Source organism: Achromobacter sp. K91, assembly GCF_003576205.1.
GTDB lineage: Bacteria > Pseudomonadota > Gammaproteobacteria > Burkholderiales > Burkholderiaceae_B > Achromobacter > Achromobacter aegrifaciens.
The window spans coordinates 1-56071 of record NZ_QWFB01000048.1 but is presented as its reverse complement, the minus strand read 5'-3'; the positions used below and the strand labels follow the sequence as shown (position 1 = coordinate 56071).

The following is a 56071-nucleotide window of genomic DNA, read 5'->3' as shown; positions in this document are numbered from 1 at the left end:
CCGCTGCAGGCGGAGCGGCTCTTGCGGGATCCGGCCTATGCCGCGCAACAGGCGCAGCTGGCGGCGACCACACTGGCGCAGGGGCACAATGTGCTGGCGCACACCGACCGGCCCGCCCAGCCGCTCGCCGCGCATCAGACCGCCGCGACGGCCCGCGCCACCGGCCAACTGGTGGCGGACATCGTGCGCGCCAGCGCGCAGGCCGGCGCGCCCCTGTCGCGCATCGGCATCGCCGGCGGCGACACGTCCAGCCAGGCGACGTTGGCCCTGGACGCCTGGGGCCTGGCGTTCCGCTGCGTGCTGGCGCCCGGCGTGACGGTCAGCCTGACGCGCAGCGACGACCCCGCGACCGACTGCATCGAGCTGATGCTCAAGGGCGGGCAGATGGGCGGGGATCTGCTGTTCGACGAGTTGGTGGCGGGAACAGCCTGACACGGCGCATTCTTTTGCTATTGGAAAGCCATTGTTTCCCAGGCCTGGATTTATCCGCATGAGGGAAGCTGACAGAATCTGTGCTCCCAAAAGGAGACATGGAAGACATGGCAAGAACACTGATAAAGAATGCCGGCATCCTGAGCATGGATGCGAAGCTCGGAGAGCTGCAGGGCGACGTCCTGATCGAAGATGACCGCATCGCCGCGATAGGCCCGGACCTGCAGGCGCAGGACGCCGAAATCATCGACGCCAGCGGCATGATCCTGATGCCTGGGCTGATCGATGCGCATCGCCACGTATGGGAGATCATCGACATGGGCCGGCTGGTGAAATCCCGGCCAGCCGAGTACGCCAGCAACTACCAGAAGTGGAAGATGCGGACCATCGTCTGCATGACGCCCGAGGACAATTACCTGGCTGAACTCGTCGGCGGACTGGAAGCGATCAACTCCGGCGTCACCACGATTTTCGACTTCGCCCACGGCCAGCCCACCGAGGACCGCGCTCTCGCCGCCGCCCAGGGCCTCAAGGATTCCGGCATCGCCGGCTGGTTCGGCTTTCAGCTGGGCGTGTCCTCGTCCTACGGTCCCGGCGATACGGTGCCGCTGGCCCAGGCCGACGGCCAACGCATCGCCAAGACCAGCGAGACGCATTGGCGGACCGCCGAGCGCCTGCAACAGGAGCTTTTCTCCGACAGCTCCGCGCCCTTGCAGCTGGCGCTGGCGCCCAGCGGCAACAACGGCAGTTCGCTGGACGACATCCGCGCTGAATGGACACGGGCCCGCGGCATGGGCGTCGGCATGCTGGCCGCCCACATCCACAAACCGGAAGCGCCGCACGCGGCCGGCTTCATGGGACACCGGGACTCCGGCATCGGCGACCTGCACGATGCCGGCCTGCTCGGACCGGACTATCAGGCCACCCACGCCAACCGCCTGACCGACGAAGAACTGGCCATGCTGCGGGACACGGGCGGCATGATTTGCGCCACGGCCATGGGCGAGTTTCCGTACGTCATGTCCGCCGACAAGGGACCTTCCGTGCATGGCCGTTCGCGCCGGGCGGGCGTGGCCACCGGCATGGGTATCGATATCTCCCTGGCCTTGCCCAGCGACTACTTCGAGCATATCCGCGCCACCTACTGGAACCTGTACCTCGATCCAGAAGTACGCGACGTCATGAAGGCCTGTTCCTCCGACTACATCCTGGATTTCGCCACCGCCCTGGGCGCCAAGTCCGTGCGGCTGGGCGACACCGTCGGCACGATCAGCGTAGGCAAACGCGCGGACCTGCTGTTGCTGAGCACGGACCGCATCGGCTTCGGGATGGCGGGCAGCCTCGCCGACCGCGTAGTCACCTTTGCCTGCACGGCCGACATCGACAGCGTGTGGATCGCCGGCCAGGCGCGCAAGCGCCACGGCAAGATGCTGGGAGTAGACTGGCCCGCGCTGAAAAAGCGCCTGGTTCAAGCGCAGGAGCGCGTGGGCCGGCAGGCAGCCACCATCCGCCTCGTCTGACCGATCCTTTCCATACGAGCACCTCGCATGGCGGCTGTAGACCTCGGCAGGAATCGCATCCTGCCCCATGTCTCAGCCGCCACAGTCGTTTCACGCGTACAGGACTCTTCGAACATGAAAAAGATACTGGGCATTGCCACGCTTGCCGCCCTGCAAGCCTGTTTCACGCCGGCCGCCGCGCAAAGCGCGGACTCATGGCCGAACCGCCCGGTGCGGATCATCCATGGCTTCGCGCCGGCCGGTCCCATCGACAATTTCGCCCGTCTGCTCGCCGCGCAGTTCAACGACCGCTTCGGCGAGCCGGCCATCGTCGAAGGCAAGCCCGGCGCCGGCGGCACCATTGCCGCGCGTTTCGTCGCGCGCAGTCCGTCGGACGGATACATCCTTTACCTGATGGCCTCCGGCCACGCGTCCGCGCCCGGTCTCTACAAGTCCCTGGGCTACGATCCCGTCAAGGACTTCACCATGATCTCCATCGTGGCCCAGAGTCCTTACGCCGTGATCGCCAATCCCGTCGCCGGCTACGGCTCGATGCGCGAACTCATCGACGCGGCCCGCCTACAGCCGGAGAAAATCGACTACGGTTCCGGCGGCATAGGCAGCGGCATGCACCTGGCCGCCACGTTGCTGCAGGCGCGCACCGGCGTGCGCCTGAACCACGTGGCCTACAAGGGCGGCGGCGCTCCGGCGTTGGCGGTGATCGGCGGCGAGGTTCCCGTCATCATGACGGCATTGGCCGGCATGAGCACCTACATCGCCGAAGGCAAGGTCAAGCCGCTGGCCGTGACGACCCGGGAACGCTTCGCGCAGTATCCCGATGTTCCCACCCTGGCGGAAACGGTGGCGCCCGGCTTCGACGTCACGGCCTGGTATGCGCTGGCCGGCCCCAAGGACCTGCCGCCCGCCATCGTCGCCAAGCTCAATGACATGGTGCGCGAAACGCTGCAGCGCAAGGACATCATCGAAAGCCTGCGTTTGCAGGCCGCGGAACCTTCGACGTCCAGCCCGGACGAAGCGCAGGCGCTGCTGGCAAGCGAAGTCGCCCGGTGGCAGAAAGTCGTGCGCGAGGAAGGCTTGTCGAACATGAACTGAACCGGAATGGCGCGCCGCGGCGCGCCATTTCCTCAGAACTTGTGCCGGATGCCCAGGGCCACGGCGCCCTGGCTGTCCTCGCCAGCGGGCAGAGTAGCGAGCGGCGCGAAGTTCAGCGCCGAGTTTCGCGCATAGGCGGCTGCCGCATACAGGTCGGTGCGCTTGGACAGGCCGCCGTATACCAGCTGCAAGGCGTACTGCCTGGCATTCGGCGGATTGCCCGCCCCTGCCCTGGCCTTCACATCGTCGTAATAGAAGGCGGCCGTGATCCGCAGGACCGGCGAAATGCGGTACCCGAGTCCGATCCACCACATGTCGTCGCGCTGGTTCAGGTTGCCTTGCGCGGTCTTGTCCTGCGCCCAGCGGTAGCCGACGTCAGGCGCCACGGATCCGGCGCATAGGTCGCGGCCAGCGCCAGCTTGCGCAGCCGATTCGACGCGGTGGCTGCCGTTGCGCCGCCCGCCTCGTCGTAGACCGCCGCCAGACCGAACGGACCGGAAAGGTAGCTCGCCCCGCCACCCCAGGCCGCGCGTTGATAGGGCGCGCCCGCCGCGTCATCGAGCTGATAGTGCGCCTGCGCCGCCAACGGCCCCGTCCCGACGCGATACTTGACCGAGTTGTCCAACCGCAGGTTGCCCATGAGGAACGGCATGGGCTCGTAGGCGCCCGCGTAGGTCAGGGGCATGAAGGCAGGCAGTAGATCGAACATGCTGACATATTGCCGCCCGAAACTCAGCATGCCGTAGGGCCCGTTCAGGCCCAGGAAGGCTTGCCGGTTGAACGGCCGCCCCGCCTCGCCCATCGCCCCCGTATGCATGTAGAAGCCGCTTTCAAGTGCGAACACGGCCTGCATACCGCCGCCCAGGTCCTCCACCCCCCGCATGCCCCAACGGGAACCCGACAGCCCGCCGGAGTTCATCCGCAGCGAGGATCCGCCGGACGAGGACGATCCTGCCGCCGGCCGGGCATTGCTCCTGTATTCGATGTAGCTGTCGGCCAATCCGTATAGCGTAAGGCTGGACTGAGCCAGTGCCGCCGGTCCGTTGCCGGCACAGGCAGCCAGCGCCGCCCACCTCGCCAGAACCCTGAATTGCTTGCTGCACTTCATGAACTCCCCCTTTTGTACGTCGTTATGTTTGCCGTGGTCGGCAACAGGCCTGCCGCAATACGCAGCAATTCCCCGCGCCGCGCGAACCGGGGTTCGGGCAGCGCTGGACTACAGGCAGGATTGATGGTTGCCGGCGGATGCCGGCCTCATGCAGAAAACGGGCCCGCGCGCAGGCAAGCCCGCGCCTGCATCACGCGGTGAACGTGATGGTTTGCGCTTGGGCGTGTATGCGCCTCTGCACGGCGGCGAGCTGGGTCTTCATCTTGACCCAATCGACGCCAAGCATCTTCCCGTTGCGCTTGCGCGCCCGGCCGGCGACCCAGACGCTGTCGATGTCCGCCAAGGAAGCAAAATTCGCGACGCGGTCGGCCAGGCTGCCCTGCATCGCAAACCCGATACGGTCCGTGGCCAGCAGCACCAGGTCCGCGCGCTTGCCGACGCTGATGCTGCCCGTCACGTCGCCCGCCCGAACCGCGCGCGCGCCCAGCGAGGTTGCGAACTCCAATGCGTCCTGCGACCTGTACTGCCGCACGATCTCGCGTCCTTCCGGCTCCAGGAAAAGACTGAGGAATGCGCCGCGCACATGTTCGAAAAAGTCCTGCTGCACCACCAGCGCGCCGTCGATCCCGATGCCCGTCGCCACGCCGGCCTGGCGCGCCCGCCCATGGGAAGAGGCCATCATGTGGGGCGACAGCATGTAGGGAAACTCGCCGACCACCGTGGCGCACAGCATGCCGCCCGTGTCTCGCAACAGGCCCAGTTCCTCGGCCGTCAAGCGGTTGCCATGGGCGATGTGATAGTCCGGCCCCAACAATCCGGCGTCGTACAGGTCCTGGATGCCCGACCCGCGATGACCGATGACGCCCGGCGCCTTGGGCGACGCGGGCTTGTGCACGTGCGCCGCAAGCAAGCCGACGCCGCTGTCGCGGACCCGCGCCCATTCCTTCTTCACCTCCGCGACCGGCCGACCGATGGCATCCGAGGGCGCCAGGCCCAATTGCAGCGGCGCCGAGCTGTCGGAGAACACTTCCGAACGCAGTCGTTCCACGGTGCGCCAATTCTGTTCGGTGGTCGTGGTGAGGTCCGCCTGCACCCGCGCCATGGAGATCGTCGACCCGGGGCCGAACGCCAGCGTACGGCCGAGCTGGAACGCGAACCAGCCGTTCACGCCCGAATCGCGGATGCCGCGCGCAGCAGCCAGCGCCGTTTCCTCGGAAGGCTGGCCATGCGCGTAGTCCAGCACCGTCGTCACGCCCGAGTCGATAGCCTGCAGGCCGCCGATCAGCTCAACCAGATAGTTGTCTTCCGCGGTCATGCAGGCCATGGTCCTGCGCTGCCATCCCAGGTAGGCGCGCGAGTACCCTGTGGGGTCCATCTTGACCAGACGTCCGGCGTCGACGCATTGCCAAAGGTGGCGATGTCCGTCGATCATGCCCGGCATCAGGATTTTCCCGCTGGCATCTATCACTTCCGCGTCGCCCGCGGAAAGATTCCTGCCTATCGCGGCAATGCGGCCCTTGTCGATCAACACGTCCCCGCCTGCCATCTCCTTATGCTGAGGGTCCATGGTCAACAGGTCCGCATTGCGGATCAGGATCCGGGATGCGCCCGATGCGGCTGAAACGCCAGAGGACGTATCCCGGGCGGGCTCCCGCGCGAATGCGCTGCCTCCCGCCGAGGCGGCCGCCACCCCTCCCAGGGACAGGCGCAGGAAGGACTTCCTGCTCATCTTGACTGCCTCCAGCGACTCCAGCAAAGCGCCTGTTCTTTTCTGTGCCACGCCCCTCTCCCTCGTTATAATCAGCCGCAATATTGACATCGCCAGGTCCCGTGATTAAAGGGTCGCGCCAGAAATAAACGGTTTCGTTGCGGGAAAGAATATGAATCGCCTGGTGGCAATGAGCGTCTTCTGCAAGGTCGTCGAACACGGAAGCTTCACGGTCGCCGCAACGCGCTTGAACATGTCCACCGCCTCGGTGAGCAAGAACGTGTCCGCGCTGGAAGACCACATAGGAACGCCGCTGCTTGCGCGTACCACGCGCCGCATCGTTCTGACCGATGCGGGCAAGACCTACTACGACAAATGCTCCCGCATCCTCGAGGATGTCGAAGAGGCCGAACGCACTGCGGGCCAGGTGCAGACCACGCCGCGCGGCCTTCTGAAGGTGCGCGCGCCGATCTCCTTCGGCAGCGCGAATCTGGGCCGCCTGATCACGGAATTCACCACCAGCTTTCCCGAGGTCACCGTCGAGATGACACTGAACGACCGGTATCTCGATCCCGCGGAAGAAGGCGTTGACGTCGCCTTGTACATCGGCGCCACGCCCAAGCATTTCGCGGCAGGCGCCCAGGCCATCGCCACCCTGCCCAGGATGCTGGTCGCCGCGCCGCACTATCTTGAACGGCAAGGCGCCCCCCGCGAAATCCAGGATCTCGCCGGCCACCAATGCCTGGTCTATACGCGCGGTGCCAGCCCCAGCGAATGGCGCTTTGCGCGCAACAGTGTGGAACAGACCGTGCATGTCAGCGGCTCCCTGCGCTGCAACAACAGCCAGACCCTGCACGACGCCGCGCTGAGCGGCGCCGGCATCGGACTGCTGCCGGCATTTCTCGTTGGTCAGGACCTGGCTAGCGGCCGCCTCACGCCCCTGTTGCCGGATTGGCAGCCCGCCGAACGAAACCTCTATGCCGTGTACCCGCAGCCGCGGCGCTCGTCGCCCAAGGTGCGCGAGTTCGTCAACCTGTTGGCCAGCAATCTGGACCTGGGATCGGCTTGCTCGACCTAGCTTGCGGGTTATGCTGCCGGGGCGCCCGCCTCCTGCGGGTTCCTACTATCAGGAGACTTGCCCACATGAATTGGCCGCTACGCGCTTGCACCATGGCCGCGATCATCCTGTGCACTTCCACGGCGGTTTCGGCCCCTGCCCCTGCCAATCAGGCCGAATGGACCACGGGCGCGATGCGCAAGCTGCAAAGCCATCTGGAAATGCCCAAAGAGGCATACGAACTGGACGGTCCGCTCAGCCTGCGCCTGCGCCTCACCGTGCTGCGGGACGGCAAGATCGACGCGGTGGACCTGGCCAGTTCCTCCGGCTATGTCGCCATCGACAAGGCCGCGATCCGCATGGTCCGGCGCGCCAGTCCCCTGCCCGCGTTCACCACCGACATGCAGGCCGACAGGGAAATCCTGATGCTGCCGGTGCGGTTCCAGATGATCGAGGAACCCGCCAACGACGCTGAGCGCCGCTATGCCGACCGGACGCGCGGATTCGGCGTAGCCGTGCCCGCGGCATATCGGATCGTGAAGCATGGAAAGTCCGACGAATTCGACGTGCTGGTCGAGATCGTCCGCGCCAACGACGCGCCGCAAGCCGCGGACGCGGCCGACTACCTTTGCGGCGTCGGCTTCAGCACGCCGCGCAAATCGCTGAAGACGCATCCCGGCGCCGAAGCGCCGCTCTCCGCCGCCGAGCGCATGGCTGCGGCCGAGGCGATCCTGGCCGCGCAGGGCGAATCGCCTGAGCAGCGCAGCGGCTTCGAGCTGCAAGGCGCACGCGGCGTCGACTATGTCGCGCCCGCGGGCGCCCGGCCGGATGGCACCCGCCTGCGGGAATACAACGCGCTGGTGGATACGCCAGCGCTGCGCGTAGCCATGCGCTGCACCGTGACTAGCGAGGACATGCCGGCAGCCTTGCCCGCGTTCCGCAAGATACGGGACGGCATCAGCCTGGGCGGGCATACGGCTGCACCGGCCGCGCGCTAATCCAACATTTCGAAGTACGGCGCCATGCGCTCGCGCGACCTGAGAATGTGGTCGCGCATGGCATCCTGAGCGCCATCGGCATCACGCTCGCTCAGCGCCCGCACGATGCGTGCATGCTCGGTCACGGCTTCTTCCGTGACCCTCGAGTGGAAGCGCAGTCGGAACAGATGGGTATGCGCGTACAGCCGGGCCAGCGCTTCGGCAAGCAGTTCATTGCCGCTCTGCTCCGCGATCCAGGAGTGGAACTGCGCGTCCAGCACGGCGAATTTTCCATAGGCCACGCGCGCATCATCGGCGCTCGGGGCGCTCATTGCCGCAGACAGCGCCGCCAGTTCCTGCAGTGACGCGTCCGTCATGCGTTGCGCCGCCAGCCCGGCACCGAATGGCTCCAGCTGCAAGCGCAGTTCGTACATCTGCTCGAAACGCCTGCGCGTAGGCATGGGCGCCGCGCTGTATCCCACGTGATGCGTCTTGACGACCAGCCCTTCGGTTTCAAGCCGGATCAGCGCGGCGCGTATCGGCGTTTGCGATACGCCTAGCTCACGCACCAGCGCATCGACCGCGATGCGCATGCCGGGCGCGATCTTCAGGGAAATGAGCTGCGACAGCAGCGTTTCATAGACCTCGTCGCCCAACGACCGCACGCGCTCGCCCAGGCGCTGGCCGGCCGCGGGCATGGTCGAGGGTACGGCTGCGGAACCGCGAGAGAGTGTCGTCATGGTTGTTTCACCCGATTTGCCAACTATGTGTTGACCTCCAATTTGTTACGAGGTTAGCATAAATCAGATCGTATTTCAGATCCGATCGGATTTAACAACTTAACGACACTATGACGACAACGATAAAAATGGGGGAGGCAAGGCAGGTTTGCATCCGCGCGCTGGAACTGGCCGGAGCCCCGACCGACCACGCTGCGACGCAGACCGACCTGCTGCTTGAAGCCGAATTGCGCGGGCGCGCGTCCCACGGCCTGCTACGCCTGCCGCGCATCATCGAACGCATCCACAACGGCGTGGCCGACCCGAAAACCCGCGGCACGGCCGTCTGGCGCTCCCCAGCTTTCCTGGACATGGATGGCGAACGCGGCCTGGGGCCGGTGATCGCGCTGGCGGCCCTGGAGCAGATCCGCGAACGCGCCCGCGAGACCGGAATCGCCATCGCCGCCGTCAGCAACAACAACCATATCGGCATGCTGGCGCTCTACGCGGAAAGCGCGGCGCGCGAAGGCCAGATCCTTTTGGCCCTGTCGACCAGCGAAGCCCTGGTCCATCCCTGGGGCGGCCGTCAAGCCCTGATCGGCACCAACCCGATCGCTATCGGCGTACCCACCGCGGACGAACCGTTCGTGCTGGACATGGCCACCAGCCAGGTCGCCATGGGCAAGATCCACGACTACGCCAACCATGGCCGGCCACTCGAGCCGGGCTGGGCGCTCGACGGCGCCGGCAACCCCACCACGGATGCCGAAGCTGCCAAAGCGGGCGCTCTGGCCCCCTTCGGTGAAGCCAAGGGTTACGCGCTGGGCCTGGCGTTCGAAGTGCTGGTCGCCAGCCTGACGGCATCCGCGCTGGGCAACGCCGTCAAGGGCACGCTGGATTCCCGCGAGATATGCAACAAGGGCGACGTCTTCATCGCGATCGAGGCCGGGTCGGGCGGGATTGCCAGCCGCGTCACGAGCTACCTGGATGACATCCGCGCCTGCCCTGCCCTGCTGCCCGGGCGGCCCGTCGCGGTGCCAGGCGATCGGGCGCGCACCGAACGCCGCCTGCGGCTGGATGCAGGCATCGAACTGGCCGACGAGGTCTGGCGCCGCATCCTCGACCTGGCGCAATGCGCCGCCTGAATTTCCCCAGACACCCTTTCAAGGATCCACAATGAATGAATTGTTTGGAATCATGCGCGCACCGCGCGCCGTGCTGTTCGGCAACGGCCAGCGCCTTGCGCTGGGCCGCGTCGCAGCCGCCCTGGGCCAGCGCGCGCTGATCTGCACCGACGAGCGCTTCGCCGCCACGGCGGAAATGTCCGAACTGCTGGCCACGCTGGAAAGCGCCGGCGTGCGCGTCCAGGTGTACGACCGCACCCAGCCGGACCTGCCCGTCGAGGGCGTCTACGAATGCGTGGCAGCGCACGGCGCGTTCCAGCCAGAGGTAATCGTCGGACTGGGTGGCGGCAGTTGCCTGGACATGGCCAAGCTCGTCAGCCTGCTGCTGACGCATGGCGGGAAGGCCTCCGATTACTACGGTGAATACAAGGTGCCAGGCCCGGTGCTACCCGTGATCGCGCTGCCCACCACATCGGGCACGGGCTCCGAGGTCACGCCAGTCGCCGTGCTGGCCGATAGCGCCCGCGATCTGAAAGTAGGCGTCTCCAGTCCGCACCTGATTCCCCACACCGCCATCTGCGATCCTGAACTGACGCTGACCTGCCCCAAGGGACTGACCGCCATCGCCGGCGCCGACGCCTTGACCCATGCCATCGAGGCCCTGACCGCGGTCCGTCGCAGTCCGGATGCCGACATCGCGCAGACCCGCGTATTCGTTGGCAAGAACGCCTTCAGCGACCAGCAGGCGCTGATTGCCATCCGCGCGCTCGCGTCCTATCTGCCCCGCGCCGTCGACGACGGCTCCGACCTTCATGCCAGGGGCCAGGTCATGGCCGCGGCGCTTGCCGCTGGCCTGGCCTTCGGCGTGGCGGGCACCGCGGCGGCCCACGCCATCCAGTACCCGATCGGCGCGCTGACGCACACGGCGCACGGCGCAGGCGTGGCGACCCTGATGCCCTATGTCATGGATTTCAACGCAACGGCCTGCAGCGCGGACTATGCGGCCATCTCTATGGCGATGGGGGACACGGAAACCGATCCCGCGCGCCTCGCCGCCCGCGCGCCGCGCCATGTCTACGACCTGTTCTCGCGCATCGGCATCCCTGCAACGCTGGCTGGACTGGGCGTGCGCGCCGACCAGCTCGAATGGATCGCCGCGCAGTCCATGCTGGCCGCGCGCCTGGTCACGAACAATCCGCGACCGCTGGACCAGGACGGCATCGCCGCCATCGTGGCCGCCGCCTACGCGGGACGCGGCTCGTTTCGCGCATCTTGATAACCCGCCTTCCACCCACATCCGGAGCTGACGCATGACCATCGAGGCCAACAAGCTGTCTACAGACCTTTACATCGACGGCGCCTGGCGCGCCTCCACCTCGGGCCGTCGCATCGACGTGTACGACCCGTCGACCGAACAGGTAATCGCCAGCGTGGCGGACGCCACGCTCGAAGACGCCGCCGCGGCCGTGGACGCAGCGGCGCGCGCTGCCGCAGGCTGGGCAGCTACACCCGCGCGCCAGCGCGGCGAAATCCTGCGCAAGTGCTATGAACTGATGGTCCGCGACGCCGACCATCTGGCACATCTGATTTCCCAGGAGAACGGCAAGGCGTTGACGGACGCGCGCGGCGAGGTCGCCTACGCCGCCGAGTTCTTCCGATGGTTTTCCGAGGAGGCGGTGCGCATCAATGGCGACATCAGCGTATCGCCCGGCGGCGCCAGCCGCATCATCGTGCAGTACCAGCCCATAGGCATCGCCCTGCTGGTCACCCCGTGGAACTTCCCCGCGGCCATGGCAACCCGCAAGATCGCGCCCGCGCTGGCCGCCGGCTGCACCTGCATCCTCAAACCCGCGACCGAGACCCCCTTGACCGCTTACGCCGTCATGCGCCTGCTGGAAGAAGCCGGCGTGCCTGCGGGCGTGGTCAACGTACTGACGACCTCCTCGGCTGGCAAGTTCGCCAACGCGGTGCTGGATGATCCGCGCGTGCGCAAGCTCTCCTTCACCGGTTCAACGGAAGTGGGCCGCGTGCTGCTGCGCAAGGCGGCGGATTCCGTCATCAGCTGCTCGATGGAGCTGGGCGGCAATGCGCCGTTCCTGGTCTTCGACGACGCGGACATCGATGCCGCCGTCGAAGGCGCCATGATCGCCAAGATGCGCAACGGCGGCGAAGCCTGCACGGCGGCCAATCGCTTCTACGTGCAGCGCGGCGCAGTCGAGGAATTCAGCGCCCGCTTCGCCGCGCGCATGGCCGCGCTGAAGACCGGCGACGGCGTCGATCCCAGCACCCAATGCGGCCCCTTGGTCAATGCGGGCGCGGTGGACAAGGTGGCATCGCTGGTGGCCGACGCCGTCGCCAAGGGTGCGCGGATCAAGGCCGGCGGCAAGCGGCTGGACCGCGCCGGGCACTTCTACGAGCCCACCGTGCTGGTGGATGTGCCCGCCGACGCCGACCTGCTTGCCGAGGAAATCTTCGGTCCCGTGGCGCCCATCGTGGCGTTCGATACCGAGGACGAAGCCGTGGCCTTGGCCAACGCCACGGAGTATGGGCTGGTCGCATACGTCTATACCCGCGACCTGGCGCGCGGACTGCGCGTATCCGAACGCATCGAAAGCGGCATGATCGCCCTGAACCGCGGCCTGGTATCCGATCCCGCGGCGCCTTTCGGCGGCGTCAAGCAAAGCGGCCTGGGCCGCGAAGGCGCGCACCATGGGCTGCTTGAGTTCATGGAAGCCAAGTACATATCCACCAATTGGTAAGCCCTGACGGCCGCGTCCCGGGCGCGGCCGTCCCTCTGATTGCAAAACCCTCACGAGGAGACAGCCACACATGGCTAAGTATGAAATTGCGACCATCGACGGCGATGGCATCGGTCCGGAGGTCTGCCAATCGGCGATCACCGTACTGAAGGAAGCCTGCGGCGCCGACCTGCTCTCATTCAGCAGCTACGACGGCGGCGCCGACCACTACGTCAGGTCGGGCCAGGTTTTGCCCGACGACACCTACGCAGCCTGCAAGGCGGCTGACGCCATCCTGCACGGCGCGGCCGGCATGCCGGGCGTGACCTACCCCGACGGCACCGAAGTCGGAAACGACCTGCATCTGCGCCTGCGTTTCCGGCTGGACCTGTACGCCAACGTGCGCCCGATCCGCTTGTACCAGGGCGTCGATTCGCCGCTCAAGAATTTCAAGCCGGGACAGATCGACTACGTCATCGTGCGCGAAAACACCGAAGGCCTGTACGCCAGCCGCGGCGGCGGAATCGTGCTGCGCGATGAAGTGGCGACCGACACCATCGTCGTCACCCGCAAGGGCATCGAACGCGTCGCCCGCTTTTCCTTTGAGCTGGCGCGCCAGCGCAACGGCGCGCCGCGTGACGGCAAGCGCCGCGTCACGGTGTGCGACAAGGCCAACATCCTGCGCACCTACGCCTTCTTCCGCGCGGTCTGCGATGACGTGGCCGCCAGCTATCCCGACGTCGAAATCGATTACGCCTATGCCGACGCCATCACAGTGCACATGCTCAAGCGGCCGGATTTCTATGACGTGATCGTGGCGGAAAACATGTTTGGCGACATCATTTCCGACCTGGGCGCCGCCACGATAGGCGGCATGGGCCTGTCGGCGTCTGCAGAACTGGGCGACACCCACGGGCTCTTCCAGGGCGCGCACGGATCCGCGCCCGACATAGCCGGCCAGAACGCCGCCAGTCCGCTGGCCACCATTCTGTCGGGCGCGCTCATGCTGCGCTGGCTGGGCGACAAGCATGCCGATGCCGCGCTCTCCGATTCCGCGCAACGCATCGAGCGCGCGGTCGAACAGGTGCTCGCCAAAGGCGACCACGTGCCACGCGACCTGGGCGGCACGGCAAGCTGCACCGACATGACCCAGGCCGTCTGCCGCGCGTTGTCGCGCTGACGGCAAGGCCCCCCACCTAGAAAAGAAAATACGAGGAGACACCCCATGCTACGCATCACCCCCTTCCTGTGCGCCGCCCTGACCGCGGCAGCCTTTGCCGCTCCGGCCGCCGCCCAGGACTATCCCAGCCGCGCCATCACGGTCATCGTGCCCTTCGCGCCCGGCGGCACCAGCGACACGCTGGGCCGCCTGGTGGCCACTTCGCTGTCCAAGCAATTGGGCCAGACGGTGGTCGTCGAAAACTCAGGCGGGGCCGGCGGCCTCATCGGCATGCAGAAGCTGCAGAAGAGCGCACCGGACGGCTACACCCTGGCCTTCAACAACATGTCGCTGGCGATCCTGCCGCATCTGCATCCCAAGGCCAACTACGATCCGCAAAAAGAATTGGCTCCCATCGGCATCGTCGCGACCGTGCCCATGGTGCTGTCGGTCAGCAACAAGAGCGGCATCCAGGATCTGCCCGCCATGCTCAAGCGCATCCGCGACGTGAACGCCGTCAAGCTCAACCTGGGCTCAAGCGGGCCGGGCAGCACGGCGCACCTGGCCGAGGCCATGTTTCTGCACTTCGCCGACGCACGCGGCGAACTCATTCCCTATCGCGGCACAGGTCCCGCGCTGACCGACCTGATGAGCGGCATGATCGACGGGGTCATCGACCAGACCGTGACCATGCTGCCCCTGCATCAGGACAAGCGCGTCAAAGCCATTGCCGTGACCGGAACCGCGCGCCTGGCGCAAAGTCCGGACATCCCCACCTTTGCCGAGGGCGGACTGCCTGAGTTCGATCTGGCCATCTGGAATGGCCTGGTGGCGCCGGCTGGCACGCCGCAGCCTGTGGTCGAAAAACTGGCCGCCGCCCTGTCGCAGGCAATAGACACCCCAGAGTTCAAGACTCGTCTGGAACAATTGGCGGCGCAAGCGCCTGCCGCACAGGAACGCGGCCCCATCGCATTCTCCGATCTGCTCAAGCGCGACTCGCAACGCGTATCGTCGCTGGTCAAGAGCGCGAACCTGCTCGGCGCCAATTGAACGCCGCGGGCGGCCTCAGTCAGCGCCCATGCCAATACCGCCGCCCGCGTTCACGCTCAGCCCACACATGCAGACCCCCAGCGCCTGAAGTCGCCATCACCGCGCCATCGCGGTCGCTGCGCCAAAACGCCGCGCCCGCGCGCGTCCACCGCAGTTCCACCGCGCGGGCCGGATGGCGAAAACGGTTCAAATGGCCCACCTGTGCGATCGCATGGCCGGCTGCGGACGCGTCCACCAAGTCCCTGCCCGAGGACGATGCCGAACCGTGATGCGGCGCCATCACCACGTCGACTCGGGGCAATACCCGGGCCAGCGCATTTTCCTGAGCCACGCCCACATCGCCCGTCAGCAGCAGCGCATGCGATGTCCCCTGCACCAGCAGCACGCAGCTATCGGCATTGCGGCCCTGCCCGTTCCTGCCGCCGGCATCCGCGGGGTTCAGGAAGGTGAATGTCACGCCGTCCACCTCCCAGCTCATGCCGCGCCGGCAACGCCCCACATCGGCGGGCAACGGCGGCGTGGCGCTGCCGGCCTGCGGCCACATCCGGATATCGCGGCGCAGGAACGCAGCGAGATCGAACGATGCGTAGCTGCGCCCTGCCGGAACCGCCGCCAGCACCGCGCGCAATCCGCCCACGTGGTCCAGGTCGGCATGCGACAGGACCAACACGTCCAACCGCCGGATACCCCGCGCCAGCAGGAACGGCGCGACGACGCGTTCGCCCGCGTCGCTGCCGCCGTAATGGCGCGGCCCCGCGTCAAACAGCAAGGCCTGGCTGGCCGTCTCTACCAGGATGGCGCTACCCTGCCCCACATCCATCGCGCTCATGCGCCAATATCCTTGCTCGGGCCGGTCGGGCCGCCAAAACAGCAACGGCAGCATGCAGAGCCATCCCAGATGCCTGCCCGGCCATCCGCGCACCTGCAGCGCCCAGACCATGCCCGCCAAGGCCAGCAGCAGCCAGGGCCACGACGCCGCCGCAACCGGAACGCTGGCCCAGGACGCGTTGCCCACCCAGGACACCGGCGCCATGATCAGGTCGAACGCCTGCAGGCCCCATAGCCCGGCCAACTCGGCCAGCCCCTGCGCCTCCGGCAAAACCGACAAGGCGGCACACGCCAAAGCCAGCGGCGTCACGACGAAGGTCACGACGGGAATCGCCACCGCATTGGCAAACGGCGATCCCAACGACACCTGATGCACCAGGTAGGCCAGCAAGGGCGTCAGGCCCACGGTCACCATCAGCTGCAGGCGCACCGCTTGCGCCAGCCTGGCCGAGCAGCGCGGGCGCCAGCCGGCTTCGCGGTCGACCGGCGCATCTGCGATGCGCAACAGCACCGCCACCGCGCCGAACGACAGCCAGAATCCCGGCGACACCGGCGCCCATGGATCCAACGCCACGACCCCCGCAGCCGCGCATGCCAGCACCCGGCCGCCCGACAGCGGCAGACGCGACACCGCGGCCGCCAGCACCACCGACAGCATGAAGAACGTGCGGCGCGCCGGCACGCCCCAGCCCGCCAGCAGGCAATACAGCAGTGCGACCAGCGCGGCCGCCGCCCCGCCCGCCACGCGCGCGGGCACGTGCTCGGCCAGCCCCGCGCCGCGCCAGCGCCCTCGCCGCCACAACGCCGCCACCAACAGCCCGGCGATGCCCGCTATCGAGGTCACATGCATGCCGCTGATCGACACCAGATGCGTGATGCCGCTGCGGTTGAACAGCAGCCAGTCCTCGCGCGCGACGCCGGCCTGATCGCCGATGGCCAGGGCGACCATCACTGGCGCATAGCGATGTTCCCCCAAGGCCGCGCGCAAACCCTCCCGCACGCTGTGGCGCGCCCGCTCTATCGCGATGCCCGGCGTCGCCCAGGGCCTGTCCGCCAGCAGCCTGGGCTGTCCGCGCACCGTAGCCACCGCCCGTATCCCTTGCGCGAACAGGCGCCCTTCCACATCCGGCCCCGCTGGATTCAACAAGCCGTGCGGACGCCGCAACACCAGCGCCATGCGCCAGACCTGGCCGGGCTTGATTTCGGGAATCAGCGCCTGCGGGCCGGGCGGCGCCTGCCACGAGACCTGAATGCGCGAGGGAATGCCGGGTGGCGCAGGCTCATCCAGTTCGGCCAGAAAGCGTTGGCCGCGCTCGTCGCCATCCGGCAGGCTGGCCACGCGCAGCGCCAGGCGCGACACGGCGTCCTGATGCTTATCCGACAGCGCATCGTCCAACCTGGCTTGGGCTTGCAGACTGGCGTTCAGCGATCCCGCACACACGCCCAGCATCAAGGCGGCAAGCTGGCGCGCCGGACCAGGCCGCGAGCGCAGGCAGGCAACCAGCCCAAGCAGGCAAGCCCCTGCCAGCCACCATGCGGCGCCTGCGCCGGGCAGCCGCGGGGACACCTGGACCAGTCCCGCGCCAGCCACGAACGCGACGCAGAAAATTCGGCCAGTGATAGCGATCTCCCAAAACCGGGGAGCGTAGGCGCATGCATTGCCGCATGGGCATGGGAGTGACCGGATTTGCCCACCTCGGCTGGGCGCAAGCGCAGCCAGGGTGCCGCCGCACGCGATATTTCCTGTATTGTTTCGGTGCTCGGCAAAATGCTTCACTCATTAATGAGATAAGTCCATGGCCCCTCCAGAAACGATCCCAGCCGCCTCGCCCTCGTTCCCGGCGACTGAGCTGACCAACGCTTTCGTCGCTTTCCTGTTTTCCGCGTCCGCGCCGGTAGCGATCATCCTGAGCGCGGGCGTGAAAGGGGGACTCAGCCAGGCCACCCTCGCCTCCTGGATCTTTGCGGCCTTCGTGCTCAACGGCATCCTTACCATCGTGATGTCCGCCATTTACCGGCAGCCGCTCGCCTTCCTGTGGACCATCCCGGGCGCGGTGCTGGTCGCCAGCGCCCTGCAACACCTGCCCTTTGCCGAGGTCGTCGGCGCCTATTTGCTGACCGCCGCGCTGATGCTGGTACTGGGGCTGACCGGCTGGGTCGGCGCCATCATGGACCGCATCCCCATGCCCATCGTCATGGGGATGGTCGCGGGCGTTTTTCTGAGCTTCGCGCTGGACTGGATCCGATCATTCGCCTCCGATCCGTGGCTGGCTGGCGCCATGACCGCGACCTTCTTCGCGGTCTCGTTGTTCCCCGCGGTGCAAAAGCGGCTCTCGCCCATCATCGGCGCGCTCATCGCCGGCGTATGCACGCTGGCGTTCACGGGCAGGACGCCCGCGCTGGAACATGTGACGTTCGCGACCTCGCTGGCAAGCCCGCAGTTCTACGCCCCGGTATTCTCTTGGGGCGCCGCGTTCGAACTGGTGTTGCCGCTGGCCGTGACCGTGATCGCGGTGCAGAACGCGCAAGGCATTGCCGTGCTGCGCAACTCGCTGCACCGCCCGCCGGTCAACGCCATCACCAATGCCTGTGGCGTGTTCTCGGCGCTGACCGCCTGCCTGGGCTGCGTCTCCACCTGTCTGGCCGGGCCGTCGAATGCCATCATCGCCTCCGGCGCCAACGCGTCGCGGCACTGGCTGGCCGCGGTCTTCCTCGGGGTGATGGTGATCGTGTTCGGGCTGTTCTCCCCGCTGGTCACGCAGGCGCTGCTGGCCACGCCCGCGGCCTTTGTCGCCACGCTGGCGGGACTGGCGCTCTTGCGCATCCTGCAAGGCGCATTCCACACCGCGTTCCGCCAGCACTTCACGCTGGGCGCCCTGGTTGCCTTCCTGGTGACGCTGGGCGGCCTGCCGCTGCTGGGCATCGGCGCGCCCTTCTGGGGCGTGGTGTTCGGCGTGGCGACCAGCTTCATCCTGGAGCGCGGGGACTTTGCGAAGCAGTCGGCGGCTTGAGATCGCCTGCGCAACAGCGCCCCTCAATCAATTCGGTTCTTCATCAGGACGATAGCTTCTCCGACCAGTTTTCCCTTGAGGAAACGTTGGTTCTTCGCGATGTTGCCATCGGCCGTCAGCTGATACCCGGTGACGAAGACCGACTGGCTGACGTTGCCCCCTATGGCCAACGCAACCTCGGTGCCTACCGCCACGATGATGTCGGAATGGCTGGGAGCTTCCGGATTCTTTGAGGCTGCGAGATATTGATCGAACGTGTAGGGCTTGTCCCGCCAACTGCCGACGATGTCGCCGACCTGCGGCTTTTCTTCCGTTATGCGTACGCCCCAAAACGGCGCTGACCGGTCCTCGCTCGCCCGCTTCTTGATGGCATCCCACATATAGGCCGCGTGACCGACGGACCGCTTGAATGCCTGGAATTCAGGGATGGTCTTCGCCGCATTGCTCACCATGAGGGAAATGGCGACGGCCGACCAGGGATAGCCGGTGTCCTTTCCGGTCAGATTCCTTTTCAGCGCCTTCCACATCTCGTGGATGTAAGTGCTATAGGGTTCGACGGTCTCCTTTCCCCGCCCTTTGTCGAATCGTAGCCACTGTTCCACTGCCGCTGCCACGAGCGCCTCGCGAGCCGGAGTATCGAGTGGCCGCAGCGTTGGCTGCTTGGCAGTGGGGGCCCACTTGAATTTCGAATCCGCCAGGCCATCGACCGAATAGCCTTCGACGGTCAAGCCGCCCATTTTCGTCCGAACATGGTGCCACCCCGCGGGTGCGCCTCCCAGATCCTCCACCTCCTGGCCCAGGGTCATGCTACCGATAGGCGTGTTGTTCTCGGTACTGGGAATGGACCGCAGGTTGACGGCTTCGACACTGACGAAACGCTTCATGAGACGCTCCCCGATCTGCTCGGACATTGGCTGCGTGACCCGACAGTACGCGATAACGTTCCGACAAGCCCTCCTCCGGTCGCATGAGAGGCGCAGCCGCAGATACCATCCGCACAAGATATGGGGATGCCGGAATTCCGAGAGTCTCCCCAAATGCCATAAGCACATCACTTAGTTGGAAATTGCGAATCGGTCGTTTGGCCGGGCGGTCATCTCCCGTACTGTGACCTGTCCGCGCCGGCCTTGCCGAATCCGCAAGGCGCCGCGTCCGTTTCACTCTCGGAGACCCGCATGAACGACCGGCTGCACCGTACCCAGGCTTCCCGCTCCGCCGCAATCAAGGCGAAGCTGGACTATCCCGTGATCGATACCGACGTACACGTCAACGACTACGCGCCCGTGCTGGAGGACTACATCCAGCACTATGGCGGCTCCAAGCTGGTGGACGTGCTGCGCAAGACGCAGGGCTCGCGCTTTGCCACCAAGTCCCAGGGCAAGGACTGGTACCAGCAGACCCCGGAAGAACGGCAGCGCAACCGCACGCTGCGCTCGCCCTGGTGGGCGCGCGTCACGCGCAATACCCTGGACCTGGCGACCGTCACGCTGCCCGAGCTGCTGTACGAGCGCCTGGAGGAACAGGGTTCGGACTACTCCATCCTGTTCCCCAACGACGTGCTGGCGCCGCTGGGCGCTGGCGACGAGTACCGTCAGCCGCTGCATCGCGCCATCAACCACTTCCATGCTGACCAGTACCGCAAGTACAGCGACCGCCTGACGCCCGTGGCGGGCATTCCGCTGAATACGCCGCAGGAAGCCATCGAGGAACTCGAATTCGCGGTCAAGACGCTGGGATTGAAGGTGGCCAATATCCCCGGCGGCGTGCGGCGGCCGATCAAGGCCATCGCCGACAAGTATCCGCCCGCTGAATTCCCGGAGATCGCGCGCCATGCGTCCTACGTGGATTTCTTCGGCCTGGACAGCGAGTACGACTACGATCCGTTCTGGGCCAAGGCGGTGGAGCTGGGCGTGCCGCTGGCCACCCACTACGGCAGCCAGGGCTGGACCGGGCGCCACTCCATCAGCAACTACATGTTCAACCATATCGGCCACTTCGCCGACGGTTCCCAGGCCTTCGCCAAGGCGCTCTTCTTCGGCGGCGTGACGCGGCGCTTTCCGAACCTGCGCGTGGCCTTGCTGGAAGGCGGCGCGGACTGGGGCGCGCACGTATACGCGCACCTGGTGGACCGCTGGGAAAAGCGCAATCGCAACGCCGTGCAGCAGTACAACCCGGCCAACGCGGACGTGGAGCTGCTGGCCGACCTGTTCGAACGCTATGGCGCCAGCCTGCTCAACGGACGCGAGCTCAACAAGGACACCTTGCTGCGCGACAGCCTGGGCATCTCGGCGCTGCACCACAGCCGCGAACCGCAAGGCGATGAACTCGACGACTTCGCCGCGGCCGGCATCGAGAGCGTCGAGGATATCCGCAAACGCTGGGTCGACAGCTTCTACTTCGGATCGGAGGCCGACGACCGGACCATAGGCGCGGCCTTCAACGACCGCGCCAATCCCCTGAACACCAAGCTCAACGCGATCTGGTCGTCCGACGTCGGCCATTGGGATGTGCCGGACCTGACCGAGCCGCTGGCCGAAAGCTGGGACCTGGTGGAAGACGGCGTGATCTCCGCGGCCGATTTCAAGGCCCTGGTGTTCGACAACCCCTACCGCTTCTACACCCAGGCGAACCCCGAGTTCTTCAAGGGCACGCGCATCGAGCAGAAGCTGCAGGCGCACGCAGAAAAGCGCGCGGCCTGACCTTATCGCATACCTGCAATCCCGCCCGCCGGCACATGCCGGCGGGCGCCTGGCCCTGTCCGCGGCCGGCGCTTGCCCGCCCGGACCTGTCTTTCATCATCGATATACGGAACAACCATGCGCACCCTGCCATCCCCCCTCAGCCTGATCTCACGCCTGATGCTGGGCGCTGCCTTGTGCGCTGTCAGCCTCGCCTCCCTGGCCGCGCCCGACGTGGTCCGCATCGGCGTGGCGACCGCCGGCGGCGGCGACCCCATCACCTGGGGCGGCTCGCCAGGCGGCGTGGCGCGCGCCAACAACTGGCTGGAAGAGGCCTTCAAAGGCACCGGCACCGAAGTGCAATGGTTGTTCTTCAAGGGCGCGGGCCCCGCGGTCAACGAAGCGCTCTCGAACAAGCAGATCGATTTCGCCTACCAGGGCGACCTGCCGTCGGTGGTAGGCCGCTCCAACGGGCTGAAGACCCGCATCCTGCTGGGCAGCGGCGTGCGCAACAACCTGTACGTCTCCACGCCCAAGGACTCCGCGCTGCAATCGCTGGAAGACCTGAAGGACCGCAAGGTCTCGATCTTCCGCGGCACCAACGGCCATCTGGTCGCCATCAACGTGCTGGCCTCGCGCCAGCTGACCGAACGCGACATCAAGGGTGTAAACCTCGACACCGGCAGCGCGCAGGCGGCGCTGGTCTCCAACGGCGTGGATGCGGCGTTCGGCGGCTATGAGTACTTCAAGCTGCGCGACCAAGGGCTGGCGCGCATCATCTACTCAACCAAGGGTCAGGACCCCTCGTTCACGCGCCAGGCATCCCTGCTGGTGCGCGAGGATTTCGAAAAGGAGAACCCCGAAGCCGTGCAACGCGTGGTCGACGTGTTCGTGCGTGCGGCGCAATGGTCTTCGGACGAGCAGAACCGGGACGCGCTCTTCAAGATCTGGGCGCGCAGCGGCACGCCTTACGCGTCCTGGCAGGCGGAGTTCGACGGCGAAGTGCTGGCCGTGCGCAATTCGCCGCTGCTGGACGAGTTCCTCGCAGCGCGCTACCAGGCCGTGGCGGACGACGCGCTGAAACTGAAGCTGATCCGCCGTCCCGTGAGCGTAGATGGCTGGTTCGAACCCCGCTACCTCAATGCCGCGCTGCAAAAGGCAAATCTTGCCGCCCGCTGGACCGCGTTCAATGCGCAAGGCCAGCCTGCCGCCAGCGAGCGCCAGGCCAGCGCCGCCGCCGCGCGATAAGGAGCCGCCATGTCCGGGAACACACTGAGCGCCCCGCTTGCGTCCGCGCACCGTGGCGCTCGCCTGGCGCCTGCCGCGCTGCTGCGCAACGCCGGCAGCCGCTTGCTGCCCTGGCTGCTGCCGCTGGCGCTGCTCGCGCTTTGGCAGCTGGGCGCGTCGCAGGGTTGGATCTCGCCGCAGGTGCTGCCCTCGCCCCACTTCGTCTGGCTTACCTTGCAGGACCTCTACAGCAGCGGCGACCTCTGGCTGAATGTGCAGGCCAGCATGCAGCGCGTGCTGGTGGGTTTCGCAGCCGGCAGCGTGCTGGGCCTGGCGCTGGGCGCCGCGATGGGATTGTGGCGTCCGCTGGAAGCCTACATCCTGCCCACCTTCAACGCGCTGGTGCAGATCCCGGTCCTGGCGTGGCTGCCCTTCGTGCTGCTGCTGGTGGGCATAGGCGAGCCATTGAAGTACATCCTGATCGCCAAGGCCGCGCTGGTGCCGGTAACGCTGAACACCTTGCAGGGATTCCGGCAAACGCCCGCCAGCCTGCTGGAAGTGGCCCGCGTCTACGGCTACACGCGCCGTCAGCAGGTGCTGGAAGTCGTGCTGCCCCACGCCCTGCCCACGCTCTTCACCGGCCTGCGGCTGGGCTTCACCAAGGCCTGGCTGTCGCTGGTGGTGGTGGAGCTGGTCGCGTCCAGCGAAGGTCTGGGCTACCTGATTGTCTACGGCCGGCAGCTGTTCCAGCTGGACCTGGTGATGGCGGCGGTGATCGTGGTGGGCGCCATCGGCTACGCCATCGACAAGCTGCTGGACCTGGCCGAAGCCCGCGCGGGCGGCGGCCAGGCTGCCACCCGCCTGGGCGCGGCATCCACGGGAGCCCGGGCATGAGCGCGGCGTCCATCTCCACGCTTCCCGTGGTCCGACGCGGAGGCGCCTGGTTGCGCGCGCGCTGGCGCGGCCTGGTGCTGCCCGCCGCCGCCATCCTGGCCTGGTGGGCGCTGGCGCGGCTGGACTGGGTATCCACGCCGCTGCTGGTGTCGCCGGGCAAGGTGCTGGAGACGGCGGCCAGCCAGATCTCCTCAGGCCGTCTATGGCGCGCGCTGAGCGCCAGCCTGGCTCGGGAATTCACCGGATTCGCGATAGGCACCGCGCTCGGCCTGATACTGGGTGCGCTGCTGGGCCTGCTGCCCTTGTTCAACCGCATCGTGGGTCCCAGCTTCAACACTTTCAAGCAGATCTCGCTGTTTGCCTGGATCCCGCTGATCTCGGTCTGGTTCGGCCTGGGCGACGTCGCCAAAGTGACGTTCCTGTCGCTTGCCGCCCTGGTGCCCGTGGTCGTCAATACCTGCGACGGCATACGCAGCACCCCCACGGCGCTGCTGGAAGTGGCCCGCGTGTTCGGCTATTCGCGCTGGCAGACGCTGCTGCATGTGGTCCTGCCAGCGGCCGCGCCTTCGATCTTCACCGGGGTATACCTGGCGCTGATCTACTCCTGGCTGGCGACGATAGGCGCGGAGTATCTGCTGGTGGCCGGCCACGGCATTGGCAACACCTTGATCGAAGGCAGCGAACACTTCCAGATGGACCTGGTGATCTTCGGCATGTTCGTGATCGGCCTGGTGGGCTGGTCCATGAACGCCTTGGCCCGCGCGCTGGAGCGCAGGCTGGCGCGGCACCGCTACGGCGCCGCCTGATGGAGCAGGAAAGGAATGACGAGCATCTTCGGCAAGGAATTGAACATTCGCGGCGTGGGCAAGCGCTATGCCGGCCCGGGCGACGGCGCAGAAGCGCTGCAGGTCCTGCAGGACATCAACCTCGACGTGCCCGCCGGGCATTTCGTCAGCATCGTGGGCGCCAGCGGCTGCGGCAAGTCCACGCTGCTGCGCCTGATCCTGGGGCTGGACGGCGAGTACTCCGGCCAGATCCTGCTGGACGGCGCCCCGGTGCGCGGCGCAGGCCTGGACCGCGGCATCGTATTCCAGGACCATCGCCTGTTTCCGTGGCTGAACGTGGAACGCAACATCGCGGCGGCGCTGCGCAACGCGCCGCTTTCGAAGGCAGAAAAGCACGAGCTGGTGGCCGAGCACATCGCGCTGGTCGGCTTGCAGGGTTTCGAGAAGTCCTACCCGCATCAGATCTCGGGCGGCATGGCGCAGCGCGTGGCGATCGCGCGCGGCCTGGTCAACCGTCCGCGCGTGCTGCTGCTGGATGAGCCGCTGGGCGCCCTGGACGCGTTGACGCGGTCCCGCCTGCAGAACGAGTTGCAGCGCATCTGGCAGCAGGAGCAGATCACCATGGTGCTGGTCACCCACGATGTGGAGGAAGCCGTGTTCCTGGGCGACCGCGTGGTGGTGATGCAGCCGCGCCCGGGGCGCATCCGCCGCATCGTCGACGTCGATCTGCCGCATCCGCGCAACCGCAGCGATCCGCGCTTCATCCGCCTGCGCGACGACGTGCTGAGCGATTTTCTCGATCCGGACGGGCGCGTGACCCGCCATGAAGAACAGCCGCCGCCTGGCGGCCTGGCGGCGACAGTGGGAGCATTGCCCGCGTTGGGACGCTTGCGCATGGCCTGGTAGCTGCTTGCGCACAAAAGCAAGCCGGCGGCACGCGCCCCCGGCTTGGTTGGTTCAGGCGTCAGCCGCTCAATCGATCGACGCGCCCGCCACCTTCACGACCTTCCCCAGCCGCGCATACTCTTCCGCGCCGAACTCCGCCAGCGCCTGGCGCGACGTGGGCGCAGGAATCGCGCCCCGAGACTCCAGCATCTTGCGGACTTCCGGCTGTTGCAGCGCGCGGTTGACCGCCGCGTTGAGCTTGTCCAGCACGGCGGCCGGCGTGCCCTTGGGCGCGTACAGGCCGTCCCAGGCAAAGAACTCATAGCCCTTCAGGCCCGCTTCGCTGATCGTGGGAATGTCCGGATTGGAGGCCACGCGGTCCGGCGTCGTCACGCCCAGCGCCCGCAGCTTGCCCGCCGCGATCTGGCCCGACACGTTGGGCATCACGTCGATCATGAACGAGATACGCCCGCCCAGCAGATCGGTCATGGCCGCGCCGCCGCCCTTGTAGGGAATGTGCATGACCTTGGTGCCGGCCATCTGGTTCAACAATTCACAGGCCAGGTGCGAGGACGTGCCATTGCCGGCGGAACCGCAGGTCAGTTCGCCCGGATTAGCCTTGGCGTAGGCCAGCAGCTGCGGCAGGGTCTTGAAGCGCTCGTCCGTGGCATTGACCACCAGCGCCGCCGCAATGACGGTAAAGCGCGAAATCGGCTCGAAGTCCGACGGCGCATAGCCCGGCGACTTGTACAGCCAGTGATTGGTGGCCTGGGTGCCGTTGGTGCCGTATGACAGCGTATAGCCGTCGGGCTTGGCGCGCGCCGCGATCGAGGTGCCGATATTGCCGCCCGCGCCGGGGCGGTTCTCGACGATGATCGACTGCCCGAGTTCGCGCGACAGCGGCTCCGCGACCAGGCGCGCCAGCGTGTCGCCGCCGCCGCCGGCCGCGAACGGCACCACCAGCGTGATCGGATGGTTCGGCCAGTCGGCCTGCTGCGCCTGGGCGCCGGACACGACGGCGGCACATGCGGCCGCCAGCATGCAATGCAAGATTCTTGAGGGTTTCACGGTTTGTCTCCTGAGGTATTTACGGTACGCGTCCGCTGCTTTTTGAATGGTCCGGACGCGTGGGTTGGTATCGATTCGAGGCCCGTCATTCGGGCGGAAGATGACGGCGGCTGCTCTTGTCGGCCAGCCGCCAGCCGGCGTCCGTCTCCACCAGCACGTCCTGGCATTCGCGGATGGCCACCAGGCGCGGCGCGCCACCCTGTTCATGGGGCACGCTTTCGTAGGCGGTCAGGAAGTAGCCGACGGTGGCGCGCGCGCCGGCCAGCTCGACCAGCCGCAGATTGGTGATGACATGGCAGGTGCTGCGCTCGGGCGCGCGGGCATTCAGGGCTTGCAGGACTTCCTGGCGGCCGGCAAGCCGGCGTCCCTGCCGTTGCCAGACGCCGTCCTCGGCCATCAGCGCGGCCGCGGCCTCGTGACGCCGCGTGTCCAGGGCGTGGAAGAACTCCAGCACCACGGATTCGCAGGCCGTCTTGGCCAGCATGGGCAAAATCGGGTTTTCCATTGCAATCCTCATCCGATCTGGGCGCTGGCCAGCGGCACGTCGGGCCGCTCGAGCAACGCCGGGTCCAGGGCCGCACGCTGCGCGATCCATTTGCGCAGCTGGCGGAAATCGCGCGCCGCATCCACCGATACGCCAGCCACGGCGCGGCCGCTGGCGTCCAGCGCCACCGACAGCAAGGCGCGCTCCCCTGCCTGCGGCCGCAGCACTTCGCTGCGGGCCAGGCCCGGGAATCCGACGATCTGCACCATGGCGTCGTATTGCTCCGACCAGACGGCGCCGGTCGGCGCATAAGGTTCGCCCAGGCCCAAGGCTGTCAGCGCGGCTGCCGTGCCCTGGTCCTGCGCGTTCTGCCACGATTCCATGCGCGCATGGCCGTCCTCGGCCGTCAGCACCGCGACGTCCCCTGCCGCATAGACGTCCGGGGCAGAGGTCCTGCAGTACTCGTCGACCAGCACGCCGCGTTCGCAGGCCAGGCCGGCATCACGCGCCAATTCGTCATTGGCCCGCAGGCCCACGCCCAGCACGATGGCGTCCGCATCCAGACGCGTGCCGTCGGCAAGTTCCGCCACGGGGCGGCCGTCCGCCTGCGCCAGCACCGCGCGCAGGCCGGTGTTCAAGCGCAAGTCCACGCCATGGGCGGCATGCAGCGCGGCCAGGTGCGCCGACACCGCAGGCTGCACGCTGCGGGCGCACAACCGCGCCCCCTGCTCCAGCACGGTCACGGCGCTGCCGGACTGGCGCGCCGTCGCCGCCACTTCCAGCCCGATCCAGCCGCCCCCGACCACGACCAGGCGGCTGCCCGGGCCGAGGCTGGCGCGCAGGCGCAGCGCGTCGTCGCGGGTGCGCAGCACGTGCACGCCGGGACCGTTTACGCCGGGCAGCGCGGGGACTACCGGCCTGCCGCCCATGCACAGGATCAGCTTGTCGTAGGCGATGCTGCCGCCGTCCGAGGTATCCACCTGCCTGTCGGCCACGCGCAGCCGCGTCGCCGCCACGCCCGGCTGGAACTCGATGCGCAGCGCCGCCAGCCGCTCGGCCGAAAACAGCTCGGTGCTTTCGGGCACGGCCTGGCCGCCCAGCACCGCCTTGCTCAAAGGCGGGCGTTCGTAAGGCGCGTGGGGCTCATCGCCCAGCAGCACGATGCGGCCTTCGTAGCCGCGTTCGCGCAAGGTCGTCGCGGCCCAGCCGCCGGCCTGACCCGCGCCGACCACCACGATGGCGCCGGAGTTCATGCGGCTTCCGCCTTCAGGTAGACCGTGCCCGACTCCACCCGCACCTCGTAGCGGCGCAGGTCCGTCGTGACCGGCGGGCATTGCGGCTTGCCGGTGCGGATGTCGAAGACGCCCTGGTGCAGCGGACACTCGATGGTGCCGTCTTCCAGGTAGCCGTCGGCCAGGCTGGCGTTGCCGTGCGGACAGCGGTCCTGCGTGGCGCAGATATCGCCCTGCAGGTTGTAGAGGCAGACGCCCTCGCCTTCATGCACCACGCGCAGGGTGCCGGTGTCGGGGGAAATGTCCGACACCATCGCCACGGGTTTCCAGGTATCCATGCTCACAACCCCATCGCCTTGCGGTAGTAATCGTAGAAGGAGCGGATCAGCACCTCGGTCACCATGTAGTCGGCGGGCTCGGTATCGCGGCCGCCCATCTCGATGATGCCGCGCTCTTCCGGATAGCCGGTGACGCCGATCTGCACCTGGTTCAGCATTTCGCTGTCGTCCATCGACACGAAGCCGGCCGGACCCAGCAGGTTGGCGTGCTTCAGGCGCAGGCGGGTCATCTCCTCGTCGTCGTCTTCGTAGCCGTAATAGGTGAACACCAGTTCGTGCTCGGTCGGGCTGCGCGGAATGACGTGGCGGGTCTTGAGCGAGTTGGCCTGGATGCCGAACTGCGCGGCCGGGAACACCCACGCGCCGCCGACGCGGCCGCGGTTGAACTCGGCGCGCGGCGTCACGGTTTCCAGGTCCAGCAATTCGAGGTCGTCGCGGAAACGGCTCATTTCCGTGGTGGCCTCGGTCTTCTTCTTGCCCTCGTTGTGCGACACCATCACGCTGTGCGCGCCGCCGCCGGTGGGGATGCATTCGGACTTGGAGTCCGCGCGCCACAGGCCGAAGGTGATGTAGAAGGTGTGCAGCAGCGTGGCGTGGTACGGATCCTTCAGGTTCTCCAGGTACATCTTCCAGTTGCTGGGGATCAGCTGGCGGCTGTAGCCCAGCAGCTTGAGCGGCTTGCCCGGCAGCATGTGGTCGATTTCCGCCAGAACTTCCGGACCGCAATAGTCCTCGAAGCTGGGCGCGTCCTCGGCGAAGGTGGCCCAGATCGAGCCGCCGCGATTCACGCTGCGCAGCTTGCGGATACCGTTCTGCTTGGGATCGAAGTCGCGCGGCATGCCGCCCTTGCCCATGGCGCCCCGGCGAAACGGCACGCCCTGCAGATTGCCGTTCAGGTCATAGTTCCACTGGTGGTACGGGCAGGTGAAGTCCTCGACCTTGCCGGTGTTCTGCCAGCAGATCTGCGCGCCGCGGTGCGCGCAGCGGTTTTCCAACACGTTGATCTCGCCTTCCGCGTTGCGGACCATGACCACGGGGCGGTCGCCGATCCAGTTGCGCTTGTAGCAGCCAACCTCGGGCACTTCGCACTCCAGGCCCACGTAGTTCCAGGTCTTGCCTCCGAAGAAAACGTCCATCTCCTTCTTGAAGATGGCGGGATCGGTGTAGACCCAGTTGGGGATGCGCGTATAGCCTTCCTTGGGCCAGCGGCGCTCGATATGGATGGGAGCCGCCGCCGGAGCCTCTGGCGCGGTGCTGTGGGTACAGGTCATGATGGGTATCCTCGGGGCGGATTCAGATGGGAACGATGAGCGAAGTGCGCACACGGTAGTTGTCGTACACGCAATCGCGGCGGCTGAAGGCCAGGCCCTCGGGCGTTACGCGCACCACGTCCAGATAGCGGCCCACCATGTTCAAGGTGGGCTCGCGGTCGGACAGCGACTCCATCACGGCGAAGTTGGCCTGCGCCACGATGTGGTCGCCCTGCACTTCCAGCACGCGCACGCCGCTGATGAAGTGACGCAGCGAACGCGGCTCGAACATGGTGGTTTCGCGCAAGGCCGTAACGCGGTCACGCACCATGTTCTTGTTCATGCAATAGATCAGGCCCAGGGGCAGGCCGGCGTCATGGTTCTCTCGCGACAGCACCCGGTAATGGCAGTCTTCGGTGAAAAATGCAGGCCAGTCCTCCAGCCGGTCTTCGTCCAGGCAGTAGGCGTAATCGTCATAGAAGTCCCGCAGGCGCGCGCGCAGCGACGGGGTATCGGAAAGCTCGGTCATGGTCATTGCGGATCCAGATATCGGTTCTAGGAAATCGCGTCCTATCGGGCCGCGGCCAACTGCGCGCGGTTGCTCTCGAAGCCGTTCTGGCTGCCCAGCGCCAGGATGGGTTCCTGCATGCGCTCCTGCCAGATCAGCGACTCCATGGCGATCTGCAGCGGATGGTCCTGCACCGTCAGCGCGGAGGTGGTTTCCGTGCCCGAGTGATGCGAGTGCATGGCCCAGCCCGGCGCCGACAGGATCAGGTCGCCCGCCTTCCAGTCCAGCCGCGTGCCGTTGACCTTGCTGTAGCCGTTGCCGCGCAGGTAGTAGTTGATGGCCGACGAGCTGTGGCGGTGCGGCACATGGTGGTTGTCCGGCGGCGACGAGGAAATCGTCGCGAAGAAGCTGTGCGTGGTGCCGATGCGGCGTTCGGTCGCTGGGTTGTACAGCACGAACAGGCGACGGCCGTTATAGCCGCGCGCCATGTCCTCGACGCTGGGCAGTTGGCGCGACACCGCGGCCCAGGGCCAGTGCAAGGCCTTGGATTCCAGCACGTCGATGTCGATCAGCCATTCATAGCCCAGCAGCCAGGCGCCCTCGGGCGTGATCTGCTCGCGCAGGGCCAGGTCGCGCGAACGGGCCGCGTCGGGCGCGCGCGGCGGCACCGGCTTGGTGTTGGCGTCGGCCGGCGGCACGCTGCCCTCGAACTCCTCGACGTAGTGGATCTCCAGCTTTTCCAGCAGCGGCGCATTGGAATACGACAGGCGCACCCAGGGCGTCTTGCCCTCGTTGCGATAGGAATGCACCTGCATGGCGGGGGTGTTCCAGACGTCCCAGTGCCCGACCCGGATGTCGCGCCCAGCCACCGTGGCCACGCCCTCGCCGCTGATACAGATCTCCAGCATGTTGGAGTTCTTGCGCAGGTTGAAGGTGCTTTCGCCCGGATTGACCACGTTGATGGTGACGTCGGTTCCCGGGGCCAGGCCCAGGCCCGGCGCGGTGGCTTCCGGGTGCACGATGAGGGAAGCGCGGCGGCCGTTGTCCGGCCGGGGCGCGTCGATCAGGCGCGCGATCTCAAGATCGATATCCTCTTTGGGGATGACGATGGACGGCCATTTGTTTTGTTCCCGCGGACTGGCGCCGCTGACGTCGACGAACATGTATGTCTCCTCTTGCGGCCGGCGCCTCGCGCCGGCTGTACGGTTATGCGAATTCGGTATCAGGGCTGCGCCAACAGCAGGTTCTCGCGGGTCTGGGGCGGCAGCGCGACCCCCAGGCCGTGGTCGCGGGCGTGTTCATACACCACGCGCGCCATCGCCAGGTCGGACAGGCCCATGCCCATGCCCTTGAAGATCGTCAGCCGCGCGCCTTGCGGGCGGCCCTCGCCGGCGGCGAGCAAGTCGCTCAGCACCGCCACGCCCTGCCACGGCGCGCCGTCGGCGCCAAAGCGTTCGCGCAGTTCACGCGAACCGCGGCGGGCGTTCTCCAGGTCGTCCACCACCACGCGGTCCGCGCGTTCGAACACGTCCTGCGCGAATTCGGCCTTGGCCGGCAGGATCGCGCCGACGGCGTTCAGGTGCCTGCAGTCGGCCAGCATGGCCGCATCCACGAAAGGCTCGACGGCGCGCGTGATCAAGGTGACGATCTCCGCGCCGGCCAGCGCCTGTTCCAGGCTGGCCGCTTCCTCGACCTCGAATCGATACTTGCCTTGCACGCTGGCGACAAAGGCGCGGCGCTTCTCCGGCGTGGGGCTGTAGACGCGCACGCGGCGCAGGTCGCGCACGGCGGCCAGCGCGGCCAATTGGGTGACGGCCTGCGGACCAGTGCCGATCAGCGCGGCACAGGCGGCGTCGGCCGGCGCCAGCGCGCGCGTGGCGACTCCGCTGATCGCCGCGGTGCGCAGCATGCCCAGCGCGCGCGCCTCGATTACGGCGCGCAGGAATCCCGACTCGGCGTCGAACAGGCTGAACAGCGAGCCTCCGCCGCTCTTGGTATGGACCCAGGTCTTGAAACCCGCGTAGCCGCCGGCGCCGGTCTGCACCGAACCCAATGCATGCATCGAGCTGCCGTCGCCCCAGGTCGCCAGCGCCTTGGGCAGGTTGCGCGCCTGTTCGCGCCCTTGCGCGACCAGCATGGCATGCAGGGCTTCGATCGCCTTGGGAATATCCAGGACCGAGACCACGTCCCGTTCCGTCAGGTACCGCAGCGCATCAGACATGCGCGTCTCCTTGTTCGTCGGCGGCGGGCTCGTCCGCCACCGTGTTGACCAGCGTCCCGATGCCGGGAATCTCGACTTCCAGCGTGTCGCCGGCGCTCATGAAGCGTGGCGGCTTGCGGCTGGAGCCCACACCTTCGGGCGTGCCGGTAGCGATCACGTCGCCCGGCGACAGGCGGGTGAAGCTGCTGATGTAGGCGATCAGCTCGGGGATGGGGAAGATCAGGTCGGACACCTGGCCGTGCTGCATGACCTCGCCATTGAGGCGGGAAATGACTTCCAGGCCGGCCGGGTCGCCGATCTCGTCGGCGGTGACCAGGCAGGGACCCAGCGCGCCGCTGCGCTCGAAATTCTTGCCCGGCGTCACCTGCGCGTTGTGCTTCTGGAAATCGCGCACGGAGTTCTCGGCCATGCAGGTGTAGCCAGCCACGTGCGCCAGGGCGTCCTTGGCGGCGATATGGCGGCCGCCTTTGCCGATCACCACGGCCAGTTCGGCCTCGTAATCGAAGCGATCGGAGGCTTGCGGCTTCCACACCGCCTCGCCGTGGCCGACGAAGCTGTCTGCAAAGCGCGCGAACAGCGAGGGGTGCGCCGGTAGTTCGCGTCCGGCCTCGGCCACATGGCGGCCGTAGTTCAGGCCCACGCAGAGAATCTTGCGCGGCGCCACGACCGGGGGCAGCAGGCGCAGCCCGGCCAAGGGCATACAGGGCTGGCCGGCCGTCTCTGCGGCGCGCGCAATCTGTTCCACCCCTGCCTCCAGCGCCGCGACCATGTCGGGCCAGACCTGGGTCAACGCCACGACTTCGGCGCCGCGCACCACGCCCCAGGCGCTACGGCCTGCCTGAACGAAGCTGACGAGCTTCATGTTGTCTCCTGTGCTTGCGGCGGCTTATGGCATGCATTGACGGATTTCTTTGCATGCATTTGTCGCTTCAACCGCACTTGAATCGCTGTTTTTCCGAATTATTGCATGCAATTTTGATAAATCGCAAGGTCATAAAGGTTTTTTTCTTTACTATTGCATGCAATTTTGACGGTACACTGAAAGCCCTCACAGACCGGAACCAGCCCCCCCTCCTCTCTATGGCCGCACAAATCGATAAAGTCATTTCCGAACTCCGGGACATGGTGCTTTCGGGCGTCCTGCAACCCGGAGAACGCGTGGTCGAGTTGCAGTTTTCAGCGCGCCTGGGCGTGTCGCGCACCCCGTTGCGCATTGCCCTGACCGAGCTGGAAAAAGAGGGCCTGCTGGAACGGCTGCCTTCGCGCGGTTTCCGGGTACGGGCGTTTACGGTGGATGAAATCGGCGACGCGGTGGACGTGCGCGGCGTGCTCGAGGGCATGGCCGCCCGCCTGCTGGCCGAGCGCGGCGCCTCGCAGGACGTGCTGGACCGCCTGTCGCAAGCGGTGGAAGAAGGACGCGCGCTGCTGGCGCCCGCCCGCCGCGATCCCAATACCACGGTGGATGCGCGCGCCTGGGGGCAGATCAATCGGCGCTTTCACGAGATCCTGTGCGAAGCCGCGGGCAACCGCGCGCTCCTGTCGGCGCTGGAACACAACAACAAGACGCCCCTGGCCGGCCCGGCCGCGCTGACCCTGCCGTCCACGCCGTCGTTGCTTGAAACGCCCTTCGTGCTGCGCGCGCAGGCGGACCACGAAGACCTGCTGCGCGCCATCACGCGCCGCGAGGCCGTGCGCGCCGAAAACCTGATGCGCGAACACGCCTACCGCAGCCGCGAAAACAAGCGCGTGCTGCTGGAATCGCTGCGCGGCGCCCTGCCCGCGCAGCCTGGACTGTCGGACGTCAGCGCATAAACAGGACCCTACGGCATGCAATCCATTCGTGACCTTTCCACCCAGGCGCTGATCTCGCGCGACCTGGTCGCCGCCCTGCGCCGCGACGCGCCGCTGGTGCAGTGCCTGACCAATTTCGTTTCCATGAACACCGCAGCCAACGTGCTGCTGGCCATGGGCGCCTCGCCCGCCATGGTGCACGCGCAAGAGGAAGCGCCCGAGTTCGCGCGCGTCTGCGGCGCGGTCGTGATCAACATCGGCACCCTGTCCTCGCCCTGGCTGGACAGCATGCTGCTGACCGCCGCCTCGGCCAACGAAGCCGGCATACCTTGGGTGCTGGATCCGGTGGCGCACCATGCCACCGCATTCCGCCGCGACGCTGTGCAGCGCCTGCTGGACTTGCGGCCCGCCATCATTCGCGGCAATGCCTCGGAGATCATCGTGCTGGCCGGCGGCCAAAGCGCCAGCAAGGGCGTGGACTCGCGCGACGCGGTCTCGCAGGCGGAGCAGTCCGCGCATGCCATCGCCGCCAGCCGCGCGACAGTGGTGGCGGTGACGGGCGAGACCGACTACGTCACGGACGGCACGCGCGCCGTCCGCATCACGGGCGGCTCACCCCTGATGCCGCGCGTCACCGCCACGGGCTGCGCGCTGACGGCGCTGGTGGGCGCGTGCGCCGCGGTGTCGCGCAACGACCCGTTTTCCGCCGCGGTCGCCGCCCTGTCGTGTTTCGCCATCGCGGGCCAACGCGCCGGCGAGCTGGCGCAAGGCCCCGGATCGTTTGCGTGGCGCTTCCTGGATGCGCTTGCGGCCTTGGAAACCGGCGACCTCATCAAAGAATCGCCGCTGCGCTAGACGCGGCACGACTGCCCCGCACCGTGGCGCGGCCGTGTCACGGCCGGGTCACACGCCATGCGCAGAATTCCTTTCCTTCAAACCCGGAGGAAAGACGGTGAAGCCGAATCTAGGAAAGCTCTTTGCGCTGTCCGCCAGCGCCGCGTTGTTGGCAAGCCTGGCCGCTTGCGGCGGCGACAATGACGACGACACGCCCGACACCCCGCCGCAGGCCAGCGTGCCCGCAGGCTCCACGCTGGACGTGGCCATCCTCGGCACCACCGACCTGCATGCCAACGTGCTGGGCTACGACTACTACAAGCTGGCCGAGGACAAAAGCTACGGCGTGGACCGCACGGCCACGCTGATCGCCAATGCGCGCAAAGAGAACGCCAACACCCTGCTGTTCGACAACGGCGACACCATCCAGGGCACGGCCCTGTCCGATTACCAGGCGCTGGTGGCGCCGGTGCAATGCAGCGACATGCTGGCGATTTATAAGCAGATGAAGCTGCTGGCCTATGACGCGGCCACGCTGGGCAACCACGAGTTCAACTACGGCCTGCCCTTCCTGTCGCAAGTCACGAATACGGACTTCGGGCTGGCCGGCATCGGCAAGGGCACGGCGCAGACCAATTCCGCCGGCGCCAAGGACTGCGCGGCGCCGGGCTTTCCCTTCGTCTCCGCCAACGTGGTGTCCGCCGCCAGCAAACAGCCCATCTTCAAGCCCTGGGTCCTGCTGAACAAGACCTTCAAGGCCACCGACCCCAACGGCAAGCAGATCGAGGTCGCGCTGAAAGTCGGCGTGATCGGCTTTGCGCCCCCGCCCATCCTGCAATGGGACAAGGCCAATCTGGAAGGCCACGTGGAAGTCGCCGGCTGGAAGGAATCGGCGCAGCGCTACGTGCCGGAAATGCGCGCGGCCGGCGCGGACCTGGTGGTGGCATTGGCGCATGGCGGCATCGACATGCTCACCGAGTACAGCCCGGCCATGGAGAACGGCGCCGGCTACCTGAGCCAGGTGACCGGTATCGATGCGTTGATCACCGGCCACCAGCACCTGCTGTTCCCCGACACCAATGCCAAGTCGCAATTCGCGGGCCAGCCCGGCATAAATCTGGAGAAGGGCCTGATCAACGGCATGCCGGCGGTGCAGGCCGGCCAATGGGGCAACAACCTCGGCCAGATCACGCTCAAGCTTGCCTATGACAAAGGCTGGCAGGTGCAGAAGGACGCCACGCGCGTGCAGCGCATCTCCACGCGCCTGACCGCACAGAACGGCGCCACGCCCGCGACCTACGTCGAACCCGATGCCGCCGTGCAACAGCTGGTGCAGGCTGAACACGCCGCCACCATTTCCTATGTCAAAACGCCCATCGGCCAAAGCCGGTTCGACATGGCGACCTATTACGCGCTGGCGGGCGACGTGTCGGCGCTGCAGATCGTCAACATGGCGCAGATCGATTATCTGACGGACTACATCGCCAAGAACAAGCCGTCATACGCCGCCCTGCCCATCCTGTCGGCGGCTGCGCCCTTCAAGGGCGGACGCAACGGTCCGGGCGACTTCACCTACGTAAAGCAGGGCAACATCGCCATCAATAACGCCGCCGATCTCTACCTGTACCCGAACACCTTGCAAGTGGTGCGGGTCAGCGGCGACATCGTGCGCCAGTGGCTGGAGAAGACTGCCGAGCAGTTCAGGCAGATCGACCCGGGCCAGGTCGCGCCGCAGGACCTGATCGACACGGGCTTCCCGACCTTCAACTTCGACGTGCTGTATGCCGCGGGCAATGCCCTGCGGTATGAAATCGACGTCACCCGCCCCAAGGGCTCGCGCATCACGAAGTTGACGTACCAGGGCGCGCCGCTAGACCCCGCCGCGCAGTTCCTGGTGGTCACGAACAACTACCGCGCCAGCGGCGGCGGCGACTTCCCCGGCCTGGCCGGCGGCAAGGGAGACATCGTGCTGCAAGCCCCGGACGCCAGCCGCGACGTGCTGATCAGCTACATCAGGAAGCACCCGGACCTGGATCTGGCGACCTACGGCCTGGACCGCAGCTGGCGCTTTGCGCGGGTGGGCGCCCTGGCCGGCCCGGTGGTGTTTTCGTCGGTGCCGGGCACCCTGGCCATGGCCGCGGCGCATGGCGTGGACAACGTCACGGTGCACGACGCCACGCCCGACTCCGTGACCCAGTTGTCGCGCTACGCGGTGGACCTCAGCCGCTAAGGCTGGCGGTAGTAGACGCAGATGCGCCGGCCGCCGATCTCGTGCACCTCGATCGGCAGCTCGTAAAGTTCGCTCAGGACCTCCGGCCGGACCAGTTCGGCCGGAGTCCCCTGATGCGCGATGCGCCCCGCCCGCATCGCCACGATGCGGTCCGCGTATGTGGACGCGAAGTTGATGTCGTGCAGCACCAGCACCACCGTCTTGCCCAGCTCGTCCGCCGCGCGCCGCAAGGTGCCCATCATGGCGACGGCGTGCTTCATGTCCAGGCTGTTCAGGGGTTCGTCCAGCAGGACGTAGCGCGTGTCCTGGCACAGCACCATCGCCACGAAGGCGCGCTGGCGCTGCCCGCCCGACATCTCGTCCAGGTAGCGGTCGGCCAGCGGCTCCAGGTTCAGGTAGGCGATGGCGCGGTCGATGTGGGCCTTGTCGTCCAGCGTCAGGCGGCCGCCCGTGTGCGGATAGCGGCCGAACGCGACCAGGTCCCTCGCCGTCAGCCGCAGCGGCAAGTGATTATCCTGCCGCAGGATGGCCAGGCGGCGGGCCAGTTCGCGGCTGTCGGCCCGGGTCACGTCCAGGCCCTCGACCAGCACACGGCCCGCCGACATCGGCAGCAGCCGGCTGACCATGGACAGCAGCGTGGACTTGCCCGCGCCATTGGGACCGATGATGGCCGTCACGCCCCCCGCGGGCAGCGACAGGCTGACGTCGTCGACCACCACGCTGTCGCCGTACTGCTTGCTGACTTGCTGGATCTCTATCATCGGCGCCCCCTGCGCAGGATCAGGACGAGGAACATCAGCCCGCCCAGGAATTCGATCACCACGCTGACGGTGGTATTCAGGCCCAGCACGCGTTCAAGCAGCGTCTGGCCGCCCACCAGGAAGATCACGCTCAGCAGCACGGCCGCTGGAACCGTGTGGCGGTGCCGGTCGGACCCCATGGCCTGATAGGCCAGGTTGCTGACCAGCAGGCCGAAGAATGTCACCGGCCCCACCAGCGCGGTGGACACCGACACCAGCACCGCGATGGCGGCCAGCGTCAGCATCAGCGTGCGGCGATAGTCCACGCCCAGGTTCACCGCAATGTCGCGGCCCAGCGCCAGCACGTCGTAGCGACGCCGCATGCGCCACACCAGCAGCGACGCCGCGCACACCGCGGCCAGCGCGATCGGCAGCAAACCCACGCGCACGGTATTGAAGCTGGCGAACATGCGGTCCTGCAACACCAGGAATTCATTGGGGTCGATCAGCCGCACCACGAAGTTGGACAGGCTGCGAAACAACAGGCCGAAGATGATGCCCACCAGCATCATCAGGTGCAGGCTGCGCACCGCGTCCGAAAACAGCCAGCGGAACAGCAGGCAGGCGAACGCCGTCATGGCGCCGACCTCCAGCAGGAAGGCGGCCACCGGATGGCTGGCGGCCGTGGCCGCCTGGCCGAAGCCGAACACCACCACGGCCTGTATCAGCAGGTACAGGGCGTCAAAGCCCATGATGGCCGGCGTCAGGATGCGGTTGTGGGTGATCGTCTGGAACAGCACCGACGACACCCCCACGGCATAGGCCACCAGCAGCATCGCCGCCAGCTTGGCGCCGCGGAACGGAATCACGAAGGACCACTGGCCGTTGGCGCCCAGCGTCATGAAGGCGATGGCGCAGGTCAGCGCAAGAGCGCCCAGCAGCCACAGACGCCAGGTTTGCGGCGCACGGACCGGCGCCGGCGCGGAGATGGCGAGTTCAGCCAAGCCGGTTCCTCCGCGTGCGCAACAGCCACAGGAACAGGATGCTGCCCAGCACGCCGACCACAGTGCCGATGGGAATCTCGTAGGGATGGATCACCAGCCTGCCGATGACGTCGCAGGCCAGCACGAACACGCCGCCCAGCACCGCCACCCAGGGAATGGAGCGACGCATGTTGTCGCCCAGCACCAGGCTGACGGCGTTGGGCACGATCAGGCCCAGAAAGGGTATGCCGCCCGCCGTCACCACCACCACGGCCGAAATCGCCGACACGATCAGCAGTCCGGCCAGCGTCAGCCGCGCATGGTTCAAGCCGAGGTTGGCGGCGAACTCGCGGCCCATGCCGGCCACGGTGTAGCGATCGGCCGCCGCGTAAGCCGCGCAGGCCAGGCCGAAGCCTATCCATAGCAGTTCATAACGTCCCCGCAGCACGCCGGAAAAATCGCCCGTGGTCCAGGCGTGCAGCGACTGCAGCAGGTCGTAGCGGTAGGCGACGAAGGTGGTGGCGGCGTGGATCACCCCGCCCAGGATCAGGCCGATCAGCGGCACGATGAAGGGCGTGCGCAGCGGTACGCGCTTGAGCAGCGCCAGGAACAGCAGGGTGCCCGCCAGCGCAAAGCCCGTGGCCGTCAGCATCTTGCCGATCACGGGCGTATCCGGCGCCAGCAGCGTGACCACGAGTATGCCCAGTGTGGCGGACTCCACGGTGCCGGCCGTGGTGGGTTCGACGTAGCGGTTGCGCACCAGCATCTGCATGATGAGCCCCGCCACCGCCAGCGACATGCCGGCCAGCAGCAAGGCCAGCGTGCGGGGAATGCGGCTGACCATCAGCAGGCGCCAGGCGCGCTCGGCCTCGTCGCCATTGCCCCACAGCGCGGACAGGCTGAGCTGCCCCGCGCCCAGGCTGACGCTGGCCGCGCACAGGGCCAGCAGCAAGCCCACTGCCGCCGCCAGCCCGCCCCAACCGCCTATCGACTGCCGCCAACTCACCCGCGATTACTCCCGCCGCTCACGCATCAGGCTTTACTTGCCCGCGGCCAGCGCGGCCGCGATCTCGTCCACGTTCTGCTGCATGGCGGTCAGGCCCGCGCTGCCCAGCAGGTACCAGTTGTAGCCGTTCAGGTAAACCACGCGCTTGTTCTTCCAGGCCTTGGTCGGACGCACCAGCTCGTTGTCCAGCATGCGCTGGGCCGACACGCCTTCACGGCCGATGGCGGCGTCGCGGTCGATCACGAACAGCCAGTCGGGGTCGGTCTGGGCGATGAACTCGAACGAGATCGCCTGGCCGTGGTTCGACACGCTCAGCCCCGTCGTCGCCGGCTTGATGCCGAAGGCGTCGTGGATCACGCCGAAGCGCGAACCCGGACCGTAGGCGCTCATCTTGCCGCCAGTGGTCAGCACGATCAGCGCGGTGCCGGCGTTGGCCGCCTTGCCGTTCAGGTCCGCGATCGAAGCGCGCAGGGCGTCGAGCTTGGTCTTGGCGACATCCTGCTTGCCGTAGATGGCGGCCAGCGTTTCGGTGTTGCGCGTCACGCTGCCGACCAGGTCCTTCGCGTTGACCGTCAGGTCCACGGTGGGCGCCAGCTTGGCGAGCTCGTCGTACTTGGGCGCGGAGCGGCCCGCGACGAAGATGAGTTGCGGCGCGGCGGCGTGGATCACCTCGTAGTTGGGCTCGAACATCGACCCCACCTTCAGGTAGCGCTGATCGGCATACTGGCTGAGCTGCGGCGGCCACTTGGCCACCGTCGGCACGCCCGCCACGTTTACGTCCAGCGCATGCAGGGTGTCCAGCACGGCCAGGTCCATCACCACTGTCTTCGCCGGGTTGGCCGGCACGGCGGTTTCGCCGCGCGCGTGCTTCACCGGCACCGTCGCCTGCGCGGCGCATACCGCCGTGGCGGCGCCCAGGACCAGCGCGGCCCCGGCCTGCATCGCCCAACGCCGGACGCGGCCTGCCTGCATTTGCTTCTTCATGCGTACCTCTTCATGTTGCGGGCGCCAGGCGCCCTTTCAAACTCAGAACTTGACGCCCACGCCCAGCCAGTAGCGGCGGCCGTCCTCGACGTAACCGTAGTCGTCGTACGTGACCTGCTTGTCGAACAGGTTGTAGATGCCGGCGTACACCGCCACCGTCTTGTTCACCTGGTACGAACCGCCCAGGTCCACGAACGTGTAGGAAGGCGCGACCACCGACGAGGACGAGGGGCCGGTGATGGGCTGGCTTTCCTTGCCGCGGTAGTTCAGGCGCGCCCATGCCTGCAGCGCATCCGAGGCCTGCCAGTTCACCGTGGTGGTGAACAGGTGCTTGGGCAGTTGGTTCAGCGGCTGGCCCTTGTACTGGCCCGACTTCTGCTCCGACTTGGTGAAGGTGTAGCTGCTGGTCAGGGACCAGTCGCGCGACAGCGGCAGCTTCAGGTTGGCTTCCACGCCGCGCGAATTGGCCTTGTCCACGTTCATGTAGGTGGTCGGGTCCGAACCGAACTGGTTCGGGCCGTCCGTGCACTGGGTCGCCGGGCAAGCCACGCGGGTGATCTTGTCCTTGAAGTCGTTGTTGAAGATCGTCAGGCCGGCGTTGAAGCCTTCGCCGTCGTCATACAGGATGCCGATTTCCTCGGTCACCGACTTCTCGGGCGTCAGGTCCGGGTTGCCGTACATATTGCCGCCGCGGCTGACCTGGCCCCAGCCCGCCACCGTCTGGCGCAGGTCGGGCGCGCGGAAACCGGTGGACACGCCGCCCTTCAGGGTCCAGCGGTCGGCCATGTGCCAGACGCCGTACAGGCGCGGGCTGAAGTGCGTGCCGAAGTTCTCGTCTTCGTCCATGCGCAGGCCGGTGGTGACGGCGAAGGTCTCGGTCAGGCGCCATTCGTCTTCGGCGAACAAGGCCCACTGGTAGCGGTCCACCTTGCTGGGGCCGTTGGCCAGCTGGTTGCCGGTCTGGTCATTCAGGCGCTGGCTCAGGTAGCTGCCGCCCAGGGTCAGCATGTGCGAACCCAGGGGCAAGGTCCAGCTCGTCTGGATGTCCAGGTTCTTGATCTTCATCTGGCGCGAGCGGTTGTCGAACTCTTCCTGCTGCACATAGCTGTCCGACACGCCCCAGCCCCAGCGTCCGGTATGCGACAGCGCCCACTTGTTGCTGCGGTAGTCGGTATCGGACGAGGCCGGGCAACCATTGCGCCCGCAAGCCTGGCCGGGCGGCAGCGGCTCGACCGTCTTGCCCAGCGTTTCGTGCAGCTTCTGGCGCATGGTGGTCGCTTCCAGCACGATGTCGTGGTCGCGGTTGGGCGTCAGCGCCAGCTTGGCCGTGACGCTTTCCGAGTTGCGCTTGCGGAAGCCGTCGACGATGTCGTCTTCGTCGCGCTGCGTGGCCTGGCCGTAGATCTGCAGGCCCAGCAGGTCCGTCTTGATCGGGCCGGACAGGTAGAAGTTGCCCTGGTAGATGTCGCCCGACTTGTTGCTTTCCTGGATGGTGGTGTCCAGGCGGATCTCGCCGCCCCACTCCGAAGGCACCTTGCGCGTGATGATGTTGATCACCCCGCCCATGGCGTCCGAGCCGTACAGCGAGGACATGGGGCCGCGCACCACCTCGATGCGCTCGATGGCGGAAAGCGGCGGGGTCCAGCCGCCTTCGACGCCCGTGGAGTCCGAGTTGGTGCGGGTCTCGCGCGAGTTCTGGCGCTTGCCGTCGATCAGTATCAGCGTGTACTTGGGGCCCATGCCACGCAGGCTGATGTCCTGGCGATCGCCGCCGCCGGTGACGATCACGCCTGGCACGTCCACCAGCGCGTCGTTGATGTCGCGGTAGAACTTCTTGTCCAGGTCCTCGCGGGTGATCACGCTGATCGATGCCGGCGCATCCTGGATCTGCTGTTCATAACCCGAGGCCGTCACCACCACGGTATCCAGCGTCTTTGCGGTGTCGGCGCTCTGCGCCCACGCGGGCTGCGCCACGCCGAAACCCGCTGCGCACAGGGCTGCCGCCAACTGCGTGCGCGAACCCGGACCGCGCCGGCCGGCGACCAATTCTTTGCTGCTCATGATTCCAGTTTCTCCCGTCCCAGGCCCGCGCCCCACCCCGCGTGCGGCGTCCGTCCTGCCCCGTATTTATTAATGAAAACCATTCTCATATTAGAATTGGACCTGCCGGGAGCCAGCAACACGCTTTCCGCAACTTTTATCTTCTTTGAACTTCTTGACACTCCGGCCCGCGGCCATAAGCCAAACTGCCGGATGCAGAACCGACGACACGCATGCCTTTTTCCCACGCACCGGCGACTCGCCGCATCCTGCTGATTGACGACGATGTCGAGCTTGCGCAGATGCTGCGCGAGTACCTGGAACCCGGTCACTGCCAGCTCACCCTGGCGCATAGCGGCACGCAGGGCCTGGCCCTGTTGGCTCAGGACGACTACGACTTGGTGCTGCTGGACCTGATGCTGCCCGACGGCAACGGGCTGGATCTGCTGAAGCAATACCGCCAGCGCTCGCGCCGGCCGGTCATCATGTTCACCGCCCACGGCGGCGAGACGGACCGCGTGCTGGGCCTGGAGTTCGGCGCCGACGATTACCTGGCCAAGCCCTTCAGTCCGCGCGAACTCAAGGCCCGCATCACGGCCGTGCTGCGCCGTTTCGAGGAAGTGCCGGACACGGCCCGCCCCGCCCTGGCGCTGGGCGCAGTGTCGCTGGACGCCGCCACCGGCGTGCTGCGGATGGGCGATAGCGAAATCCCGCTGACCGGCGCCGAACAGCGCATCCTGGAAATCCTCATGCGCACGCCCGGCCAAGTGGTCGCGCGCGACCAGATCGGCCTGTACGCGCTGGGCCGCAAGCCGGACCGCTACGACCGCAGCATCGACACCCACATCAGCTCGCTGCGCAAGAAGCTGCGCAGCGACGGCGGCGCCGAGACCTTGGCGATCCGCAACCTGCGCGGCCTGGGTTACGTGCTGGCGGGCGCTGACTGATGGCCTGGCTGCCCACCCGCTCGCTATTCGGACGCGCCTTCCTGACCTTCTGGGGTGCGATGGCCGTCATCCTGGTCTGCGGCATGGTGCTGACGGCCGCGGTCGCCTGGTACCGCTTCAATTCCCTGGATGGCCTGAATCCCGGCAATCTCACGCGCGATGCTGCGCAGATCGCCCGCAGCGAGGGCGTGGATGGCCTGGAACGCTGGGTCGAAGCCATGGACCGGCGCTACTCGGCGCTGAAGATCTACGTCATGGACGCCCAGGACAAGGACATCCTGGGCCGGCGGCTGCCCGCCCGCATGGAAGACTGGCTGAGCGATTTCCGCGCCGGGCCGGACCGTTCGCCGAAAGCCGACTACCTTCCCGCCGACCCCACCGGCGAGCGCGTTTCCTGGTGGGAACCGCAAAAGCTGGTCTTGCCCGATGGTTCGCAACTGCTGCTGCTGTTCCTGCCGTTCGATTCATCGCATTGGGAAGTGCTGGCCCTGTCGCCCGTGGCGCTGGCCCTGGTGCTGTTCGCGCTGGCGGTGACCGCACCGTTCTGCTGGGCCCTGAGCCGCCACGTGACGGCGCCCTTGGCGCAGTTGCGCCAGACCACGCATGCCCTGTCCGCGGGGCGGCTGGATGCGCACACGCCCGCCAAGCTGGCCCGCCGCAAGGACGAACTGGGCCAGCTTGCGCGCGACTTCGACGCCATGGCCGACCGGCTGAAGGCGCTGGTCGACACGCGCGAACAGCTGCTGCACAACATCGCACACGAACTGCGTTCGCCGCTTGCACGGCTGCGGCTGGCGGCGGAGCTCGCGCGGCGCAAGGACGAGCGCCAGGATCTGCAGCTGGACCGCATCGAACTCGAATGCGAACGCCTGGACGCGCTGGTCGGCAACACCTTGCGGCTTGCGCGCCTGGGCGCCCTGCCCGTGCCTACTGACACCCTGGACCTGGCCGAACTCGTGTCCGACGTCGTCGAGGACGCACGCTTTGAGGCTGGCGGCCGGCAGATCCGCATAGAGTGGAGCCAGCATGCGCCCGTGCCCCTGGTCGGCGACCGTTGCAGCCTGGCCAGCGCCATCGAGAACGTACTGCGCAACGCCCTGCGCTTTGCGCCCGCGCACAGCGCGATCCGCGTGCGCCTGCTGTCGAACGCGCACGAAGCCTGCCTGGAGATCGAGGATCATGGGCCCGGCGTGGCCGCCGAAGAGCTGCAATCGCTGTTCGAGCCCTTCTATCGCACCGCCTCGGGCGCGCGCAAGCCGGGCAGCGGCGCCGGACTGGGCCTGTCGATTGCCCAGGCCGCCGTGGCCGCGCACAAGGGCAGGATGTCGGCCCGCAATATTTCGCCACAGGGGCTGAGCGTGCGGCTGGAACTGCCGCGCCTGAACGGCTGAAGCCAGGGTCGATCAGTCGGCGTCGGCCAGGATCGCGGCCGGCAGCCGCGGCAATACACGCATGGCGTTGGCGGTGGTGGCATGGGCCACCTGCGCCGGCGTGATGCCACGCAATTCCGCCAACGTGGCCGCGATGCGGACCAGTTCGGCAGGCGCATTGCGCCGATGCGGCGGATGCAGCCAGGCCGGAGGGATGTCCGGCGCATCGGTTTCCAGCACCAGGTGGGCCAGGTCCACGTCCACCGCATGGCGGCGTATCTGCAAGGCGCGCTCATAGGTCATGGCGCCGCCCAGGCCCAGCGCGAATCCCTGGTCTATGAATGCCTGCGCCTGCTGCGCGCTGCCGTTGAAGGCGTGCGCAATGCCGCCGATGCGCGGATGGCGGCGCAGGTACTTCAAGAGGATGTCCTGCGACTTGCGCACATGCAGCAGCACCGGCAGGCCGAACTCGGCAGCCAGCGCCAGTTGCGCGGCGTAGAAGCGCTCCTGGCGCTCGCGCGGTTCGCCGGAGGCTATTTCGGGAACGAAGAAATCCAGGCCGATCTCGCCGATGGCGACGAAGCGAGGATCGCCCAGCGCATCCTTGACGGCAGCGCGCAGCGCTTCCAGATCGGCGTCGCTGGCGCGCTGGACGTATAGCGGATGGATGCCCAGCGCATAGGCGCCACCGGCCGTCTTGCCGGCCAGCTCGCGCACCACGGAAAAATTGGCGCGTTCGACCGCTGGAATCACAATGGACTGCACGCCTGCCTGGCAGGCGCCGTCGGCGACTTGCTCGCGGTCGGCGTCGAACTCGGCGGCATCCAGGTGGCAATGGGTATCGATCAGCATGGGCGCGACCTCCTTGCCCGGATTATCCCCCCGGCGCGCCTTAACCCGAAACCAGGCGGCCGTTTTCCATGAGCAGCTGGCGGTCGGCGCGGGCGGCCAGTTCCGGGTCGTGCGTGACGATGGCGAACGCCGTGCCGGACTCCTGGTTCACCCGCGTCAGCAGTTCGAACATATTGTGCGCCGTGTGGCGGTCCAGGTTGCCGGTGGGCTCGTCGGCCAGCACGCAGACGGGCCGCGTAACCAGGGCGCGCGCCAGCGCCACGCGCTGCCGTTCGCCGCCGGACAGCTGGCCCGGGAAGTGACCTTCGCGCGCGGCCAGGCCCACCATGCCCAGGACCTCGTGCGCGGCTTGCCGCGCCTTGTCGCGGCTTTCACGGCGCACGATCAGCGGCATCGCCACGTTATCCAGCGCTGAGAACTCCGGCAGCAGGTGGTGGAACTGGTAGACGAAACCCAGGCTGCGGTTGCGCACGGCGCTCTTGCGGGCCTCGGACAGCCCGACAGCAAGCTGGCCGTCCACCGACACCGAGCCGCTGGTGGGCACGTCCAGCAGGCCCAGGATATGCAGCAGCGTGCTCTTGCCGGAGCCGGAGGCGCCGACGATGGCGACCATTTCGCCGCGCGCCACGGTCAGGCTGACGTTGCTCAGCACTTCGATGCGGGCAGGGCCTTCGTCGTAGACCTTGACGATGTTGTCGGCCTGCAGCGCGGGAGTCAGCATGTCAGTCATGGCGCAGCACCTGAGCGGGTTGCAGGCGCGAGGCGCGCCAGCTGGGGTACAGGGTCGCCAGCAGCGACAGCACCAGGGAGGTCACGCCGATGGTGACGATGTCGCCCATCTGCGGATCCGACGGCAAGGCGCTGATGAAATAGATTTCGCGCGGCAGGAAATGCACGCCCAGCAGACCTTCGATGAACGGCACGATCACGTCCACGTTATAGGCAATGAGGATGCCGCCCGCGACCCCCAGCAGCGTGCCGATCACGCCGATCAGCGCCCCTTGCACCAGGAAGATGCGGGCGATTTCTCGCGGTCCCGCACCCAGCGTGCGCAGGATGGCGATGTCGGACTGCTTGTCCTTCACGGCCATGACCAGGGACGACAGCAGGTTGAACGCGGCCACGGCCACGATCAGCGCCAGGATCAGGAACATCATGCGCTTTTCGGTCTTCACGGCCGCGAACCAGGTGCGGTTGTTGCGCGACCAGTCGCTGGCCATCATGTAGGGCGGCAGCACCTTCTGCAATTCGGCCGCCACTTCCGGCGCGCGCTGCATGTCGGCGATGCGCAGGCGCACGCCGGCGGTGCCGCTGTCGCGGAACACGCGGGCGGCGTCCTCGTCGTCGACGAAGGCCAGCGAAGAATCGTATTCGTAGTGGCCGGACGAGAACACGCCTACCACGGTGAACTGGCGCATGCGCGGCGTGAAGCCCGCCGGGCTGATCGAGCCTTGCGGCGCCATCATCAGGAGCGTGTCGCCCAGCTTGACGCCCATGCCGTCGGCCAGTTCATTGCCCAGCACCACGCCGAAGCTGCCGGGCTTCAGGTCGGCGAGCTTGCCCGACACCATCTGGCGCGGCAGGTCCGACACATTGCCTTCGGTCTGCGGATCGATGCCGCGCACCTGCACGCCGCGCAAGGCCTGCCCGCGCACCAGCATGCCCTGCGCCGCCACGAACGGAGCGCCGGCCTTGACGGCGGGATTCTTCTCGGCGGCGGAAGCGAACTCCTGCCATCTCTCCAGCACCCGCTCCGGCGCCGCGCCGGGGATGTAGAGTTCGATGTGCGGCAGCACCGACAGCATGCGGTCGCGCACTTCCTTCTGGAAGCCGTTCATCACGGACAGCACCACGATCAGGGCGGCAACGCCCAGCGCGATGCCCGCCATGGAACTGGCGGCGATGAAGGAGATGAAGCGATCGCGGCGGCCGCGTCGCTGGCGGATTCGGGCCAACCCGGCATAGCGGGCGCCTATCCATAGTTCGTAGGGTATTTTCAGCACGAGCGCATTATGGCATTAACCGCCTGGATTCCGCCCCGCGGATGTGCGGTTCCGAGACCAGGCGTTTCAAGCTATGGCAGTGGCGGACGCCGCTTAGTTCCCGCGGCCCGCGCGGACTACAATCGCGCCCATGCTGATCGTCATTCCGGGCGCCCTGCCCGCCCTTCCCGTCGCCGCCGAACTGGCCAAGCTCTTGCCCGAACGCGCGCCCACGCTGCACGGCTGGCTCCAGGCCGGCGCCGCCCGGCCCCAGGCCCATGACGTGCGCGCCCAAGGCTGTACGCCCTACGAAGCCTGGCAGTTGGCCCGCGCCGGCTACGTCCCCGAAGCGGGCCTGCCGCCCGGCGCCGGACTGGGTCCGCTGCTGGCCGGCGCCCAAACCGGGGGCGATGGCCCCGTCTGGCTGGCCGAACTGGTCCACCTGGCGCTGGGCACGGACCAGGCCGCCTTGCTGGACCCCGGCCTGATGGAACTGCGCGCCGAGGAAACGGCTGCTCTGCTGGAGACCGCCCGCCCCCTGTTCGAAGACACGGGCTTCGAGGTCCAAGCGCTCTCGCCCGAACGCTGGCGCCTGCGCCTGCCGGAGGGCCTGCGGCCGCAGACCGCCAGCCCGCTGGCCGTGGCCGGACAGCGCCTGAACGACTGGTGGCGCCAGGACGCGGAAGCGCGCCCGTGGCGCCGGCTGCTCAATGAAATACAGATGGCCTGGCACGAACACCCGGTCAACGACGCCCGCGCGGCGCGCGGCCTGCCTCCGGTCAATGCGCTGTGGCTGTATGGCGGCGGCAAACCCTGGACGCAGTCCCAGCCGGCCCCGGCGCAGGTTTACAGCAACCTGGACGCCCCCCAGCGGGCCGGCGACTGGGCCGCCTGGCTGGACGCCCTGGCCGCGCTGGACGCACAGCATCTGCGCCCGCTGGCCGGCAAGCAAGGCCTGCCGGCCGCGCCCGCCGAACTGCTGCTGCTGGGCGACGACCGCAAGGTCGCCCTCACCCTGAAACCGCGCGGGGGCCTGCTCGGCTTGCTGCCCGCGCCCAAGAAAAACTGGAGCGCCTGGTGGTCTCACCCCGCTTAACCGTCCGCACGCCCGACCTGCAAGCCTGCCGCATCCTGGAAGCCTCGGGCATCCACCCGCTGCTGGCCCGTCTGTGGGCCGCCCGCGGCGTCACCCATCCCGATCAGACCCAGCTCGCCTGGAAGTCGCTGCTGCCGCCCAACGGCCTGACGCATTCGGACCACGCCGCCGGCGTGCTGGCCGACGCCATCCAGACAGGCAAGAAGCTGCTGATCGTGGCCGACTACGATTGCGACGGCGCCACCGCCTGCGCGGTCGGACTGCGCGCGCTGTCCGCCATGGGCGCCGACGTGGACTTCCTGGTGCCCAACCGCTTCGAAACCGGGTACGGCCTGTCGCCGGCCGTGGTCGAGCTGGCGGTCCGGCACCGCGCCGGCAAGCCCGACATCATCATCACCGTGGACAACGGCATCGCCAGCGTGGACGGCGTGGCCGCGGCCAATGAGGCCGGCATCGGTGTGGTGATCACCGACCACCACTTGCCGGGCGACACGCTGCCGGCGGCCCTGGCCATCGTCAACCCGAACCAGCCGGGCTGCGGCTTTCCGTCCAAGAACCTGGCGGGCGTGGGCGTCATTTTCTACATGATGCTGGCGCTGCGCGCCGAGCTGCGCCGCCGCGGCGTCTACGCGGCCGATGGCGGCCCGCGCCTGGACGCGCTGTCCGACCTGGTGGCCCTGGGCACCGTGGCCGACGTGGTCAAGCTGGACGCGAACAACCGCCTGCTGGTCACCCAAGGGCTGCAACGCATGCGCGCGGGCCGCCTGCAGCCCGGGCTGCGCGCGCTGTTCGCCGTGGCCGGACGCGAGCCGCGCGCAGCCAATGGCTTCGACCTGGGCTTTGCGCTCGGCCCGCGCATCAATGCGGCCGGCCGCCTGGCCGACATGAGCCTGGGCATCGCCTGCCTGACCACCGACGACGAGGCGCAGGCGCTGGAAATGGCCCGCGAGCTCGACAACATCAACCGCGAGCGCCGCACCATCGAAGCCGAAATGCGCGAACAGGCGCTGGCCGCCATGGAAGAGCCGAACGCTGCCGCCGGCGCTACGGTCTGCGTGTTCGATCCGGGCTGGCACCAAGGCGTGGTAGGCCTGGTGGCCTCGCGCCTGAAGGAAAAATTCTGGCGCCCCACGCTGGCCTTCGCGCCCGCCGGCGACGATGAAATCCGCGGCTCCGGCCGCTCCATTCCCGACGTGCACCTGCGCGACGCGCTGGACCTGGTGTCCAAGCGCCATCCCAACCTGATCCGCAAGTTCGGCGGCCACGCCATGGCGGCCGGCCTGACGCTGGGCCGCAACGACTTCGCGGCCTTCGCCCCCGCGTTCGACGCCGCCGTGCGCGAGCTGACGGGCCGCGACACCTTCGAGCCGGTGATCGAGACCGACGGCTCGCTGGACACCGGCTACGCCAACGCCGACGTGGCCGGCATGCTGCAGCAGCAGGTCTGGGGCGCCGGCTTCGCCGCGCCGCTGTTCCTGGACGAGTTCGTGGTGCGCAACCAGCGCCTGGTTGGGGAAAAGCACCTGAAACTATCGCTGGAGCGCGGCCACCAGCGCTTCGACGCGATCTGGTTCGGCCACGACCAGTCGCTGCCCGAACACATCCAGGCGGCATACCGGCTGGAGCAGAACGTGTGGAACGGGATGGTGTCGGTGCAGTTGGTGATCGAGCACGCGGGCTAACAAGGCCCGCCATGTAGGCGGGCCCGCCGCGACCGGCGTAGGGTTGCGCGCGGCGGGCGCCTGAACTCTCGTCTCAGGCCGCGCGCTCCCTCCTACTTGTTCACCAGCTTCGCCGGCTGCGCCAGGGCCACCAGCGCCCCCACCACCAGGCAGCCCGACAGCATGTAGAGGCCGGTGTTGGTGGTGCCGGTCATGTCCTTCAGCCAACCCACCAGGTACGGGCTGACGAAACCCGCCAGATTACCCACCGAATTGATGAGCGCGATGCCAGCCGCGGCCGCCGTGCCGCCGAGCAAGGCGGTGGGCAGGCTCCAGAACAGCGGCAGCACCGTGCAGATGCCGATGTTCGCCACCGTCAGCGCAGCGATCGCCAGCACGGTATTGCCGCTCCAGACCGCCGACAACAGCAGGCCCAGCGCGCCAAACAGCGCGGGCAGCGCGACGTGCCAGCGGCGTTCGCGGTGGCGGTCCGAGTTGCGCGAAATCAGGATCATGCCGATCACGGCGAACAGGTTGGGAACCGCCGTCAGCAGACCGATGGCCAGCGGGCTCTGCACCCCTGTGCCCTTGATCAGGGTCGGCATCCAGAAGCCCACGCCGTAAAGCCCCATCACGAACGAGAAGTAGATCAGCGACATCGCCCAGACGCGCGGCTTGGCCAGCGCGGCGCGGATCGGCGGGTCTTCCTTCTGCTGTTCCTCGGCCGCGATATTGCGGATCAGCACCGCCTTTTCCGTGGCGGTCAGCCATTTGGCCTTATTGATGCGGTCATCCAGATAAATCAGCACCAGCACGCCGATCAGCACCGACGGTATGCCCTCCAGCAGGAACAGCCATTGCCAGCCCGACAGGCCATGGTCGCCATGGAACGTGCTCATGATCCAGCCGGAGATCGGCCCGCCGATCAGCCCGGACATGGGCACCGCGGTCATGAAGAAGGTCGTGATGCGGCCGCGCCGCACCGCGGGGTACCAGTAGGTCAGGTACAGGATGATGCCCGGAAAGAATCCGGCCTCGGCCGCGCCCAGCAGGAAGCGCAGGATGTAGAACATGTGCACGCTGGTCACGAACATCATGCAGGCGGAGATGATCCCCCAGGTGATCATGATGCGCGCGATCCAGATCCGCGCCCCCACCTTGTGCAGGATGATGTTGCTGGGAATTTCGAAAATGAAGTAGCCGATGAAGAAGATGCCCGCGCCCAGCCCGTACACGGTCTCGCTGAACTGAAGCTCCTGCAGCATCTGCAGCTTGGCAAAACCCACGTTCACGCGGTCCAGGTAGGCCACGACGTAGCAAACCACCAGCAGCGGCACCAGCCGCCAGCCTACCTTGCGGTAGATCCGGTCTTCCTCAGACGCCGGGATCGCCGGCGAAACCCCGGGGGCCATCGCATTTTCCATCTATGTCTCCATTCCTCTGTCGGGATAGGCCGGCTGCGCCGGCGCCTTTACGGCCCGGTCATCCCGATCAGGAACGGCTGGACCGCTTATACGCAGCCTAGAACCGCTGACTTGACAAAAAACTGAACAACTTGGGGTCCACGCCGGGAAACCGCCTGCTCGCGATCCGTCCCCCTTCCCGCCAACGCGGCCGCGCACTTGGCCCAAGCACGGTAAAATGTTTGGTTTCGCACAAAAGTCATCAGGACAGGATCATCATGGAAGCCGAACGTCAGAACCAGCTCGCAGCCCGCCTCGCCGATTACGCGGAGCGCGAACAGGCTCTACGGAGGTATCTTTGACTACGATGCCAAAGCTGAACGCCTGCAAGTCGTAAACGCCGAGCTCGAAGATCCGGCGGTCTGGAACGACCCCAAGCACGCCCAGGACCTGGGCCGTGAAAAGAAAGCCCTCGAAGACGTGGTGGAAACGCTCACGGCGCTGGGTACGGGCCTGTCCGACTCGAACGAACTGTTCGAAATGGCCGCCTCCGACGACGACGACGCCACCCTCGAATCCATCGAGCAGGACGCCGACGCCTTCCAGGAAAAGCTGGAAGCGCTGGAATTCCGCCGCATGTTCTCCAATCCGGCCGATCCGCTGAATTGCTTCCTGGACATCCAGGCCGGCGCCGGCGGCACGGAAGCGCAGGACTGGGCCTCCATGCTGCTGCGCCAGTACCTGAAGTACGCCGAGCGCAAGGGCTTCAAGGCCGAAGTGCTGGAAGAATCCGAAGGCGACGTGGCGGGCCTGAAGTCCGCCACCATCAAGATCGAAGGCGAGTACGCCTTCGGCTACCTGCGCACCGAAACCGGCGTGCACCGCCTGGTGCGCAAGAGCCCGTTCGACTCCTCGGGCGGCCGCCACACCTCGTTCGCCAGCGTCTTCGTCTACCCGGAAGTCGACGAATCCTTCGAAGTCGAAGTGAACCCCGCCGACCTGCGCGTGGACACCTACCGCGCGTCCGGCGCGGGCGGCCAGCACATCAACAAGACCGACTCGGCGGTGCGTCTGACCCACATGCCCACCGGCATCGTGGTGCAGTGCCAGAACGACCGTTCGCAGCACCGCAACCGCGCCGAAGCCATGCAGATGCTGAAGTCCAAGCTCTACGAACTCGAGATGCGCAACCGCATGGCCGAGCAGCAGAAGCTGGAAGACTCCAAGACCGACGTGGGCTGGGGCCATCAGATCCGTTCCTATGTGCTGGACCAGAGCCGCATCAAGGACCTGCGCACCAACGTTGAAATTTCCAACACGCAGAAAGTGCTGGACGGCGACCTGGATCCCTTCATCCAGGCCAGCCTGAAGCAAGGCATCTAAGTTTCGCGATACTCCCCCTCAACGCATCCAGAGGTTCACGAATGTCCGACACCATTGCAATTCTCACCGGCGCATCGCGCGGCATCGGCGCCGCCATGGCGCGCGGCCTGGCCAAACCGGGCACCCGCCTGATCACCCTGGCGCGCCGGGAAGATCCCGAGCTGGCCGCCTATGCGCGTTCGCAGGATGCGCAGCTGGAACAGCTGTCCGTGGACCTCTCGGACCTGAACGCCGTTGAAGCGGCGGCGCAGCGCATCTGCGCGTCGCTGCCGCGCGATGCCAGCCGCTATCTGCTGATCAACAACGCCGGCACGGTGCACCCCATCGCCGGCACCGACGCGCTGGTCGACGGCGCGGCCATCACCGCCGCCTTCAACCTGAACGTCAGCGCCGTCATGCTGCTCACCGCACGCTTCCTGGCCGCGGTCGAAGACCTCAAGGCCGACCGCCGCGTGCTCAACATCTCCTCCGGCGCGGGCCGCAACCCGAACGCCGGCTGGGGCGTCTACTGCGCCACCAAGGCCGCGCTCGACATGTACTCGCGCGTGGTCAAGGCCGAGCAAGGCGCCGACGGCGCGCGCATCGTCGCGCTGGCCCCCGGCATCGTCGACACCGACATGCAGGTCGCCATCCGTTCCAGCGATCCGGAAAGCTTCCCGGCGCTGGCCAAGTTCCAGGAGTTCCACGCGACCGGCAAGCTGTCCTCGCCCGCCAACGTGGCCTCCCGCATCCTCGCCTACCTGGATCGCGAAGATTTCGGCACGACCGAGATCGACGACATCCGCAATTACGACTGATTCCCCGACCATGACCGACCACTCGACCACTCCGGCGCCCGCCCAGGATGAAAACCGCTTGATCGCCGAACGGCGCGCCAAGCTGGCCAAACTGCGTGAAGCCGGGGTCGCGTACCCCAACGATTTCGTTCCCGACGCCCGCGCCGCCGCCTTGCACGACAAGTACGACGGCCAGGAGCAGGAAGCCCTGGCCGCCAACCCCGTCACCGTCAAGGTCGCGGGCCGCATGATGCTCAAGCGCGTCATGGGCAAGGCCAGCTTCGCCACGCTGCAGGACAGCACCGGCCGCATCCAGATCTACCTGGACCGCGGCACCCTGGGCGAAGACAGCTACGCCGCGTTCAAGCAATGGGACATCGGCGACATCATCGCGATCGAAGGGTCGGTCTTCAAGACCAACAAGGGCGAACTGTCGGTGCACGCCGCCAGCGCGCGCCTGCTGTCCAAGTCGCTGCGCCCGCTGCCGGACAAGTTCCACGGCGTGGCCGACCAGGAACTGCGCTACCGCCAGCGCTACGTCGACCTCATCATGACGGACGCCACGCGCCGCACGTTCGAGGCGCGCAGCAAGGCCGTGGGCAGCATCCGCCAGTTCATGCTGAACGCGGGCTTTCTTGAAGTGGAAACCCCGATGCTGCACCCGATCCCGGGCGGCGCGGCGGCCAAGCCCTTCGTCACGCACCACAATGCGCTGGACATGGAAATGTACCTGCGCATCGCGCCCGAGCTCTACCTCAAGCGCCTGATCGTGGGCGGCTTCGAACGCGTGTTCGAAGTCAACCGCAACTTCCGCAACGAGGGCGTGAGCCCGCGCCACAACCCTGAATTCACCATGATGGAGTTCTATGCGGCCTTCGCGGAATACCGCTGGCTCATGGACTTCACCGAAGAGCTGATCCGCCAGGCCGCCATCTCGGCCACCGGCAGCGCCGTGCTGACCTACCAGGAACGCGAACTGGACCTGTCCAAGCCGTTCGACCGCCTGACCATCTGCGAAGCCATCCTCAAGTACGCGCCGGGCTACACCCAGGCGCAACTGGACGATCCGGCCTTCGTGCGCGCGGAACTCAAGAAGCTGGGCGCCGACGCCGACGGCCCGGTGCTGTCGCGCGCCGGCCTGGGCGCGCTGCAGCTGGCGCTGTTCGAAGAGACCGCCGAAGCCAAGCTCTGGAACCCCACCTACATCATCGACTACCCGGTGGAAGTCTCGCCGCTGGCGCGCGCCTCCGATACCCGCGAGGGCATCACCGAGCGCTTCGAGCTCTTCATGACGGGCCGCGAAATCGCCAACGGCTTCTCGGAGCTGAACGATCCCGAAGACCAGGCCGAGCGTTTCCGCTCGCAGGTCGAAGCCAAGGACGCGGGCGACGAGGAAGCCATGTTCTACGACGCGGACTACATCCGCGCCCTGGAATACGGCATGCCTCCGACGGGCGGCTGCGGCATCGGCATCGACCGCCTGGTCATGCTGCTGACCGACAGCCCCAGCATCCGCGACGTCATCCTCTTCCCGCACCTGCGCCGTGAAGACTAAACGGGCGCTGGCATCATGATCTTCAAGATCCTGATGCTGCTGCTGGTCGTGGCGGGGCTGGTCTACTGGATCAAACAGCCCCGCAGCGGCTCGCCCTATTCCCCCTATCCGGCGGCGCGGCCGCGTCGGCCGGCGTTCATCGCGCTGTGTATCGCCGCGGCGCTGTCGGTGGCGGCTTCGCTCATGACCTTCCTGTTGTGGGCGGGCGGCGTGGCCGGCGGCGTAACCGGCGGCGGCTATCACGGGCAGGTGGATTTCCTGCTGCCCGTGGCGGGCACGCTGCTGGCGCTGGCCGTCGTCTGCGCCGTAGGCGCGTTCCTCAAGCGCTGTCTCTTATACACATCT

General features: G+C 67.1%; 51 protein-coding genes (1 of these 51 cut by a window edge). 27 read left to right on the top strand and 24 right to left on the bottom strand.

Features of this window, described 5'->3' with window-relative positions; genetic code table 11:
* From DXK93_RS23300 to DXK93_RS23290, 3 genes are all read left to right on the top strand, one after another.
* A protein-coding gene (locus DXK93_RS23300) for a four-carbon acid sugar kinase family protein (RefSeq protein ID WP_119451257.1) crosses the window boundary here: on the top strand, positions 1–432 show its final stretch. Its footprint begins 918 nt before the window's first position; the window shows 432 of its 1350 coding nt (coding positions 919–1350); the start codon falls outside the window, past its left edge; its stop codon occupies positions 430–432.
* A 107-nt stretch (positions 433–539) separates the two neighbouring features.
* Positions 540–1952: an amidohydrolase family protein gene (locus tag DXK93_RS23295; protein WP_119451323.1), complete on the top strand. Its 1413-nt coding sequence runs from the start codon at positions 540–542 to the stop codon at positions 1950–1952.
* Between the two features lie 114 nt (positions 1953–2066).
* Complete coding sequence (locus tag DXK93_RS23290; protein ID WP_088158194.1) at positions 2067–3044, top strand: tripartite tricarboxylate transporter substrate binding protein; 978 nt, start codon at positions 2067–2069, stop codon at positions 3042–3044.
* Positions 3045–3076: 32 nt separating this feature from the next.
* Here DXK93_RS23290 and DXK93_RS32635 read toward each other — a convergent pair whose 3' ends face one another.
* From DXK93_RS32635 to DXK93_RS23280, 3 genes are all read right to left on the bottom strand, one after another.
* A complete protein-coding gene (locus DXK93_RS32635) occupies positions 3077–3430 on the bottom strand; it encodes a porin (RefSeq protein WP_370127427.1) in 354 nt (117 codons plus the stop codon).
* Positions 3373–4152 (bottom strand): porin, encoded by a 780-nt coding sequence (locus tag DXK93_RS23285; protein WP_370127425.1) that lies wholly within the window; start codon positions 4150–4152, stop codon positions 3373–3375. The genes DXK93_RS32635 and DXK93_RS23285 overlap by 58 nt, the downstream gene beginning before the upstream one ends.
* Positions 4153–4342: 190 nt before the next feature.
* Positions 4343–5881 (bottom strand): amidohydrolase family protein, encoded by a 1539-nt coding sequence (locus DXK93_RS23280; protein ID WP_233564595.1) that lies wholly within the window; start codon positions 5879–5881, stop codon positions 4343–4345.
* A 151-nt stretch (positions 5882–6032) separates the two neighbouring features.
* On the opposite strand from DXK93_RS23280, the gene DXK93_RS23275 reads away from it, so the two are divergent.
* Positions 6033–6938: a LysR family transcriptional regulator gene (locus tag DXK93_RS23275; protein ID WP_119451256.1), complete on the top strand. Its 906-nt coding sequence runs from the start codon at positions 6033–6035 to the stop codon at positions 6936–6938.
* A 65-nt stretch (positions 6939–7003) separates the two neighbouring features.
* The gene (locus DXK93_RS23270; protein ID WP_119451255.1) at positions 7004–7915 is read left to right on the top strand and encodes a TonB family protein; all 912 of its coding nucleotides are present in this window, start codon (positions 7004–7006) and stop codon (positions 7913–7915) included.
* On the opposite strand, the gene DXK93_RS23265 is transcribed toward DXK93_RS23270, so the two are convergent.
* A complete protein-coding gene (locus DXK93_RS23265; protein ID WP_119451254.1) occupies positions 7912–8634 on the bottom strand; it encodes a GntR family transcriptional regulator in 723 nt (240 codons plus the stop codon). The genes DXK93_RS23270 and DXK93_RS23265 overlap by 4 nt on opposite strands.
* 110 nt (positions 8635–8744) lie before the next feature.
* Between DXK93_RS23265 and DXK93_RS23260 the strand changes: the two genes are divergently transcribed.
* The 5 genes from DXK93_RS23260 (at position 8745) to DXK93_RS23240 (ending at position 14684) form a co-directional block, all read left to right on the top strand.
* Positions 8745–9758, top strand: a complete 1014-nt coding sequence (locus DXK93_RS23260) for an Ldh family oxidoreductase (protein WP_225590309.1) — start codon at positions 8745–8747, stop codon at positions 9756–9758.
* A gap of 31 nt (positions 9759–9789) precedes the next feature.
* On the top strand, positions 9790–11013 hold the full coding sequence (locus DXK93_RS23255) for an iron-containing alcohol dehydrogenase (RefSeq protein ID WP_119451252.1): 1224 nt from the start codon (positions 9790–9792) through the stop codon (positions 11011–11013).
* Between the two features lie 34 nt (positions 11014–11047).
* Positions 11048–12496, top strand: coding sequence for an NAD-dependent succinate-semialdehyde dehydrogenase (locus DXK93_RS23250; protein ID WP_119451251.1), 1449 nt, complete (start codon positions 11048–11050; stop codon positions 12494–12496).
* A 70-nt stretch (positions 12497–12566) separates the two neighbouring features.
* Positions 12567–13655 (top strand): isocitrate/isopropylmalate dehydrogenase family protein, encoded by a 1089-nt coding sequence (locus DXK93_RS23245; protein ID WP_054456210.1) that lies wholly within the window; start codon positions 12567–12569, stop codon positions 13653–13655.
* Between the two features lie 45 nt (positions 13656–13700).
* Complete coding sequence (locus DXK93_RS23240) at positions 13701–14684, top strand: tripartite tricarboxylate transporter substrate binding protein (protein ID WP_119451250.1); 984 nt, start codon at positions 13701–13703, stop codon at positions 14682–14684.
* A gap of 19 nt (positions 14685–14703) precedes the next feature.
* On the opposite strand, the gene DXK93_RS23235 is transcribed toward DXK93_RS23240, so the two are convergent.
* Positions 14704–17079 carry a DNA internalization-related competence protein ComEC/Rec2 gene (locus DXK93_RS23235; RefSeq protein WP_233564594.1) on the bottom strand — a complete coding sequence of 792 codons (2376 nt, stop codon included), beginning with the start codon at positions 17077–17079 and terminating at the stop codon, positions 14704–14706.
* 229 nt (positions 17080–17308) lie between these two features.
* Between DXK93_RS23235 and DXK93_RS23230 the strand changes: the two genes are divergently transcribed.
* Positions 17309–18523: a benzoate/H(+) symporter BenE family transporter gene (locus tag DXK93_RS23230; protein ID WP_119451249.1), complete on the top strand. Its 1215-nt coding sequence runs from the start codon at positions 17309–17311 to the stop codon at positions 18521–18523.
* Between the two features lie 23 nt (positions 18524–18546).
* Here DXK93_RS23230 and DXK93_RS23225 read toward each other — a convergent pair whose 3' ends face one another.
* Positions 18547–19407, bottom strand: a complete 861-nt coding sequence (locus tag DXK93_RS23225) for a DUF2272 domain-containing protein (RefSeq protein ID WP_158598569.1) — start codon at positions 19405–19407, stop codon at positions 18547–18549.
* A 291-nt stretch (positions 19408–19698) separates the two neighbouring features.
* Here DXK93_RS23225 and DXK93_RS23220 point away from each other — a divergent pair, with 291 nt between their 5' ends.
* The 5 genes from DXK93_RS23220 (at position 19699) to DXK93_RS23200 (ending at position 25013) form a co-directional block, all read left to right on the top strand.
* Positions 19699–21222, top strand: a complete 1524-nt coding sequence (locus DXK93_RS23220) for an amidohydrolase family protein (protein WP_054456203.1) — start codon at positions 19699–19701, stop codon at positions 21220–21222.
* A gap of 117 nt (positions 21223–21339) precedes the next feature.
* On the top strand, positions 21340–22449 hold the full coding sequence (locus DXK93_RS23215; protein WP_119451247.1) for an ABC transporter substrate-binding protein: 1110 nt from the start codon (positions 21340–21342) through the stop codon (positions 22447–22449).
* 9 nt (positions 22450–22458) lie between these two features.
* Complete coding sequence (locus DXK93_RS23210) at positions 22459–23322, top strand: ABC transporter permease (RefSeq protein WP_119451246.1); 864 nt, start codon at positions 22459–22461, stop codon at positions 23320–23322.
* Positions 23319–24128: an ABC transporter permease gene (locus DXK93_RS23205; RefSeq protein ID WP_054456200.1), complete on the top strand. Its 810-nt coding sequence runs from the start codon at positions 23319–23321 to the stop codon at positions 24126–24128. Before DXK93_RS23210 ends, DXK93_RS23205 begins: the two co-directional genes overlap by 4 nt.
* Before the next feature lie 15 nt (positions 24129–24143).
* Positions 24144–25013, top strand: coding sequence for an ABC transporter ATP-binding protein (locus DXK93_RS23200; RefSeq protein WP_054456198.1), 870 nt, complete (start codon positions 24144–24146; stop codon positions 25011–25013).
* 66 nt (positions 25014–25079) lie between these two features.
* Here the strand turns inward: DXK93_RS23200 and DXK93_RS23195 are convergent, their stop codons facing one another.
* The 9 genes from DXK93_RS23195 to DXK93_RS23155 all read right to left on the bottom strand — a co-directional run bounded on the left by DXK93_RS23195 (position 25080) and on the right by DXK93_RS23155 (position 32955).
* On the bottom strand, positions 25080–26033 hold the full coding sequence (locus DXK93_RS23195) for a tripartite tricarboxylate transporter substrate binding protein (protein ID WP_119451245.1): 954 nt from the start codon (positions 26031–26033) through the stop codon (positions 25080–25082).
* Positions 26034–26145: 112 nt separating this feature from the next.
* On the bottom strand, positions 26146–26565 hold the full coding sequence (locus DXK93_RS23190) for a nuclear transport factor 2 family protein (protein ID WP_054456194.1): 420 nt from the start codon (positions 26563–26565) through the stop codon (positions 26146–26148).
* A gap of 8 nt (positions 26566–26573) precedes the next feature.
* Entirely contained in the window at positions 26574–27797 is a 1224-nt protein-coding gene (locus DXK93_RS23185; RefSeq protein WP_119451244.1) for an NAD(P)/FAD-dependent oxidoreductase, read from the bottom strand.
* Positions 27794–28114 carry a non-heme iron oxygenase ferredoxin subunit gene (locus DXK93_RS23180; protein ID WP_054456189.1) on the bottom strand — a complete coding sequence of 107 codons (321 nt, stop codon included), beginning with the start codon at positions 28112–28114 and terminating at the stop codon, positions 27794–27796. The genes DXK93_RS23185 and DXK93_RS23180 overlap by 4 nt, the downstream gene beginning before the upstream one ends.
* 2 nt (positions 28115–28116) lie before the next feature.
* On the bottom strand, positions 28117–29385 hold the full coding sequence (locus DXK93_RS23175) for an aromatic ring-hydroxylating dioxygenase subunit alpha (protein ID WP_054456187.1): 1269 nt from the start codon (positions 29383–29385) through the stop codon (positions 28117–28119).
* Positions 29386–29407: 22 nt separating this feature from the next.
* Positions 29408–29899: an aromatic-ring-hydroxylating dioxygenase subunit beta gene (locus DXK93_RS23170; RefSeq protein ID WP_054456184.1), complete on the bottom strand. Its 492-nt coding sequence runs from the start codon at positions 29897–29899 to the stop codon at positions 29408–29410.
* Positions 29900–29934: 35 nt separating this feature from the next.
* Positions 29935–31035 (bottom strand): cupin domain-containing protein, encoded by a 1101-nt coding sequence (locus tag DXK93_RS23165; protein ID WP_119451243.1) that lies wholly within the window; start codon positions 31033–31035, stop codon positions 29935–29937.
* A 59-nt stretch (positions 31036–31094) separates the two neighbouring features.
* Positions 31095–32093, bottom strand: coding sequence for an ornithine cyclodeaminase family protein (locus DXK93_RS23160; protein ID WP_054456180.1), 999 nt, complete (start codon positions 32091–32093; stop codon positions 31095–31097).
* Positions 32086–32955, bottom strand: a complete 870-nt coding sequence (locus DXK93_RS23155) for a fumarylacetoacetate hydrolase family protein (protein WP_119451242.1) — start codon at positions 32953–32955, stop codon at positions 32086–32088. Before DXK93_RS23155 ends, DXK93_RS23160 begins: the two co-directional genes overlap by 8 nt.
* Positions 32956–33173: 218 nt before the next feature.
* Here DXK93_RS23155 and DXK93_RS23150 point away from each other — a divergent pair, with 218 nt between their 5' ends.
* The 3 genes from DXK93_RS23150 to DXK93_RS23140 all read left to right on the top strand — a co-directional run bounded on the left by DXK93_RS23150 (position 33174) and on the right by DXK93_RS23140 (position 36948).
* Entirely contained in the window at positions 33174–33905 is a 732-nt protein-coding gene (locus tag DXK93_RS23150; protein ID WP_088141226.1) for a GntR family transcriptional regulator, read from the top strand.
* Between the two features lie 15 nt (positions 33906–33920).
* Positions 33921–34739 (top strand): hydroxyethylthiazole kinase, encoded by an 819-nt coding sequence (gene thiM, locus DXK93_RS23145; RefSeq protein ID WP_119451241.1) that lies wholly within the window; start codon positions 33921–33923, stop codon positions 34737–34739.
* 97 nt (positions 34740–34836) lie between these two features.
* Positions 34837–36948: a 5'-nucleotidase C-terminal domain-containing protein gene (locus tag DXK93_RS23140; protein WP_199728325.1), complete on the top strand. Its 2112-nt coding sequence runs from the start codon at positions 34837–34839 to the stop codon at positions 36946–36948.
* Here DXK93_RS23140 and DXK93_RS23135 read toward each other — a convergent pair.
* The 5 genes from DXK93_RS23135 to DXK93_RS23115 are packed head-to-tail and all read right to left on the bottom strand — an operon-like array spanning position 36945 to position 42722.
* A complete protein-coding gene (locus tag DXK93_RS23135; RefSeq protein ID WP_119451240.1) occupies positions 36945–37709 on the bottom strand; it encodes an ABC transporter ATP-binding protein in 765 nt (254 codons plus the stop codon). The genes DXK93_RS23140 and DXK93_RS23135 overlap by 4 nt on opposite strands.
* Positions 37706–38692, bottom strand: a complete 987-nt coding sequence (locus DXK93_RS23130) for an iron chelate uptake ABC transporter family permease subunit (RefSeq protein WP_199728324.1) — start codon at positions 38690–38692, stop codon at positions 37706–37708. The genes DXK93_RS23135 and DXK93_RS23130 overlap by 4 nt, the downstream gene beginning before the upstream one ends.
* Positions 38685–39677 (bottom strand): ABC transporter permease, encoded by a 993-nt coding sequence (locus DXK93_RS23125; protein ID WP_054456168.1) that lies wholly within the window; start codon positions 39675–39677, stop codon positions 38685–38687. Before DXK93_RS23125 ends, DXK93_RS23130 begins: the two co-directional genes overlap by 8 nt.
* Before the next feature lie 33 nt (positions 39678–39710).
* On the bottom strand, positions 39711–40661 hold the full coding sequence (locus tag DXK93_RS23120; protein ID WP_082401124.1) for a siderophore ABC transporter substrate-binding protein: 951 nt from the start codon (positions 40659–40661) through the stop codon (positions 39711–39713).
* A 42-nt stretch (positions 40662–40703) separates the two neighbouring features.
* Positions 40704–42722, bottom strand: a complete 2019-nt coding sequence (locus DXK93_RS23115) for a ligand-gated channel protein (RefSeq protein ID WP_119451239.1) — start codon at positions 42720–42722, stop codon at positions 40704–40706.
* A gap of 212 nt (positions 42723–42934) precedes the next feature.
* Here DXK93_RS23115 and DXK93_RS23110 point away from each other — a divergent pair, with 212 nt between their 5' ends.
* Positions 42935–43648, top strand: a complete 714-nt coding sequence (locus DXK93_RS23110) for a response regulator transcription factor (RefSeq protein WP_054456165.1) — start codon at positions 42935–42937, stop codon at positions 43646–43648.
* On the top strand, positions 43648–45039 hold the full coding sequence (locus tag DXK93_RS23105; RefSeq protein ID WP_054456162.1) for an ATP-binding protein: 1392 nt from the start codon (positions 43648–43650) through the stop codon (positions 45037–45039). The genes DXK93_RS23110 and DXK93_RS23105 overlap by 1 nt, the downstream gene beginning before the upstream one ends.
* 12 nt (positions 45040–45051) lie before the next feature.
* On the opposite strand, the gene DXK93_RS23100 is transcribed toward DXK93_RS23105, so the two are convergent.
* Genes DXK93_RS23100 through DXK93_RS23090 form a run of 3 tightly spaced genes read right to left on the bottom strand, consistent with a single transcriptional unit; the run spans position 45052 to position 47825 of the window.
* Positions 45052–45870, bottom strand: coding sequence for a TatD family hydrolase (locus tag DXK93_RS23100; protein ID WP_119451238.1), 819 nt, complete (start codon positions 45868–45870; stop codon positions 45052–45054).
* Positions 45871–45910: 40 nt separating this feature from the next.
* Positions 45911–46600: an ABC transporter ATP-binding protein gene (locus DXK93_RS23095; RefSeq protein WP_119451237.1), complete on the bottom strand. Its 690-nt coding sequence runs from the start codon at positions 46598–46600 to the stop codon at positions 45911–45913.
* Positions 46593–47825: a lipoprotein-releasing ABC transporter permease subunit gene (locus DXK93_RS23090; RefSeq protein WP_233564600.1), complete on the bottom strand. Its 1233-nt coding sequence runs from the start codon at positions 47823–47825 to the stop codon at positions 46593–46595. The genes DXK93_RS23095 and DXK93_RS23090 overlap by 8 nt, the downstream gene beginning before the upstream one ends.
* Before the next feature lie 178 nt (positions 47826–48003).
* Between DXK93_RS23090 and DXK93_RS23085 the strand changes: the two genes are divergently transcribed.
* The gene (locus tag DXK93_RS23085) at positions 48004–48948 is read left to right on the top strand and encodes a hypothetical protein (protein ID WP_119451236.1); all 945 of its coding nucleotides are present in this window, start codon (positions 48004–48006) and stop codon (positions 48946–48948) included.
* Entirely contained in the window at positions 48930–50630 is a 1701-nt protein-coding gene (recJ, locus tag DXK93_RS23080) for a single-stranded-DNA-specific exonuclease RecJ (protein WP_119451235.1), read from the top strand. Before DXK93_RS23085 ends, recJ begins: the two co-directional genes overlap by 19 nt.
* Before the next feature lie 92 nt (positions 50631–50722).
* Here recJ and DXK93_RS23075 read toward each other — a convergent pair whose 3' ends face one another.
* Positions 50723–52033: an MFS transporter gene (locus DXK93_RS23075; protein ID WP_119451234.1), complete on the bottom strand. Its 1311-nt coding sequence runs from the start codon at positions 52031–52033 to the stop codon at positions 50723–50725.
* A gap of 257 nt (positions 52034–52290) precedes the next feature.
* On the opposite strand from DXK93_RS23075, the gene prfB reads away from it, so the two are divergent.
* The 4 genes from prfB to DXK93_RS23055 form a co-directional block, all read left to right on the top strand.
* A protein-coding gene (prfB, locus tag DXK93_RS23070) for a peptide chain release factor 2 (protein ID WP_119451233.1) occupies positions 52291–53395 on the top strand; the annotation gives its coding sequence in 2 pieces (ribosomal slippage) (positions 52291–52371 and positions 52373–53395; 1104 coding nt in all).
* 41 nt (positions 53396–53436) lie between these two features.
* Complete coding sequence (locus DXK93_RS23065) at positions 53437–54192, top strand: SDR family oxidoreductase (RefSeq protein WP_119451232.1); 756 nt, start codon at positions 53437–53439, stop codon at positions 54190–54192.
* Between the two features lie 10 nt (positions 54193–54202).
* A complete protein-coding gene (gene lysS, locus DXK93_RS23060) occupies positions 54203–55726 on the top strand; it encodes a lysine--tRNA ligase (RefSeq protein WP_054456145.1) in 1524 nt (507 codons plus the stop codon).
* A 15-nt stretch (positions 55727–55741) separates the two neighbouring features.
* On the top strand, positions 55742–56071 hold a 330-nt coding region (locus tag DXK93_RS23055; protein WP_119451318.1), incomplete at its 3' end, for a preprotein translocase subunit TatB.

What these genes read in the sequence shown, in the direction of transcription:
- DXK93_RS23175 (WP_054456187.1), bottom strand. Translation starts at nt 29,385, where the DNA reads ATGACCTGTACCCACAGCACCGCGCCAGAGGCTCCGGCGGCGGCTCCC.
- DXK93_RS23075 (WP_119451234.1), bottom strand. Translation starts at nt 52,033, where the DNA reads ATGGAAAATGCGATGGCCCCCGGGGTTTCGCCGGCGATCCCGGCGTCT.
- DXK93_RS23205 (WP_054456200.1), top strand. Translation starts at nt 23,319, where the DNA reads ATGAGCGCGGCGTCCATCTCCACGCTTCCCGTGGTCCGACGCGGAGGC.
- DXK93_RS23065 (WP_119451232.1), top strand. Translation starts at nt 53,437, where the DNA reads ATGTCCGACACCATTGCAATTCTCACCGGCGCATCGCGCGGCATCGGC.
- DXK93_RS23185 (WP_119451244.1), bottom strand. Translation starts at nt 27,797, where the DNA reads ATGAACTCCGGCGCCATCGTGGTGGTCGGCGCGGGTCAGGCCGGCGGC.
- DXK93_RS23210 (WP_119451246.1), top strand. Translation starts at nt 22,459, where the DNA reads ATGTCCGGGAACACACTGAGCGCCCCGCTTGCGTCCGCGCACCGTGGC.
- DXK93_RS23110 (WP_054456165.1), top strand. Translation starts at nt 42,935, where the DNA reads ATGCCTTTTTCCCACGCACCGGCGACTCGCCGCATCCTGCTGATTGAC.
- DXK93_RS23260 (WP_225590309.1), top strand. Translation starts at nt 8,745, where the DNA reads ATGACGACAACGATAAAAATGGGGGAGGCAAGGCAGGTTTGCATCCGC.
- DXK93_RS23190 (WP_054456194.1), bottom strand. Translation starts at nt 26,565, where the DNA reads ATGGAAAACCCGATTTTGCCCATGCTGGCCAAGACGGCCTGCGAATCC.
- DXK93_RS23280 (WP_233564595.1), bottom strand. Translation starts at nt 5,881, where the DNA reads ATGAGCAGGAAGTCCTTCCTGCGCCTGTCCCTGGGAGGGGTGGCGGCC.
- lysS (WP_054456145.1), top strand. Translation starts at nt 54,203, where the DNA reads ATGACCGACCACTCGACCACTCCGGCGCCCGCCCAGGATGAAAACCGC.
- DXK93_RS23250 (WP_119451251.1), top strand. Translation starts at nt 11,048, where the DNA reads ATGACCATCGAGGCCAACAAGCTGTCTACAGACCTTTACATCGACGGC.
- DXK93_RS23150 (WP_088141226.1), top strand. Translation starts at nt 33,174, where the DNA reads ATGGCCGCACAAATCGATAAAGTCATTTCCGAACTCCGGGACATGGTG.
- DXK93_RS23220 (WP_054456203.1), top strand. Translation starts at nt 19,699, where the DNA reads ATGAACGACCGGCTGCACCGTACCCAGGCTTCCCGCTCCGCCGCAATC.
- DXK93_RS23170 (WP_054456184.1), bottom strand. Translation starts at nt 29,899, where the DNA reads ATGACCATGACCGAGCTTTCCGATACCCCGTCGCTGCGCGCGCGCCTG.
- DXK93_RS23165 (WP_119451243.1), bottom strand. Translation starts at nt 31,035, where the DNA reads ATGTTCGTCGACGTCAGCGGCGCCAGTCCGCGGGAACAAAACAAATGG.
- DXK93_RS23115 (WP_119451239.1), bottom strand. Translation starts at nt 42,722, where the DNA reads ATGAGCAGCAAAGAATTGGTCGCCGGCCGGCGCGGTCCGGGTTCGCGC.
- DXK93_RS23285 (WP_370127425.1), bottom strand. Translation starts at nt 4,152, where the DNA reads ATGAAGTGCAGCAAGCAATTCAGGGTTCTGGCGAGGTGGGCGGCGCTG.
- DXK93_RS23160 (WP_054456180.1), bottom strand. Translation starts at nt 32,093, where the DNA reads ATGTCTGATGCGCTGCGGTACCTGACGGAACGGGACGTGGTCTCGGTC.
- DXK93_RS23240 (WP_119451250.1), top strand. Translation starts at nt 13,701, where the DNA reads ATGCTACGCATCACCCCCTTCCTGTGCGCCGCCCTGACCGCGGCAGCC.
- DXK93_RS23255 (WP_119451252.1), top strand. Translation starts at nt 9,790, where the DNA reads ATGAATGAATTGTTTGGAATCATGCGCGCACCGCGCGCCGTGCTGTTC.
- DXK93_RS23215 (WP_119451247.1), top strand. Translation starts at nt 21,340, where the DNA reads ATGCGCACCCTGCCATCCCCCCTCAGCCTGATCTCACGCCTGATGCTG.
- DXK93_RS23085 (WP_119451236.1), top strand. Translation starts at nt 48,004, where the DNA reads ATGCTGATCGTCATTCCGGGCGCCCTGCCCGCCCTTCCCGTCGCCGCC.
- DXK93_RS23195 (WP_119451245.1), bottom strand. Translation starts at nt 26,033, where the DNA reads ATGCTGGCGGCCGCATGTGCCGCCGTCGTGTCCGGCGCCCAGGCGCAG.
- DXK93_RS23230 (WP_119451249.1), top strand. Translation starts at nt 17,309, where the DNA reads ATGGCCCCTCCAGAAACGATCCCAGCCGCCTCGCCCTCGTTCCCGGCG.
- DXK93_RS23275 (WP_119451256.1), top strand. Translation starts at nt 6,033, where the DNA reads ATGAATCGCCTGGTGGCAATGAGCGTCTTCTGCAAGGTCGTCGAACAC.
- DXK93_RS23295 (WP_119451323.1), top strand. Translation starts at nt 540, where the DNA reads ATGGCAAGAACACTGATAAAGAATGCCGGCATCCTGAGCATGGATGCG.
- thiM (WP_119451241.1), top strand. Translation starts at nt 33,921, where the DNA reads ATGCAATCCATTCGTGACCTTTCCACCCAGGCGCTGATCTCGCGCGAC.
- DXK93_RS23290 (WP_088158194.1), top strand. Translation starts at nt 2,067, where the DNA reads ATGAAAAAGATACTGGGCATTGCCACGCTTGCCGCCCTGCAAGCCTGT.
- DXK93_RS23095 (WP_119451237.1), bottom strand. Translation starts at nt 46,600, where the DNA reads ATGACTGACATGCTGACTCCCGCGCTGCAGGCCGACAACATCGTCAAG.
- DXK93_RS23270 (WP_119451255.1), top strand. Translation starts at nt 7,004, where the DNA reads ATGAATTGGCCGCTACGCGCTTGCACCATGGCCGCGATCATCCTGTGC.
- DXK93_RS23100 (WP_119451238.1), bottom strand. Translation starts at nt 45,870, where the DNA reads ATGCTGATCGATACCCATTGCCACCTGGATGCCGCCGAGTTCGACGCC.
- DXK93_RS23245 (WP_054456210.1), top strand. Translation starts at nt 12,567, where the DNA reads ATGGCTAAGTATGAAATTGCGACCATCGACGGCGATGGCATCGGTCCG.
- DXK93_RS23120 (WP_082401124.1), bottom strand. Translation starts at nt 40,661, where the DNA reads ATGAAGAAGCAAATGCAGGCAGGCCGCGTCCGGCGTTGGGCGATGCAG.
- DXK93_RS23155 (WP_119451242.1), bottom strand. Translation starts at nt 32,955, where the DNA reads ATGAAGCTCGTCAGCTTCGTTCAGGCAGGCCGTAGCGCCTGGGGCGTG.
- DXK93_RS23265 (WP_119451254.1), bottom strand. Translation starts at nt 8,634, where the DNA reads ATGACGACACTCTCTCGCGGTTCCGCAGCCGTACCCTCGACCATGCCC.
- DXK93_RS23200 (WP_054456198.1), top strand. Translation starts at nt 24,144, where the DNA reads ATGACGAGCATCTTCGGCAAGGAATTGAACATTCGCGGCGTGGGCAAG.
- DXK93_RS23180 (WP_054456189.1), bottom strand. Translation starts at nt 28,114, where the DNA reads ATGGATACCTGGAAACCCGTGGCGATGGTGTCGGACATTTCCCCCGAC.
- DXK93_RS23105 (WP_054456162.1), top strand. Translation starts at nt 43,648, where the DNA reads ATGGCCTGGCTGCCCACCCGCTCGCTATTCGGACGCGCCTTCCTGACC.
- DXK93_RS23135 (WP_119451240.1), bottom strand. Translation starts at nt 37,709, where the DNA reads ATGATAGAGATCCAGCAAGTCAGCAAGCAGTACGGCGACAGCGTGGTG.
- DXK93_RS23225 (WP_158598569.1), bottom strand. Translation starts at nt 19,407, where the DNA reads ATGAAGCGTTTCGTCAGTGTCGAAGCCGTCAACCTGCGGTCCATTCCC.